The organism is Moorena sp. SIO3I6, from assembly GCF_010672095.1.
Map to the genome: position 1 here is coordinate 114,995 of NZ_JAAHHU010000002.1, position 57,671 is coordinate 172,665.

Annotated in this window: 40 protein-coding genes (1 of these 40 cut by a window edge); 17 read left to right on the plus strand and 23 right to left on the minus strand. The window is 44.1% G+C overall.

What is annotated here, in order from left to right; translation table 11 throughout:
- Positions 1–676 precede the first annotated feature (676 nt).
- Entirely contained in the window at positions 677–1,717 is a 1,041-nt protein-coding gene (locus F6K49_RS01305) for an amino acid ABC transporter substrate-binding protein (RefSeq protein ID WP_293026338.1), read from the minus strand.
- A 555-nt stretch (positions 1,718–2,272) separates the two neighbouring features.
- Positions 2,273–3,037, minus strand: a complete 765-nt coding sequence (locus tag F6K49_RS01310) for a hypothetical protein (RefSeq protein ID WP_293026336.1) — start codon at positions 3,035–3,037, stop codon at positions 2,273–2,275.
- Between the two features lie 587 nt (positions 3,038–3,624).
- On the opposite strand from F6K49_RS01310, the gene F6K49_RS01315 reads away from it, so the two are divergent.
- The 5 genes from F6K49_RS01315 (at position 3,625) to F6K49_RS01335 (ending at position 9,919) form a co-directional block, all read left to right on the plus strand.
- On the plus strand, positions 3,625–4,395 hold the full coding sequence (locus F6K49_RS01315) for an iron-containing redox enzyme family protein (RefSeq protein ID WP_293093556.1): 771 nt from the start codon (positions 3,625–3,627) through the stop codon (positions 4,393–4,395).
- A gap of 384 nt (positions 4,396–4,779) precedes the next feature.
- Positions 4,780–5,622, plus strand: a complete 843-nt coding sequence (locus tag F6K49_RS01320) for an SDR family oxidoreductase (protein ID WP_293026332.1) — start codon at positions 4,780–4,782, stop codon at positions 5,620–5,622.
- 428 nt (positions 5,623–6,050) lie between these two features.
- A complete protein-coding gene (locus F6K49_RS01325; RefSeq protein ID WP_293093560.1) occupies positions 6,051–6,998 on the plus strand; it encodes a hypothetical protein in 948 nt (315 codons plus the stop codon).
- A gap of 46 nt (positions 6,999–7,044) precedes the next feature.
- On the plus strand, positions 7,045–8,967 hold the full coding sequence (asnB, locus tag F6K49_RS01330; protein ID WP_293026328.1) for an asparagine synthase (glutamine-hydrolyzing): 1,923 nt from the start codon (positions 7,045–7,047) through the stop codon (positions 8,965–8,967).
- 100 nt (positions 8,968–9,067) lie between these two features.
- Positions 9,068–9,919 (plus strand): MBL fold metallo-hydrolase, encoded by an 852-nt coding sequence (locus tag F6K49_RS01335; protein WP_293026326.1) that lies wholly within the window; start codon positions 9,068–9,070, stop codon positions 9,917–9,919.
- Between the two features lie 157 nt (positions 9,920–10,076).
- On the opposite strand, the gene F6K49_RS01340 is transcribed toward F6K49_RS01335, so the two are convergent.
- Complete coding sequence (locus F6K49_RS01340) at positions 10,077–11,093, minus strand: C-terminal binding protein (protein ID WP_293026324.1); 1,017 nt, start codon at positions 11,091–11,093, stop codon at positions 10,077–10,079.
- Positions 11,094–11,414: 321 nt separating this feature from the next.
- Between F6K49_RS01340 and F6K49_RS01345 the strand changes: the two genes are divergently transcribed.
- The 4 genes from F6K49_RS01345 to F6K49_RS01360 all read left to right on the plus strand — a co-directional run bounded on the left by F6K49_RS01345 (position 11,415) and on the right by F6K49_RS01360 (position 15,852).
- Positions 11,415–13,100: an EF-hand domain-containing protein gene (locus tag F6K49_RS01345; RefSeq protein ID WP_293026322.1), complete on the plus strand. Its 1,686-nt coding sequence runs from the start codon at positions 11,415–11,417 to the stop codon at positions 13,098–13,100.
- Positions 13,101–13,284: 184 nt separating this feature from the next.
- Positions 13,285–13,491, plus strand: coding sequence for a hypothetical protein (locus F6K49_RS01350; RefSeq protein WP_293026320.1), 207 nt, complete (start codon positions 13,285–13,287; stop codon positions 13,489–13,491).
- Positions 13,452–14,099 (plus strand): nucleoside hydrolase, encoded by a 648-nt coding sequence (locus tag F6K49_RS01355; RefSeq protein WP_293026318.1) that lies wholly within the window; start codon positions 13,452–13,454, stop codon positions 14,097–14,099. The genes F6K49_RS01350 and F6K49_RS01355 overlap by 40 nt, the downstream gene beginning before the upstream one ends.
- 103 nt (positions 14,100–14,202) lie before the next feature.
- Entirely contained in the window at positions 14,203–15,852 is a 1,650-nt protein-coding gene (locus F6K49_RS01360) for an urea transporter (protein ID WP_293026316.1), read from the plus strand.
- Positions 15,853–15,866: 14 nt separating this feature from the next.
- Here the strand turns inward: F6K49_RS01360 and F6K49_RS01365 are convergent, their stop codons facing one another.
- Positions 15,867–18,047, minus strand: a complete 2,181-nt coding sequence (locus F6K49_RS01365; RefSeq protein ID WP_293093564.1) for a glycosyltransferase — start codon at positions 18,045–18,047, stop codon at positions 15,867–15,869.
- 613 nt (positions 18,048–18,660) lie between these two features.
- Here F6K49_RS01365 and F6K49_RS01370 point away from each other — a divergent pair.
- Positions 18,661–19,059 (plus strand): DM13 domain-containing protein, encoded by a 399-nt coding sequence (locus F6K49_RS01370; RefSeq protein ID WP_293026314.1) that lies wholly within the window; start codon positions 18,661–18,663, stop codon positions 19,057–19,059.
- Positions 19,060–19,098: 39 nt separating this feature from the next.
- Here F6K49_RS01370 and F6K49_RS01375 read toward each other — a convergent pair whose 3' ends face one another.
- From F6K49_RS01375 to F6K49_RS01420, 10 genes are all read right to left on the minus strand, one after another.
- Positions 19,099–20,313 carry a bifunctional sterol desaturase/short chain dehydrogenase gene (locus F6K49_RS01375; RefSeq protein WP_293026342.1) on the minus strand — a complete coding sequence of 405 codons (1,215 nt, stop codon included), beginning with the start codon at positions 20,311–20,313 and terminating at the stop codon, positions 19,099–19,101.
- A 213-nt stretch (positions 20,314–20,526) separates the two neighbouring features.
- Entirely contained in the window at positions 20,527–21,276 is a 750-nt protein-coding gene (locus tag F6K49_RS01380) for an ABC transporter ATP-binding protein (protein ID WP_364303754.1), read from the minus strand.
- A 723-nt stretch (positions 21,277–21,999) separates the two neighbouring features.
- Positions 22,000–22,524 (minus strand): chemotaxis protein CheW, encoded by a 525-nt coding sequence (locus F6K49_RS01385; protein WP_293026312.1) that lies wholly within the window; start codon positions 22,522–22,524, stop codon positions 22,000–22,002.
- A 303-nt stretch (positions 22,525–22,827) separates the two neighbouring features.
- Positions 22,828–26,613: a hybrid sensor histidine kinase/response regulator gene (locus tag F6K49_RS01390; protein ID WP_293093567.1), complete on the minus strand. Its 3,786-nt coding sequence runs from the start codon at positions 26,611–26,613 to the stop codon at positions 22,828–22,830.
- Between the two features lie 88 nt (positions 26,614–26,701).
- Positions 26,702–29,743 (minus strand): methyl-accepting chemotaxis protein, encoded by a 3,042-nt coding sequence (locus F6K49_RS01395; RefSeq protein ID WP_293093570.1) that lies wholly within the window; start codon positions 29,741–29,743, stop codon positions 26,702–26,704.
- A 233-nt stretch (positions 29,744–29,976) separates the two neighbouring features.
- Positions 29,977–32,748 carry a methyl-accepting chemotaxis protein gene (locus F6K49_RS01400; protein WP_293093573.1) on the minus strand — a complete coding sequence of 924 codons (2,772 nt, stop codon included), beginning with the start codon at positions 32,746–32,748 and terminating at the stop codon, positions 29,977–29,979.
- 8 nt (positions 32,749–32,756) lie between these two features.
- The gene (locus F6K49_RS01405) at positions 32,757–33,032 is read right to left on the minus strand and encodes a hypothetical protein (RefSeq protein ID WP_293025326.1); all 276 of its coding nucleotides are present in this window, start codon (positions 33,030–33,032) and stop codon (positions 32,757–32,759) included.
- A gap of 140 nt (positions 33,033–33,172) precedes the next feature.
- Positions 33,173–33,718: a chemotaxis protein CheW gene (locus tag F6K49_RS01410; protein ID WP_293093576.1), complete on the minus strand. Its 546-nt coding sequence runs from the start codon at positions 33,716–33,718 to the stop codon at positions 33,173–33,175.
- 29 nt (positions 33,719–33,747) lie between these two features.
- Complete coding sequence (locus tag F6K49_RS01415; RefSeq protein WP_293025330.1) at positions 33,748–34,113, minus strand: response regulator; 366 nt, start codon at positions 34,111–34,113, stop codon at positions 33,748–33,750.
- Positions 34,114–34,211: 98 nt separating this feature from the next.
- The gene (locus F6K49_RS01420) at positions 34,212–35,420 is read right to left on the minus strand and encodes a response regulator (protein ID WP_293093579.1); all 1,209 of its coding nucleotides are present in this window, start codon (positions 35,418–35,420) and stop codon (positions 34,212–34,214) included.
- Positions 35,421–35,444: 24 nt separating this feature from the next.
- Between F6K49_RS01420 and F6K49_RS01425 the strand changes: the two genes are divergently transcribed.
- On the plus strand, positions 35,445–35,588 hold the full coding sequence (locus F6K49_RS01425) for a hypothetical protein (protein WP_293038347.1): 144 nt from the start codon (positions 35,445–35,447) through the stop codon (positions 35,586–35,588).
- 504 nt (positions 35,589–36,092) lie between these two features.
- Positions 36,093–37,346 (plus strand): FtsX-like permease family protein, encoded by a 1,254-nt coding sequence (locus tag F6K49_RS01430; RefSeq protein ID WP_293038344.1) that lies wholly within the window; start codon positions 36,093–36,095, stop codon positions 37,344–37,346.
- Positions 37,347–37,571: 225 nt separating this feature from the next.
- Here F6K49_RS01430 and F6K49_RS01435 read toward each other — a convergent pair whose 3' ends face one another.
- From F6K49_RS01435 to F6K49_RS01460, 6 genes are all read right to left on the minus strand, one after another.
- Positions 37,572–38,921, minus strand: coding sequence for an NB-ARC domain-containing protein (locus tag F6K49_RS01435; RefSeq protein ID WP_293025334.1), 1,350 nt, complete (start codon positions 38,919–38,921; stop codon positions 37,572–37,574).
- A gap of 948 nt (positions 38,922–39,869) precedes the next feature.
- Positions 39,870–40,448 (minus strand): hypothetical protein, encoded by a 579-nt coding sequence (locus F6K49_RS01440; protein ID WP_293025335.1) that lies wholly within the window; start codon positions 40,446–40,448, stop codon positions 39,870–39,872.
- Between the two features lie 72 nt (positions 40,449–40,520).
- Entirely contained in the window at positions 40,521–40,670 is a 150-nt protein-coding gene (locus F6K49_RS01445) for a hypothetical protein (protein WP_293025336.1), read from the minus strand.
- Between the two features lie 107 nt (positions 40,671–40,777).
- Complete coding sequence (gene ftsZ, locus F6K49_RS01450; RefSeq protein ID WP_293025337.1) at positions 40,778–42,049, minus strand: cell division protein FtsZ; 1,272 nt, start codon at positions 42,047–42,049, stop codon at positions 40,778–40,780.
- Positions 42,050–42,267: 218 nt separating this feature from the next.
- Complete coding sequence (locus F6K49_RS01455; RefSeq protein ID WP_293093582.1) at positions 42,268–43,110, minus strand: FtsQ-type POTRA domain-containing protein; 843 nt, start codon at positions 43,108–43,110, stop codon at positions 42,268–42,270.
- A gap of 28 nt (positions 43,111–43,138) precedes the next feature.
- Complete coding sequence (locus tag F6K49_RS01460; protein ID WP_293082821.1) at positions 43,139–43,291, minus strand: hypothetical protein; 153 nt, start codon at positions 43,289–43,291, stop codon at positions 43,139–43,141.
- Positions 43,292–43,544: 253 nt separating this feature from the next.
- On the opposite strand from F6K49_RS01460, the gene F6K49_RS01465 reads away from it, so the two are divergent.
- From F6K49_RS01465 to coaBC, 5 genes are all read left to right on the plus strand, one after another.
- Entirely contained in the window at positions 43,545–44,864 is a 1,320-nt protein-coding gene (locus tag F6K49_RS01465; RefSeq protein ID WP_293093586.1) for a P-loop NTPase fold protein, read from the plus strand.
- Between the two features lie 1,686 nt (positions 44,865–46,550).
- Positions 46,551–51,755: a hypothetical protein gene (locus tag F6K49_RS01470; RefSeq protein ID WP_293093589.1), complete on the plus strand. Its 5,205-nt coding sequence runs from the start codon at positions 46,551–46,553 to the stop codon at positions 51,753–51,755.
- Positions 51,756–52,232: 477 nt separating this feature from the next.
- On the plus strand, positions 52,233–53,528 hold the full coding sequence (gene ctpC / locus F6K49_RS01475; RefSeq protein WP_293093593.1) for a carboxyl-terminal processing protease CtpC: 1,296 nt from the start codon (positions 52,233–52,235) through the stop codon (positions 53,526–53,528).
- A gap of 861 nt (positions 53,529–54,389) precedes the next feature.
- Positions 54,390–54,602, plus strand: coding sequence for a DUF2555 domain-containing protein (locus F6K49_RS01480; RefSeq protein WP_075900150.1), 213 nt, complete (start codon positions 54,390–54,392; stop codon positions 54,600–54,602).
- On the plus strand, positions 54,599–55,843 hold the full coding sequence (coaBC, locus tag F6K49_RS01485) for a bifunctional phosphopantothenoylcysteine decarboxylase/phosphopantothenate--cysteine ligase CoaBC (protein WP_293023343.1): 1,245 nt from the start codon (positions 54,599–54,601) through the stop codon (positions 55,841–55,843). The genes F6K49_RS01480 and coaBC overlap by 4 nt, the downstream gene beginning before the upstream one ends.
- Positions 55,844–55,887: 44 nt before the next feature.
- On the opposite strand, the gene arsC is transcribed toward coaBC, so the two are convergent.
- The 3 genes from arsC to iscB form a co-directional block, all read right to left on the minus strand.
- Entirely contained in the window at positions 55,888–56,283 is a 396-nt protein-coding gene (gene arsC, locus F6K49_RS01490) for an arsenate reductase, glutathione/glutaredoxin type (protein ID WP_293023341.1), read from the minus strand.
- 197 nt (positions 56,284–56,480) lie between these two features.
- Positions 56,481–57,197, minus strand: coding sequence for an MIP/aquaporin family protein (locus tag F6K49_RS01495; RefSeq protein WP_293023339.1), 717 nt, complete (start codon positions 57,195–57,197; stop codon positions 56,481–56,483).
- An 85-nt stretch (positions 57,198–57,282) separates the two neighbouring features.
- On the minus strand, positions 57,283–57,671 hold the final stretch of the coding sequence (gene iscB, locus F6K49_RS01500) for an RNA-guided endonuclease IscB (RefSeq protein ID WP_293023337.1). Its footprint extends 868 nt past the window's final position; only the last 389 of its 1,257 coding nucleotides appear in the window; its start codon lies off the right edge, out of view — the gene reads right to left on this strand; the stop codon is at positions 57,283–57,285.

Genomic DNA, 57,671 nt, shown 5'->3' on the forward strand with positions numbered 1-57,671 from the left:
CCTAGCCCCCCAAATTTGGGGGTAATTTGGCTCAAAGTCTCCCAGATTTGGGGGATAATCGTGGCTCATGGCAAACATTTGGTACTTCTCAAACATCATCTTAGCTGGCTCGCGAGAAGCCCCGCGCTATAATCTCGCTCTTTAGCGTCGGGATGATAGCCCGACAAGGTCGCTCTGCTCAATTGTCAATTTGGAACTTTAATTTTTGACCAGCGTCTATAATTAACATAGTAGGTCAAGTCAAATTAAGAGCTAACCGCCACCTACGTTATCGAACCTTAACAACCTGGAATATGGGGTTCCACTCAGAAAAAGCAATTTAAGCTGTCTGTGGGTGGGTAAAATTCCAGCAGTACTTTGGAGACAGAACTCATTGTATTGTTCCGGCGCGGAGGGGCATCCCGTGTCGTTAATAAAGCTTACCGAGTATCCGAACCAGTGGGTGGAGTTGGTAAGAAGCCCGCGTTGTCCCGTTAGGGCAACGTCGGGAGTATGTCACGTTTTAGGTTTACCGTTAACAGTCAACAGTCAACCTTCAACCTACCCTTCTCGAACGCCAAAGGCGAACAACCAACCAACCTCCAACCTTGAACCTTCAACCTCCAACCTTCAACCTTCAACCTTCAACCTTCAACCCCCAACCTTCAACCTTCAACCTGAAACAGTTAACAATCCCTTAACGGAAGGGTGGAGAATACAAAATACCCCCACGAGTCCAGAGGTCATTCAGACCCCGATTGAGTTTGAACTGAGAACTTTTACCCAAGTTCCGGTCATAGACTTCGCCGTAGTTACCCACGTGCTTAATCACTCGCGCTGCAAAATCGTTTTCTAAACCGAGATCTTTGCCTAAGTCACCTTCAACACCCAGGAAGCGTTTGACAGTCGGGTTAGGACTGTTGCTCATTTGTGCCACATTCGCCTTAGTAATGCCTAACTCTTCTGCTTCAATCAAGGCGAAAGTCACCCACTTAACGACATCAAACCAAGCGGAGTCATTATTAACAGTTACTGGTCCCAAGGGTTCCTTGGACATGGTAACATCTAGAAGTATATGATCCTCAGGCTTAGGCAGAGTGCTGCGTTTGGCAAGTAGTTGGGATTTATCAGAAGTCATGCCGTCACAACGTCCTTCGTCATAGGCAGTATAGGCAAGGTCTGCTTTCTGAAACACCACTGGCTCAAATTCAACACCTGCTTCCCGCATCTTGTCGGTTAAATTCAACTCAGTAGTAGTTCCAGTTTCCACACAGACGGATTTGCCTTGAAAATCTTTCAGTGTTTTAATCCCACTGTTTTTGCGCACCATCATGCCCTGACCATCATAAAAGGTAGTAGGGGCAAATTCTAAGTTATTGGTAGAGCTATCTCGGCTAAGAGTCCAAGTGGTATTGCGCGAGAGCATATCCACTTCACCAGTCTTGACGGCGGTAAATCGCTCCGTGGAGTCAAGGTTACGGTACTCTACTGCTGCTGGGTCATCAAACAAAGCAGCAGCAACTGCTTTACACACATCCACATCTAGCCCGGAGTAGTTTCCGCTCCCATCCACAAAGCTAAATCCGGGAATGCCACCGTCAACACCACAAATCAGCTTGCCACGGCTCTTGACTATATTTAAGCGGCTTTGTGTAGCGCTTGTCCCACCTCCTTCACAGGCTGTTAAGGGTGCAACTAATACTAGAGTGGCTAGTACCAGAGAACTCCATTTAGGCATAAGTTTTTTCTTGGTCTTGTTTTTTAGATAGACAACGGCCTCACGCGATCAGCTGACATGAGCTTCCGCTGCTTAAGCTTGCTTGCATTTTAGATCAAGTTGGTTAGATTACTTATGCAGCTAGATTAGTTATCTAGCAAAGGGAACAGGGAGTCGGGAGTCGGGAGTTGGGAGTCGGGAGTCGGGAGTCGGGAGTCGGCAGACTAATTGACCTAAACAGTATCATCACAATACTTTTGCAAAAGGTCTAGTGAAATAAGTTTGAATAGTTATAAACTTATAATTGTAATTTTTTTTAAGTTGTTTTAAAAAAAACTAATAATTAATCAATCGTTTTTCTAGAAAAGCGATCGCTTAATTCACCTGAGCCGATCAAGTCATTCCAATCATCAAATCAGCTCACAGAGGTGAACCCCTGGAGGATGTACCAAGGCTCAAGCAAACCTGCGATCGCTTTTTGGGCACGCTTTAGGAACGCACCGAATACTGTCCTTAACGTTCTGTTGAGAAATTAGCTCTAGTGGCAATGCTTCTCAAAGGCAGTATCTATCAAACCTATAGTGCTAGAGTTTGTGACTGAACGGACATGGGGAAGAGCATGTACTCATTCCACATGCGCCAGATGTAAGCCGTAATTGCTTTTTTACGAGTTTTGTGATCCTCAAATGAGTACTGGACTATTGAACTAGGTGCAGCCGACTGAATGTCCGTTAGATGAGAGTTACAGCCGCACCCGTGTTGGAGCAGAAGACCGTGACCAGCAGCTTTACTCTGGACAAACATCAGCATCCGCGTCACATTGAAGGCGTGAAGGCAGGCATCGTAGGGACGTTTGACACCCTGCATGCGCACATCAAAAGCCATAGCTCGTGATTCTAGGATCGAGTCACGCTCAATCGGGCACAGAAGCATCTGATAGAAAGACGCTGGTAATTCATATTTGAACTCTTCAAACACGTCTACGACAAAAGCGACCACCCGTTCGGCACCATCTGTTGCCACAGCAGTAGTCTTGGCTAATTCAAAATTTGGGTAAGCTGACAGCAAATAGTCAGCACCAAAGAACTCTAAAGTATCCCAAGCTCCCTTCTGAAAAAGAGACTGGCAATCGAAACCTTGCTCAAAAATTTCTGGGCTGCCATCAGTTGCCTTGGTTAGAAACAATTGAGCCAAAGCAATCAGGAACTCAAGGTCAGGATGTCCTACTTCTGCCTCACCACTGGCAATTTTTTGCCAAACCGTGGGTAGTTGGTCAATGGCAACAGCGTCAATGCCTTCAAGAATAGACCTAGCAGTCAAAACCGAAACAGTTTGTTGCATTGTCATAAAGCAAGTTAGACTTAACCCTGGATTTTTTTAGTAACGATACGTTAGCAACTGTCGAGATATTTCCATTTTGGTAATAGCCAAGACAGGCACCTTGATCAAGATACCATACAACTAGCAATCAGTATTTATAGACTACAGGTACTCCTAAATCACGACAAACACGGAATTAGGAAAGGTGCTCGGGAGCTATCCCCATTTATTGAAGGGTAAGACCATTTGGGCGCGCTTCCCGTGCCTTTAACTGTGGTCAGTTAGCTTCAGCACGTTCAGCTCCTTAACGTTATGTTAAGGAAGTAGAGATTTGCTCCGAAGCCCGTACGCTCTTATATATCTCTCGTATATTTAGTCTATTGATTTCCATGAAATTAAGATCTCAAAATACACTCGAAAGCTTTACCCCTCTTAGCTTTCAGCCCAAACAATAACGAAAATATTCGGTAACTTTATAGTCCCCATAGTCGGGAGCAAAACTAAAATTTATCAAAAAAAATTTTGCAAAACCGAAGTTGGCTGGTATGATTCGAAAGTCATGGATGTAATAATTCATGGTGCTAAAAGAAGCTAAAGTTGTTAAAAACATGAATAAAACCACTGAAAGCAGTAGCACACTAGAACTTTGGGAAGCTCATCTACACGGCCTAGTATCCAAACATGCTTGGCTAGCTAATGCTGCGCCAGAGGAACTGGCTTTAGTGCGAGAAAGGGTATCCCCTCTGCGACTGGCAGCTTGCTGGTATCATTTCAGTGTTTTTGCCGCCGATTTTTTGTGTCTGGCACTGCCTCTGTTAGAAAATCCTGTCAATCGCTGCTATATTGCCCAGACAGCCAATGAAGAATTAGGATGCGGTGATCCTCAGCAAGTTCATTCAGTGCTGCTGCTAGAGGCACTGGCCGAGGCGGGCCTTGACCAACACACCATCCTTAGCTATCCAACCCTTGATATTGATCAGGTTTTGGAAGCCTTAAAACAACAGCTTCTCAGCGCCAAGAATGATCATGAGATCGCCGGTTTTTTCTTGGGCTTCGAGCTTTTGGCGGAACACAATATCTCCCATGTCTTTGAGTGTTTGAAGCCCCAGGCATCCTCCAGGGAGGAATTACGACAGACACCTTATTTCCAGGAACACTTCAAGGTAGAGCCAGCTCATATTAGAAGGGCGATTACACTGGGGATGAATTCCTGCGCTTACGATTACCAGATTAAGTCGATGCTGGATAAATTCCATTACACCATCTCATTCTGGAATCATTTTTGGGGGGTTGTTCATCAGGAAAACTCAAACTCAGGTGTCGGGCAATTTACCAAGATTGGAGCAGGGCTTGGTGAAGCTCTAATGCCTAAAATCTAAAACTTTCAGGACTGACCAAGATACTCCCTAATCAGGGGTGGTATTGACCCCCTTCCTCCCCCAGGTAGTCTCTAAACGCTCAATTGGTGTGGTGAGAGGACTAACGTTATAGTTGTCAAGATCTGAGTTCTATCTGGGCGGATGGTATAGCACTACGCATTAAAGTTAGGACATTGATAGAAGCTGAAAAGCTAATGCACGTGAACTTTTGCCTCTTGCCTTTTGCCTTTTGCCTTGCGCTATAGCAATCAAGCATCCACTTAGAATCACCAGTCTTTGAAGGGAGTGAGGGGCGATTGGAGTCACTTGTAGAGTTTGGTTATACCCTTGAATGTCTGAGCATGACAGCACAGAGATAACCTGGTAATGTAATCGAATTAAATCATGGATCTTGGATTAAAAGATCGGGTAGCCTTAGTCTGTGCTAGCAGTCAAGGACTGGGAAAAGCTATTGCTAAATCTCTGGCTCAAGAAGGAGCTAGTGTAGCTATATGCAGCCGAAACCAGAAGTGCCTTGAAGAAACTCGTCAAACCTTAGAAGCTGAAACTAACGCCAAGATAATCAGTGTAGTAGCAGATTTGAGCTTGAAACAGGATATAGAAAAACTTCTAGAAACTGTAGAAGCGAACCTAGGCTCTATCGAGATCTTGGTTAATAACACAGGGAACCCACCAGCAGGTCGTCTTGCCCAATTGAGCGAGTCAGATTGGGATCGTGCTTACCAACTGGTACTGATGAGTGCGATTCGACTCACCAAAGGAGTCATACCCAGTATGATCGAGGGTGGCTGGGGGCGGGTGATTAATATCGCCACCAGTGCAGTAGAACAGCCAAGAGGCGATCTGTTAATTTCTACTACCTTCAGAGCGGGATTAGCTGCTTTTAGCAGAGCGATCGCAGCGGAGTTGGCTGAGCATAATGTACTTATTCATACCGTTTGTCCAGGGGTAATTGGTACGGGGGCTATGCTGAACTTAGCTGAAAACATGGCGGCTGCCGGGGAAATTACGGTTCAAGCTGCCAAAGACAGGCTCACGTTTGGCGTTCCCATGGGACGTATGGGCGAACCTGAAGAAATCGCCGCTTTAGTGACTTGCTTGGCATCCGATCGGCTGAATTACATGACTGGACAGACTATTACTATCGATGGAGGGAAACTGACGGTTCCTCTGAAAAGTGCTTATGCTGATGCTTCCCGAAGAATTAACTTTGAAGGGAAATTATAGCAAAAAGGGGACAAAGTTATGAGGCGAACGCATGATTACTCGAACAAAGTGTTAACTTGATTATCTCCATCAATGGAGATAATTCTAATAATAGAAGTGCCAAGAAAAAAATGACATCAAGTGTGCATTTGCAAGCCATTCTAGAACATGCTGATATCCTTTCTACTTGTCCGGAAAGAATATGGTCCTTGCAGGAGAATGCCCCTCGACTTTTCGAGGAGGTTGTTAGGCAAAATATTATTGCAGAGGACCTGTACAGCTTATTATCACGTTATGTTCCTGCTCAGAGACAGGTTCACTATGGTCTTTTTGACCCTTTTGTGCGCCCTGAGCGCCATTCAAGGGCAATCTATTTGAATTTAGATGCCACTACTACTGATGCAAAATACTCAGGCTGTATAGCCATCAAGGGTGCTGAACCTTGTGCAGTGAACTTTGGCGAGACATTTGAGAAACTGGTAGAAGAGTCCTCCGTATGGGAACTGGAAACTGGTGTTTTATCTGGTGTATCTACCTCGGTCAATGTAATGATGGACAGACTACATCTGTTTTTAGTGGGAGAGGGCAAAATGCCAGGTGTAGTCCAGTTGGATGAATGCAAAGAAGACGCGCTACAAGCTCTCGATTTCCAAGAGAAGCACTTACAAGTATTCGGGGAGATCGCGCATGTTCCATTGCCTTTGTTCATCTTTCGTTGGCCCGACGAGACAATAGAGAAAGTGAAAACTATTCTGCGACAACTGGTTTCTCCGACCGCTCTTCAGAAACTTCGGAGGCTCGACGATGGCATAGGAGTGTATATCTACTATTATCCTACCGTACCTTATCGGATGGCTCATCTAGATCTGCCGGTTATCTTCGGAAATATCTCCTACGACGATCGGAAGCAGACTCTCCTTAAACAAATCCCAGAGCCTGATAAGCTCATTTCGAGTTGGTTTGAAGTTGTTAGTCGGATGTTAGCTCTTGGGTACACGGCAACGGACCCTTGTTCTTGGAATTGTGGCCACTGCCTAATGCCTCAAAATCTCGTTCTAGATGGTGGAATTTGTGACATCAACAGTTTGCGCCAGCTATCGACTATTTCTAAGGAAGCTCAAAGGAGGCACTCTCTGTTTGAAACGGTACGATGGCTCGATGCCTCGGTTCGTTTCTTCTTGTTTGGTGAGAATGCGTTGAGTGCTCGATTTACCAGGAATTCCCTGCATACCTATGCTATAACTCTTGAGAATCTGAAGGAACGATTGATCGAAGCCCAATCAGAGGGTGTAGAGATAGATACACATGTCAAAAGAATCCTTTTCGACGAATCGAGCTTAACGCAACAATTTGAGAAGCATCTTAAAGCATTGTCGGCACAAGCAAAAAGCTTTTAACAAGAAAAATTATTTTTAAGGCAATAGCAAGAGAGGAACATTATTTATGTGTGGTATTGTCGCAATGTTGTCAACACAAGAGCAAATTTCCGAGTCATCTTTGAAACGGGGGATAGAACACTTAAACCATCGAGGTCCAGATGGACAAAAAATTTGGATTTCCCCTGAAGGTAGAGTGGGTTTGGGACATGCACGACTTAGTATTATTGACCTTACAGGTGGAGAACAACCGATTGCCAACAGAGATGAAACACTGCGTATCATAGTCAATGGAGAGTTTTATGATTTTGAGCGGATACAGCAGGATTTGAGGCGATGGGGATATCAACTGCTAACCCAATCTGACAGTGAAATCGCGCTTCATTTATATGATGAATTCGGAACAGAGTGTCTGCAGCACCTCCGAGGAGAGTTTGCGTTTATGCTTTGGGATCAGCGTAAGGAGTTACTTTTTGCCGTTCGAGATCGCTTTGGCATTAAGCCCCTGTACTACGCTGTTCATGGTAATACTCTTTATCTCGCCTCTGAAGTTAAAGCATTATTTGCCGCTGGTGTGCCCGCTCATTGGGATCGAGAAGCATTGGTACTCAAAAATATCGAGCTTTTAGCCCACAATCACACCTTGTTTGCCAATGTGTATCAAGTGCCGCCAGGGCATTTTCTGATGGCCTCTCATTCTGGTATAAAGTTGCAGCAGTATTGGGATTTTGATTACCCTCAAATTACTGATTCCCAGTTTCACAGGTCTGAAGAAGACTACATTGAACAGCTCCGCGATACGTTACATGAGGCAATTCGACTTCGGTTAGAGGCTGATGTTCCTGTTGGTTGCTATCTCAGCGGTGGACTTGATTCCTCTACGGTTTTAGGAATGGCTAGTATCCACGTACCTGAGCCGATTCAGGCGTTTACCTTGAGCTTTGAGCAAGATATTTATGACGAAAAAGCGATTGCAATTGAGACCGCAGCACGTGCAAGAGCAAAACTTGAGGTTATTCAAATCCGGCCCTCTGACCTGATTGATAATTTTGCGGATGCAGTTTATCAGAGTGAAATGTTATGCAACAACACTAATGGGACAGCCAAGTATCTCTTGAGTCGAGCAACACGGGACGCTGGCTATAAAGTTGTTCTGACGGGGGAAGGCTCAGACGAAATATTTGGAGGATATGCCCATTTCCGCCAAGATATGTGGCGTCATAATGCAGAAAGGCAAGATGAGCAGACGATTAAAAATCTGCTAGAACAATTAAAGCAAAGCAATAAAGTATCTGCGGGGATTTTATTCTCTGAGGGGGAATGGACTAAGAAATTAGCTAGTGTTGATAAACAATTAGGATTTATACCAGCTTGGATGGAAATTTCAGCAGTATGGCATCGTCAGTTTTTATCTCTTTACTCGCCTGAGTTGGTTGATCAGTTTAGCTATGAGGATACTTACCAACGCTTTTTGGAGCCGATAGATACCTCTGGACAACTTTCTAAATGGGAACCAGTCCATAAATCTTTATATTTGTGGGCAAAGAGTCTGTTGCCCAATAATATTTTTAGAGTGCTAGGGGATGGTGTAGAAATGGCTCATTCCATAGAAGGGCGGCTACCATTTCTAGATCATAAAGTAGTTGAATTAGTTTGCCGTATGCCTATTTCCATGAAGATTCGTGGCTTGACTGAAAAATATGTTTTACGAGAAGCCGCACGCCCATTTCTAACGGATACCGTTTACCATCGTCAAAAACATCCATTTCTAGCTCCCCCTTCAACCTTGAAACTCAACAAGGGACTATTTCAATTTACTCAGGATATACTTCGTAGTTCAGATCTAGCATCTATCTACAATCAATCACCTGTCACTCAGTTGCTTGATAAAATACCTGACATGGATGAACGTCAACGCATTAGCATCGACCCAATTTTAATGAAGATGGTGAGTAGCTGTATCATACAAAAAAGGTTTGGGCTGACCTAATGGTCTTAGGAATGCTAAGGCCGCTCTGAACGTGAACGCTCAATAAATCGAAATCGCGATGGTTGAGCAACAGTCGTAATTTTTCTGTAGGAAAGAGATAATGGCGTGGAAAATTGGGAATGTTTTCATTACACCAGTAATTGAACTGGATCTCTCGGTAGATCCATCATTTACCCTACCTGATGCGACTCCAGAAAACTTAGCTCCTGACTTCGACTGGCTCAAACCCCATTTTGTTGATCAAGACGGCAAGCTTAAGTTTAGAGTTCAGGCACTTCTAGTTGAGTCCTATGGGCATAAAATTATCATTGATACCTGTGTTGGCAATGACAAACAACGCTCAGAACCAGCGTTTAATCAGCTCAATGGGCCGTTTATAGAAGATATTGCTAAATCTGGCTTCAAGCGTGAAGAGGTGGATATAGTAGTCTGCACCCATTTGCATTACGATCATATCGGTTGGAATACCATGAAAGTCAATGGTGAGTGGATTCCGACATTTCCGAATGCCCGCTATCTGATTACACAGCCTGAATTTGAACACTGTCGCACTCAGAAAGAGGATTTTTGGGTAAAGGCTTTTGGGGATTCTGTCGCCCCAGTCTTTGAAGCGGGATTGGTTGATTTAGTCGATTGTAATTATCAAATTACCCCTGAATTGCAATTGTTTCCCACTCCTGGTCATACTCCCGGACACTGTAGCGTGGTTATTTCTTCCCAAGGTCAGGAGGCGATGATTACAGGGGACGTTATGCATCACCCATGCCAATGCGCCCACCCAGAATGGGAATGTGTTGCTGATAGTTCTCACGAGCAAGCTCAGATTACTCGACGAAAATTTCTCGAGCGTGTCGGGGATACGGACATGTTAGTGATTGGTACTCATTGGAGCGCTCCTAAACCAGTTAGTGTCACCAAACATAAAACTGCTTGGAAGGTAGAAATTGCTTAATAGTTACCGCAGGGTAAGCCCAATAAAAATTGAGCTAAAATGTGATATAGGGCAAGGATTATGACCATAATAAGCCAAGATTGATCAGCACTCTTACATGTTTTTATCAATATTGTTGATAATAATCCCTCCTTATTGATTCTTGGGTTTACCCTGGTTAGATAGTAGTTATTTGCTGGTGGAAGTCATTTTTGCTAGAAACACCATTAACTATAGTTGGTACCTCTTGACCAAATAGGAAAATGCGCACAAAGGTAGCTGCTTTGAAACGGAGTTCTGCTTCAGCAGCGTCAGCATAAAATGCTGAATGTGCTGTCAAGATGACTTTTTCAGAAGTTCGTAATTCATCAGGTACATTTGGTTCAGTACTCAAAACATCTAGCCCCACCTGACCAATAGAACCTGATAGAATACTTTCAATGAGTGCTTCTTGATCGATTACTTGCCCACGAGCCGTATTAATGAGTATCGTTTCAGGAGTCATACGTTTCAACTCTTCTCGACCAATAAGATGCCGTGTTTCACTGGTGAGCGCAGTATGAATAGTGATGATTTGAGCAGCATCTATTAATTCATTTAGTGTTTCACAGCGAGTTACACCATGAGCTTTTGCTGTCCCCCTCGGCACATAGGGATCATAAAAGGCAACCTTGAGACCAAAAGGGTGAGCCCGTCTAGCTACAGCGCTCCCAATGGGCCCGAACCCAATAATACCCAAAGTCATACCTCGAAGGCGAGGCACACTACCGACAGCGTTCCAATCCCATCCTTGGTTACGAACATATTTGTCAACAATTAAAAGTTTACGTACTAAAGCCAGAATTAAACCAAGAGTGTGATCGGCAACTTCCTCTGTTCCATAGTCGGGAACGTTACACACTGGAATACCTTTTTTGGCAGCAAAAGCAAGATCAATGTTGTCAAAACCTACAGCTGCCCGTACAATACAACGGCAACACTGCAATCTTCCCAGAATATCTGCATCAAGGGGTGTCTTGTGCCAGGATATGATTGCCTCAACATCTTCTATGCGACCAATGAGTTCTTTAGCCTGATCGGCTCGATGGACAACAACCGTGGCTTCAGGTTGGAGAACGTTTTGCTCGATGTCTGGTTCCTGAAGATAATCACCCTGCGGGGAATGTATAATCGCTACACGAAAGTTAGACTTCACCTTTGATTTTTGGTAAATGATACGTTAGCAACTGTCAAAATGCTTCCATGCTGGTAATAGCAAATACAGGCACCTTGATTAAGATACCATACAACTAGGAATCAGTATTTCTAGTTGTATGGTACTCCTAAATCACGACTAAACCTCAAGTATTGGGATGTTCCGGTGCCTGCTCCCGATTCATCTGTGTATTCACCAACGCCGTCACTAGCATCAGTTGAATTCTTAAGAAACTATTTTAATTATAATTTTTGCTGATCTCTTTGTTGACGCTTTTGCTATAGAATATTCCTGAAATATTCCTAAAAATTACTTTCCCTAATGACAAATCCTCGATTGTATCTGCCGAAACCCCGAGAGGCGGTGGGCAACTATCTCAGAATCATTTCGATCAATGATGTTTACGACATCAATAATTATCCCTACGTGGAAACAGTGATTAAATCCCTGAAGGAAACATCGGAAGATGCCGTGGTGATTGCCTGCCTCAGCGGAGACTTTCTCTCTCCTTGTTTAATTACCTCACTTGATGGCGGTAAAGCCATGCTGGACGTGCTCAAGGTAGTCAACATTGATTATATTTGCTTGGGCAACCATGAATTCGATGTTACCGTCGATGTCCTAGGTGAGCGTTTCAAAACCTACGAAGGGAAATGCTTAAATAGCAACATCTTGGACTTGCCAATTGTGGATGCCAGTGGTCAGCTGCTTCCGAAATATGACATTGTTGAAGTAGGTTCTCGTAGAGTTGCCTTTGCTGGATTTTGCACTAGTAAGATCAATACTTTCCGACCCGGGGCGAACATAACCATCCAACCCATCTTTGATGCGTTAAAAGAAACCTGGTCTAAGTGTTCCAATGACGCAACCATGCTGATTCCGCTGACCCATCAGACGATTGCCGAAGATCGGGAACTAGCCACGGGGATCGAGCAAGATGACCAACTTAGTGGTAAGGTTCCTATAATTGTTGGGGGGCACGAGCATGAGATTTATATTGAGAAAATTGAGCGGAGTCTGATTGTTAAGGCTGGTGCTGATGCTACTAATGTGGTTGTTGTTGATGTGTGGTGGGATGCTTCCGAGCAGTGGCATAGTGCTGTTCATCTGTTGCCAGCCACCCATTTTGATGCCGATCCCAAGGTCCAAAAGTTTGTAGAAAGTACCGAAAATTTTCTAGGTTCGCTGATGGATGTGGAAATTTTTGAGGTGAAAGAACCGATGTCCTCTAAACGGATGCGATTCCAACCCGAAAAAGTGGCCTCAACCCTATGTTCTTATATCAAGAAAAGCTTTAAAAATGTCGATCTAGTTATGATCCAGGGAGGATGTGTTCGGGGTAAGCGATACTATGAGAAGGGAGAATCGTTCAGATATAGGGATTTGTTGGAAGAGATGCCATTGGATACCCAAATGGCCTTGATTCAGGTGCCTGGGTACATCTTACAAGAGTCTATTACCGAAACTCGCGGCACGCCCGAGCGGGAAGCATCCAATTTTCTCCATGCCGATCTTGATGTAGTAGTTGAAGACTACCCCAGTCTGAAAATTGTCAGCATTAACCACGCCCCATTTGACCCCCAAAAGATTTACACCCTCAGTATTGTCCAATTCTTGCTGAGGGGGCTCGATCAAATCAAACCGTTGGTAGATTATGTCAACGCAAACGGTGGTGCTCCACCTTTGGAGCAATGTCTTCCAGGCCAAAACCTGATCGTAGAAAGCTGCATGAAAGATGCTTGGAGAGTCCTAATTAATTATGAGGAATGGGACGCCGATGGCGATGGGAAAATGACCACAGAAGAGCTGAAACAGGGTTTCAAAAATGCCTTTGCCTTTCTCGATCAAAATCAAGATGGCTATATTTCCCCGGCAGAAGTACAGGGAGCATTGGCAGAACGGACAGGCAGCACCCAGAAAGAATTAATTAGCCTGATGTTTGAGGTGTTGGATGTCGATAAAGATGGTATGGTGTCGATGGATGAGCTGGCATCGTTAGCAATGTAAGGAGAACACAATGCTTAATTCCCAAGCCCGTCCCATTTATCGATACTGATGGGGGTACTGATGGGGGTGTTGATGATGCTCTCGCGATTATCATGGCTCTGAATTGTGAACAAATTGAGCTCAAATCAGTCACCGTGTTAGCTGGCAATATTGATTTCATCAAGCTGCTAATAATGTGTTGCGGGTGATTGACATTGTTCAACCAAACCAGCCTCCCCTAGTGGCAAAAGGCTGTGAAAAACCTCTGGTTCGTCCTCCCTTCAATGCTGCAGGTATTCATGGCTCCGATGGACTGGGAGAACTGCATCAGTTTAAAAATGCTGATGGCAGCCCAAGTATCCCCAACTTACCATGGAGCCTTCTTCAGAAGATGCTGTTGATGTATTGCTGAAAGCCGCCCAGGAATATGGCAGCGACTTGACCATTGTGGCTCTAGGACCATTGACCAATATTGCAACAGCTCTGCAGCGCGATCGCACCACCCTGCAAAAGGTAGGCCGCATCGTGATCATGGGTGGAGCCGTGAAGGTTCCGGGCAACATTTCAGCTGCTGCCGAGTTTAACTTCTTTGTGGATCCTGATGCGGCTCAAATGGTTATGGAATCAGGCATTCCCCTGACCCTAGTAGCTTTGGATGTGGCCATGAAGGCACCCCTTCCCCGGAAAGATGTAGAGAATTACGCTCAGAAACATCCGTCAGCAGTGGCTCAGTTCATTGCCGATTGCACAGGCATTTATATGGCATTCTATAGAGAAAACGAAGGTTTCCACGGCTGCTACCTGCATGACCCATTAGCTGTCGGTGTTGCCATTGATCCGAACCTGGTTTCTACAGAATCGGTGTATATGGTGGTAGAAACTGAAGGAAAATTTACCTCTGATATGTCCCTGGCCGATCTGCGTGATCGTCGGGATGAAGCCGCCTATCCTCCCAATGTAGAAGCCTGTTTAGATGTGGATACCGATCGTTTCCTCAAACTGTTTTATGAACTGATTTAGAGCAATTCAGTCCTGAGTAAAAACCACATCCTTAAGGTTTGAGCCCTGTTCAAGAAATAGCCGCACAGGAGTCGATCTCACCCAACAAAAGCATCAATTTACCATGTCTCAAACATCTGAAATTTCTCAAGATAAACCTCAACCTTTGCCGCTCCATGAGCTGTTATCTCGTTTATTGAAATCAGAGAAAACGTCTCATCGGCATCCCTTGCCCATCATGGGAACTCTGCAAGACCTCAACCAAGCCTGGGAGCGGCGTCCGCTGTTAGATTTTATCAATGCTAGTTTACGGGGTATCGGTCAAGTAGGGTTTGCCAATAATCCTATCACTGGACTACTCATTACTCTTGCGGTTTTTATTCAGTCGCCCTGGGTAGCCTTGATGCTAGTTGTCGGAGTTGTTGTGGCTACATGGACCGCCTATTTGATGGGTCTCGATCGCCCCAGTATTCGCAATGGCATTTTTGGTTTGAACGGAGCCTTAGTGGGGCTAGCTTTAGGAACGTTTGGCACTTGGGGCAATGGTACTGGAAACTTGCTTTGGGTACTGGCGGTTATCATTTGTGCAGCCCTGAGCACAGTATTGATGCAGTATATCGGGCTATGGATGGCCGTGTATTTAGGGCTGCCCTCTATGGGAGTGCCATTTCACATTGTTACCTACAGCTTTCTGGTAATAGCCCTCTACGTTCCGCAACCCTTCTTTGAATTAGGGGCACCACCGCCCTTCCCTAACCCAGCTGAATCCCTAGATGGGGTAAGCGTTTTATCCGGCCTAATCACCGGAATTGGTCAAATCTTTTTTTCAGGCAGCTTAGTATCTGCCTTGTTAATTATAATTGCTTTAGCCTTGTGTAGCCCAATGGGAGCCCTGGTTGCGGTTCTAGGGTCGGTGATTGGTTTGGTCACTGGCATTGTACTGGGGGTAAATCTGAATGTGCTGTACGCTGGACTGTGGGGATACAACTCAGCATTAACCGCAATTGCTATTGGAGGCATTTTCTATACCCCTAATCGACGAAGCCTTTTGTTTGCAAGTGGTGGAGCCTTTGGGGCAGCTCTGATTGGCTGGCTGCTGACTCTGGTAATGACACCCTTGAAACTACCGATTTTGGCGATGTCCTTTCATCTGGGTACTTATGCCTGCTTCGTAATCTTACAGCGATCGCTTTCTTCCTTGGTGCCTGTTGCACCCTACTCCATTGCTAGTCCCGAAGAGCATCGATTCCGCTACCTCACAGCCAAGGAAGTGATTTCGGCCTTCCGTCGGCAGTTGCAAGGAGCCATGGTTGGGCAGCATCACAAGGTATTATTTGACAAAGCACCCCAAGAACTCAAAGGTGACCTGCGTTATATCTTTGATGCTATCGACCGGGATCAAAGCGGCAGCTTGTCTTTGACAGAACTTAGCTATCACTTCCAGCAAGCGGGGCATAGCATCAGTGATGATGAACTGAACTTTGTCTTTTCCAGCATGGATGTCGATAACAGCGGAGAAATAGACTTCGAGGAATTTGGGGAATTGTTGCTGCGCCACCGTCGTCTGATGTCGAGACTTAATGAGTTTGCCACATACTTTATTCCCATTGATAAGAATAAGAATGGAGTGGTTGAGCTAGATGAAATGAATGTAGTGTTAGCCAGTGTGGATCAGCCTCCTCTTTCAGAAGATGAAGTGACCTTTTTGCAACAGCGAATTGGAGGCAAAGAGCTTAACTGGGAAGGATTTATCGAATTGTTGCTAGTGATTTAGATCAATAGAGTTTCTCAACTCCTACCCTGGCGATCAAATAGTAATCGCGGTTTCAGCAAAATCTTAAACAACAGTAAAAGCGATCGCATTTCTGATGGAGTTTCCCGTCGCTGCCATCGACCCGGACGGCAAAAGAGTATCTCTACCAAAGTGCGATGCTCTTGGAGAGTTAATGGGTCAAACATAATTCGTAGACTAGCTTCTTCACCACTGTTGTCAATTTCAGTAACTACTCCTGACAACTCTAGCTTTTCCTCGATCATCTCTAGTTCCACTGGCAACGGTTCAGTGGCAGTGTTTGGGCTATCTAATCGTAAATCAGCCACCTCGGTCAAAGCCACTTGAGCACCAACTTCTGAAATCTTGGTGGTCATACCCCAGACAGTCTGATTTGAGATCTCAAGCCGCACCACTCGGCGCAACTTGAACCACTGGTAAAGGTCCCGATTGGGGACATCCACTACAATCAATAAAGCAATACCCAACATGATCAGGTTATAGATACTCCAAATCCAACCTAGACTCAGACCTTGAATCATCTGAGCGTCAGTAGCTGATATCCCACTTCCCCAATACATCACAGAAGTACTCAAATTCATCCATAGGCTAACTGCTGTAGCGATAAATAGGATAATCAAAGGCAATCCCAACTTGGAGTTAAACACAAAGCGATCGCGTTTTACGCCTTTGGGTGTGACCTTAAATCCTTTGCCAAAGGGATTCAGCATGACTTGTATCACTGTCAAGCTCAGAGGAACACACCAAGGCAATGAGTAAATATCCGACAACAATCCTGACCGGGAACGAAGGTTTAACCAGGAAAAAACTGTGAGCTGTATCAGATAATAAGGTAGCAAGAAATACAACAATTCAGCAGCCGTTGCTTTTAAGGGAATCACCCCTAGAAATGAATAAGCTAGGGGCATTAACAGGAATCCGAAGCGAGATAAACCGGTAAACCAATTTAGTAATCCATCTAAATGGGCTAGCCTTTGGATTGGTTTTAACCCCGGAATAGTTAGAGGGTTGGCATCAATAAAAAATGCCTGCAATGTTCCTTGAGCCCACCGCAATCGTTGAGCTACATGGGCAGCAATATTTTCTGCGGCTAAACCAGCACTAAGTTTTTCATCTAAATAAATAACTTGGTAACCCATTGCTGCTATCCGAATACCAGTAAAGTAATCTTCAGACAAAGAATCGGTTACAAAACCACCAGCCGCTTCTATAATATCACGTTTAACAACAAAGGAAGTTCCGGAACAAACCACACCGCCAGCACCATCCCTGATGGGCTGAACTTGCCGATAAAATATCTCTTCTTCTGGCAGTAGCACATCTTCTAAACCTAAATTGTAGGCAATCGGGTCAGGGTTATAAAAGCTTTGAGGAGTTTGGACTAATCCGACATTACTATTTTTAAAAAAACCTACGGTGCGAGTCAGAAAATTTTTATTCGGGACAAAATCAGCATCAAATAATACAATCAAATCCCCTGATGTTTTTGGAATAGCATGGTTTAAGTTTCCCGCTTTGGCATAGGAATTATCTGGACGAGTGATATAGTTACACCCCAATTCAGCAGCTAGATCTTTGACATTTTGACGTTTGGTATCATCTAGTAAATAAACGTTTTTGTTGTCATAATCTATCCCTTGACAACCCATAATTGTTCGCTTTAAAATAAAACAGGGTTCATTATAGGTTGGGATGAAGATATCCACAGAAGGATTAAACCTTCCTGAAATCACATCTATTGATAACTGAGAAGCATGAGCGCTACGGTTTTTGACCCTTAACATTAAAAATAGCTGGATAATACTGCTGGTTAGCAACAACATTTCCAGTAAAAATAATCCTAGGCTAAAGACACCATTAAGGGGATCCACTAAATTGAGGGTAGAGAAGATTCGCCAGAGCAGATATCGTCCCAATAGTGCTAGCAAAATCCCCACCACTAAATTTCTAGACCAAGTGCGAGGACGGGGAGAGAGTTTCGTGACCCCCAGCACAACTACCATTAAGATAATTGTTGGCAGTAATAAGTAGTGGTGCTGAGTCACCATTGGTGCTTCCAGCCACATCGGTGGGTTTATTTGCCAGACATGCAGCTGAGCAAATAGCTGTGTAATCTGCCCCTGACCAGTCAACCAAGCTAAAGCGATCGCACTAAAACTAGTAAATAGAATCAGCATCACGACCGTTGCGGCTCGTAACCTAAAAACTTGTTTGTTAGAAGAACACCTAGAGTTTGGGTAGCTCACTTTGGGAACTGTCATGTCTAAAAACAGGTATAGCGCTGTGGGCAGGGAATAGGGAATAGGACATTAAAAAGTGTGGTATTATAAAGGTTATAGCAATTATTTGCCCCTTGAATTTGGAAACACCATTACACCCATTGCTGTATCATAACTTGTTATTTTAAACTCAACCAAACTAATAAAATAGTATGTGACTAATCTAGATAATATTGATAATATATTAATATAACCTGAGCTAAATATTAAAATTTACTTAACTTACCAAGTTTGGGATATATTAATGGATAAATTTTTTAATGAGCTAGAGTTGAGAAGTATTCACTAAATTTCTTAACCAAAACTCAGGTTAATGCCACCGAAGACTAGACATAATAGCAAAAAGAGTAATGTTTCCACGAGATAGATAATCTGATGAAGCTTAACTATTTAGCGATCTTTGGTGCTACTGCCTTTTTAAGCGTAGGTTGTGTAGCAGGAGTACCTGGGAATCAAGAGTACTGTTCAGGCAAAACCCTCTACCTCTAGGTCTACGACAACCAAGATTGATGTGTCCACTGTTCCAGCTGCTGAACCAGCTAGAACAGTGGCACAGGCAACAAGTAGATCAGGAAATTTTGTAACAGCAGCCCATTCTACTCAAGGCATGGTAAGTTTATTCACAGACAATGGACAACGTTACCTGAAGTTTGACGAAACCTTTAAGACCGATAACGGACCCGATTTAATGGTGCTGTTGCACCGCCAAACTGTCCCCAAATCCTACAGTAAGGAAAATTATGAAAGTCTTGGTCCTCTTCAGCAGGTCAGTGGGACTCAAGGGTACCTTATCCCTGCTGATGTTAATCCAGAAGACTTTAACTCTGTAGTCATATGGTGCCGTAAATTCAACGTCACCTTGGCCTTTCGGCCACGCTACGCGAATGGCTACGCCACCCTTAGTAAGTAGTACCACTAATTACTAATAATTAACCCAAGTTCCTAAGGACTAATGACTAAACAGCCTATAGTACAGGCTGACAAAAAATTCCTTGACTGGAAACGCTAAATAGGTTATCGGATTAATCGTCACAATGATGTTACGCACATCACGAGTGGCTAGATTAAGGATTTGTTGGGCTACCCAATCCGCTGACATGACCCCAATCGGATTGAGATTACTTTTAAATGGTCCGAGGATTAGTTTACGTACTACACAAGGAGCATCTAGACGACGGAGGGTAACTAGGTCTCCTAGGGTACGTTTGCTCAGTTCATACAAAGGACTAAAGGCTGGACTAACTTCCGCTTCCGAAGTATTAACCCAAACTTCCTTGCGAGCAATATCTTGGTTCGTCCGAACAGTGGATAAAAACATCTCCAGCAACCGCCAACTTGATAATGTGTTGACCTCGTAGGATTTTGCGATCGCATCGGCTGTCCGTTCTTGATGAACATTGATGCCGTGATTGAGAATTAGAATATCCAAATTTTCCAAATGTGGGGCTAGTTCGGACTCTTTACTCACTTGCCAAGTGAAGGTTTTTACTGGCAAGCTTTCACCATTGACACTTAACGTAACAGTTTGTTCTTGGGAGGTCAGAGCAATCACTTTTGCTCCCCGTTGCTGGAGATGGTACAACAGTGACTGTCCCAAAGTTCCCGATGCTCCCGTCACTGCAATAGTTTTCCCTTGGAGCGATAGTGCTGTCCCCATCAGTTTGTCTACTAAAGTCAATGTGCCGCCATAGTAAGCCTTTTGGTTATCAAAGTGATGTCGCCAATGGTAGCTGCGATTTACCATCCAACCGGAAGGAGGACAGAGGAATGGACCCGGAAGGTGGGTTCCATCAGTCAACTTATCAGCTCCCTTGATGCCATAGCCACGAGCGATCGCACCAAATAGAAATACCATAGAGTACACAGAACCAGCCAAAGCTGCCCAATGCATATCTGGTGTCCAGGTATAAGCCAACCACCATAGCACCAAGCCTAACATTAGCATGACCAAGGCTTCTGGCACATCATTACGCCAGTGCGCCTGTCGATATATGGTATCACTGACAGCAGTTAAATCCTGACGGAAGACCCGATGATGCCACACATGCAAGCGATACAGAGGTTTCCAGTGATGGGACAGGAGGTGATAGAAGTCTCGCACCAGTTCTACCCACAGAATAGAACCCAGTCCCAAAACCCCTATAGCTAGCCAGAAATTTACCATAAACATGATTATGATGCCTAGAGTGAACAGTAATTTGTCGTGTTGGCAAATTGCCCATTCACATCATAATTAGGTAGGTAGGTAGAAGTGAAACTAACATGCTCACGGTTGACCGTTAACACTCACCTGTGAAGCATCAACTTTCAACCATCAACTTTAAACCTTCAACCATCAACCATCAACCTTCAACCTTCAACCTTCAACCATCAACCTTCAACCATCAACCTTCAACATACCATCTTCCATATAAGACACTTGGTCAGCTACATCGATAATACGAGGATCGTGGGTTACCATCAGCACTGTGCAGCCTTTATCCTTAGCCAGACGACGCAGAAGCTCAATGACTGTATGACCACTGTGAGAGTCCAAGGCTGCCGTTGGCTCATCTGCCATAATTAGGGGTGGCTCTTTAGCTAAAGCCCGCGCGATCGCTACCCGTTGCTTCTGCCCCCCTGACAAGTCACTCGGTCTAAGATGTCCTTTCCCCTCTAAACCAACCTGCTCTAATAAGGTTTTTGCCTGCTGTCGAGCGTTGACCCCCCGAATGCCCTTAATGTTTAGCACAACTTCCACATTCTCTGCTGCTGTCAGAGCTGGAAATAGGTTGAAGTGTTGGAAAATAAAGCCAATGTGTTCTCGTCGAAACTCTGCCAGCTTAGTTCTAGACATACCGGTAATTTCTTGACCCAGTAAATAGACTTTTCCTAATGTCGGGGTCAGTAATCCCGCCAATATTGACAAAAGGGTAGTCTTGCCAGAGCCAGACGGTCCCATTAAAAGTTGGATATCACCACGTTTGACTTCCCAGTCTATTCCTTTGAGGACTTGAACACGGTTTTGTCCTGACTCGAAGTCCATCTGCACCCCTTTAGCAAGAATGGAGCGTATACCATACTTAGGTAAATCTATAACTTTAGATACTTTAGAGCCGCCCTTAATCAGTTTTTTGGGAAACACCATATATTAAACTTTAGCAGCACCCGTTGACTAGACTCTTAGGTCGTACTGCTGGAAATTGACGACTCCCCATCGCTAAAGCATGGGGATTCTGGCAGGTTGATCGGCGAACCGGCGACCTACACTGAATAAAAACGTTTTGTTTCACATCAGAGGGACTGGCCATAAGTTCTACTGCTAGAGATAAGACTTATTATGCTACATCTTAATCTCTAGATGGGTATTGTCGGATACTTGTTCCGATTGCTTCTACTTGACCCTTATCCCTTATAGTGCTAAGGATCGTAGATAAAAGCGTAGGTGGAAGCTACACCTGTGAACTACAATAGCCTGAGCTTACGCTACAGCAATGGATTCGGACTTCACAAGGAATTGCCTAAATTTAGTTCCCCAAACCCAGGTCTTATATTCCTGCCCTCACCAGCAGTCCTAATTTCTAAGACCGATGATTCTGCTTGGTTGGTTTTTTGGCAACAAGGTTTTTTAACTTGGTTATCGTCAAAGCGCGTTTTTGATGCTAGCAACTTTTTGGCACAATTCCCAGAAAAAGGCTCTCCCATAGGACGCTCATCAAGCACGGATAGAGCGCGGGACTTCTCCCCTAACCTTTAATTCTGGCAGATAGCTATTTTATAATCTAAAGTATAACAGAAATCTCATCCACTGGGACTATCCCCATCCCATCAAGCTAGGGGCAAAGATAGCTGATTGCTGATTGCTCAATGCTTAACCCCTTTTCGCACTTTGAGAAACCCAAGGCAGCAATTGATTAACATCTAGCAAAAAGACTGTCAAAGATGTATTTTCTTGGGGAATCACCGCAACATGACTAGCAATTCCTAGGGTATCAGCTTGACGAAAAGACTCTGGTAGGGTACGAATATCACTCACGGAAACCTCTATCAAATTCGGTGTTTTGAGTACAGGGATACCAAATCGTTCACCCATTGTATTTTGAGCAATCAGCAGGAAGCGTCCTGGGTTAGAAGTGCTGATTTTGCTAGATTTAAATAACCGGCGATGCAAGTCGATAATAGGAATTTCCTGATCATCGATATGGGCAATGCCAATATCATTGAGTCCACTGCTATAAACAGTTGTATAATTAATTACTTTTTTTACACACTCAATCGGAAATGCGAAATTGATGCTGTCTATTCTAAAGACCACTAATTTTAAGAATGATGTAGTATTCTGATTTTGCAATCGATTACTATCACTCAGCTGGGAGTCAATTAAGTTATTTTTCATAATATCGAATTCATCTTCATCTTGTTCAAATAAGTATGAATGATTAAAAATTACAATTATTATAATCAGGATTTGTAAGCAATGGTAATTAAATAGATTAACTCACCATACTAAGTTGGTAAAGTTAGGATTAAAAGTATAATGATGCACTATAATTCAAGGCTATGGGTGCAAGTAAATGATTAGTAGTGGAGACCCCTCAAGAAGCTAATTGCTTATTGCTTTGAGCTAAACGCTGATTAGGAATGGCTGATAGCACATCAAGTAGCACCATCTGTAGCGCATTAGCTGATCAATTAATACTTAAACTTCAGATTTACTTTGTTCAATAATGTTTTTTATTTTTCCAATAAAATCTTGTTCAATATAAGGTTTAGTAAAGTAAGCGTTAGCCCCCAAATGCATTGCTAAACGCTGATGTTTTTCACTGCTACGAGAGGTAAGCATTGCTATAGTAATTTTTGATAACTGAGGGTCTTGGCGACGTTGACCAAGAAACTCAAAACCGTTCATATTCGGCATTTCAATATCACAAATTATCATCTGCACTTTCGAACTTTGCCGCAATTGTTCCAAGGCTTCGTGTCCATCCCGAGCCTGTAACACTCGGTAACCCGCTTTTTGCAAGCTCATAGCCAAGGTTCGTCGTAAACCTGTCGAATCATCCACAATTAAAATTGTGGGAAGTGGAGCAGTTTTAGCAGGAGTTTGAGTCCGGTTAACCGATGACTTTTTCTTAGTGGTAGCTTCGAGTATATGAGACAAGCTTCTCGGTTTAGTCTCTTCTTGGCTTTGAGCTAAAAATTGCTCTAGCAGGGCGTTACCATCCATCACCGGAATTAAACTACCATCCCCCAAGATGGTACAACCATAGGTATAACTGGGAGCCGCAAGCACTTTGCCAAAGGGTTTAATCACTAGCTCTTGCTCTGTGATCACGCGATCGATTTCTAACCCAAAAGCCTGCTGCTCTCGACGCATTACTACCAGAGGTAATGCCCAATCTTCAGGAGTGGGGACATAGACTAAAGCTTTGCTAGGAGTAGTTTCCCTGACTGGACAGTTATATTCCAAAAGATCAGACATGGTATAAGTGGGAACCATTTGTCCGCGCCATAGCAAAAACCGTTTTGTCCCAGATTTTTGCATCTGATCCCCCTTGGGAACTACAATTTCCTCAATACTGTCTGATGGTAAAGCGATAACAATTGGACCGACTGTAGCAATTAGTAATTTAGCAATGGTGAGAGTTAACGGCAGGCGTAGGGTAAAGGTTGTACCCTTACCTGGAGATGAGGTGACAGAGATTTTACCTTTGAGAGCTCGAATTTGAGAGCGTACTACATCTAAACCTACTCCCCTACCAGACAGTTCACTGACTTTAGCTGCGGTGGAAAATCCTGGCTCAAAAATCATCTTTAACAGTCGGGATGGGGGAGCTTTAGCAATTTGTTTGGCTGACAACAATCCCTTGGCCAATACTTTTTTACGAATGCGTTCAATATTAAGACCTTCACCGTCATCCTTAACTTGAATAATGGTTTGATTGCCTTTATGATAGGCCCGAATTTCAATTTGTCCTTCCTCTGATTTACCTCGTTTGCGCCGAATTTGAGGGGATTCAATGCCATGATCAAAAGCATTCCGGAGTAAATGTAGTAAGGGGTCATAAAGTTTTTCCAGCACTGCTCTATCCACCAAAACCCCTGTACCACTAAGCTTGAGTTTTGCTGGCTTGTGGTGTTGGGTAGAAAGATCCCGTAAAGCCCGGGGAAAGCGGTTGAGTACTTGACCCAGAGGCAACATCCGCGCCCACATCAGCTCGTCTCGTAGCTGAGAAAGCATTTGCCGCTGTTGTTCCAAGGTCTGATCAGACTGCTGAGCAAATAGGGTTATATCCCCCACGGCTTCTTTAAGCAGCATCATTTCTTCTTGTAGTCCTTGGATCAAAGCATGGACGTTGCTATAGCTATCCATTTCCAAAGAATCAAACAGGGGTTTGTTAAATGGGTCTGACTCACTCTCTAGGCTCTTTTGGCCTGACCACGTTACCGATTGCTGGGGTGAGTTTCTCTCACCGACAGAATTCGTCCCTTGCTGGTTCAACTCATTCTGACTAAGGGAGGCAAAGCTAGGATTTGACACCATTGATCCAGCACTTGAGGCACTCGCTAGACTCTGATCAGATAACTCTTGTATTTGACTAACAATGGTTTGACAAAGTTCAAATCTTTGGGTTAGTTCCCGCACTGCTGCTTGTAATTGTTCATTTTGCAGGCCAATACTATTGCGGTTGATCACCAGTTCCCCTACCAGATTGTTCATCCGTTCTAGTCGCTTTAAGTTAACCCGGACTGAACTCTCGGGGGAGATAGAGGTTGGACTTTGGCTGGGATGCTGTGACGGCTTAGGAGTAGATTGATTAGATCGAGTAGGTTGATGCTGCTGGGATTTCGCCGATTGAGTGGGTGGGTTGATAGCTAATTCATTGGCTAAGAATGCGGCTGCTGGTAGCGTTGGTGGTGATGGAACATCTGAAGCAGGCATATCCTGGAGCGGTGGCAGGCTTTCAAAGATTTGTTCAATCTTTTCCACAGCAGCTTCCAGGGTTTTTGGGACCTCTAGGGATGAGTTCTTCAGGGGAGCAGAAGCAGTGCTTGATGGATTTGGGGAATTCGCTACTGGTTTAGATCCTGGGGTAGGGTCAGCCTTAGAGTTACTCAGGTCTTGCTGGTCTTGCTCCGAGCATCCCACAGTTTCTGGGGTCGAGGAAATGGTTTCCTCTGGGAAAGATGCTTCTGTCTCTTGGACTGGGTTAACTTGATCCTCTGAAGGGGTAGATTGATCAGATGGTATGTCTTGACTGGCTTGCCCCAAGTCACTAGTTCTGAGATCAGCAAGAATGGGTGGGGTGACAGGAACTTCCTCAGCTGGCAGGTTCACTTGGGGCTGCTGGGCAGTGGTTTCCTGGGCTAGAGCAACGTCTTCAAAGAGTAAGGTCTGTTGATCTTGGTTAAAGTTACTAAAAATATCAGTAACATCAGCTGAGTCGGTAACCTTCGAAGATGGTGAGTCAACAGTTGCTTGATCTAGCTCAGTTTCCTGATGGGCAACAGTGGGTGAGGTTTCGAAAGTCTCTTCCGTTATTGGATTGAGTTGGGATGGTTGGGTAGCGGTTTGCTCGGATAAGGTAAAGTCATCAAAGGCATTGCTTGCTTCGCCTAGGTTAAAGTCACTAAAGATATCTTCAAATTCAGAGGTGGTATTTAGACTATTTGTGATGTCATTAGCCGGAGGAGCAGGGGCTTCTGTTAAAGCAACTAGAGCAGTCGAGGGATTTCCCCCTTGAGTGCGATCGCCTGCTAGTACAGCAGCTCGTCCTGTTGTAAAGTCAGCTAGGGCCAGTTCAATAATTTTCAAGACTTGGTGGGGATTTTGCTCTACTGCCGCTACAGCCGTTTGGGCAATCGCTCCAAATCCGGACAAGTTCAGTAACTCAGCAAAGCCAGCAAATACGTCTGCTTGTGCCTTTAATTCCCCCACCACCTCATAATTTTGGGGATTGGCTAGGACAGAAGCAAGACGTTCTAGTCCCTGAGCCACATCAACCTCAAAAATAGAGGATACAATATCAATACCTAAGTCACCGGAACTAGGAATGTAGTTATCAACCTGTGTTAGGGCATCACCGAGTCGTTCTTCAATCTGGGCATAAGTGGATTGAGCCCTGGCTAGGGCTTGCTCTGGGTCAAAATAGCCTTGCTCAATTTGCTGGATGAGGGGGTTCCGGAGGCAGTCATAAGCTTTGAGCAGCAAGCTTTCTAGCTCAGTATCAAGTTGTACCTCGTCGCTGTAGAAAGCCTTGAAGATATCTTCGAGACGATGAGCCAAGGTTTTAATTGCCTCTAGCCCAACACTGGCAGCACCTCCCTTGATGGAGTGAGCGGCTCGCATTAAATCGTGGATCTTAGCCGTGGTTCGTTCTTGCTGGAGATTCAGTAAGCCTGTCTCGATCAGTTGCAACAGCTCTGGTGCCTCTTCGATAAAAAACTGATAGGCTTGGTCTTGGATCTCAGAGTGAGTTGCCATGGTTCTTCATTGGTCATTGGTCAAGAGAAAATTGGAAATTGGTCATTGGTCATTGGTCATTAACAAAATACTAATAACTACAATGACACTAACTCACCTTGAACTTGCCCACACTATCTTGCAGTTGCTCAGCCACTGTTAGCAGTTCTTTGAACGAGTTAGATACTTGGCTGACTTCTGTGGAGGTTCTATTCGCGATCGCTGCTACGTCAGCCATAGTGTCAGTCACTGATTCGCTGGCTTGGGTTTGCTCAACAGCTGTGATGGCAATTGCTTTGACCAACTCATTTATCTTGACCGTTACGGCAGTAATTTGATTCAAACTCTGCCTGGTATCATCCACCAGTTTAGTCCCAACTACCACTTGCTCAGTTCCCTCTTCCATAGCGGTTGCCACCTCATTGGTTTCCGCCTGAATGTCTGCTACCAGCTTTTCAATTTCCGCCGTTGCCTCCGCCGATTGATGGGCCAAGGCTCGTACTTCATCAGCAACTACCGCAAAGCCTCGACCGGCTTCCCCAGCACGAGCCGCCTCAATAGCGGCATTGAGGGCTAACATATTAGTTTGCTCAGCAAAGCCACTAATCAGGTTGACTACCTTAGAAATCTTTTGGGACGATTCCCCAAGGCGTTTGACCTTCTTAGCCGTACTACCTACAGTTTCCCGAATCGCCATAAAACCTTCTACAGTGCGGTTCATAGCAGCATCTCCGGCTTCCACCGTTTGAGCTGCTTGTTTAACTGCAGCTTCGGCTTCAGAGGCACTGGCAGCCACAGAGCGAGTTGAGACTGTCATGTCATGAATTTTTTGTAAAGCATTAGCAATTTCCTCCGCCTGTCGTAAAGCTTCTGTGGATAGCTCTCGGATCGCTGCTTCATCTTGAGTAGTGGTGGTGGTGACTTGCTTAGTTGCCTGTTGCACTTGCACCACAAGTTTCCGCAAGCTTTCGATTGTAGCATTGTAGGAATCGGCAATAGTTCCCAATTCATCGGCAGTCACTTGGGCTCGAATAGTGAGGTCTCCTTTACTAACTGGCTCTACTTCCATCAACAGTTCTAGAGCACGCTTTTGCAGCTCCTCTTTGAGCTGGCGCTGTTCCTGAGCAAGATTTTCGGCTTCTTGGCGGGCTGCTTCCATTTGTTCTAAGGATGTGGCTCGCTGCATAACATTGCCCAGCTGAACAGATAACTGCGTCAGGAAAATGATTTCAGACTCTTGCCACTGGTGTGGGGCCCTACAATGATGAGCAATAAGTAAACCGTAGAGTGTTTCTGCGTGGACAATTGGTGTCACTAAATTTGCTTTGATTTGCAATCGTTCCATCAACTTCTCGTGGTCACGATGGAAACCTGCTTCAAATACATTATTGGTGGCAATGACACGCCCATGTTTGTAGGCATCAAGCAGTTGCTGTGGAATACAAGCATCTTCAATTTTCTTCTCAATCCTATCCTCAACCATATTTTCAACTGCTTTCGGCCAACCCGGTTGAATTGCCTCGAATTCAATGTAGCCACTACCATCCGGATTCAGGCGGTAGATAACTACCCGGTCAGCATTCAATTGATTGAGGGCTTTTTCCACCGCTTCTTGGAAGAGAGCTTTGAGGTCGAGAGATTTGTCGATGGGGGTAGCAGCAAGGTTAATAATGACCTGTGTCCGATTTGCTTCTCGACGTACCACGTTTTCCTGACTGGTAACACTCTCAGCCATTTCATTAAAGGTCCTAGCTAGCTTACCGATCTCATCGTTAGTGATCAGATTGCTTCGGACTTGGCGTGACCCTTGAGCAAATTGCTCGGCTAAGTTTTGTAGCTGCTGGATAGGTTTAGCAATGGCTCGTCCTAGCAGAATAGCTAGTAATATATCAGCAGTCACAGCCAAGATCACTACTACCAACTGTAGGAGTAGCTTGTTGCTGAGGAGGAAGTTGAGTTGAGCTTCTGAGGTTCCCCTTACCAAAAGGGCAACTGGCTTACCACTAAAATTATTTAGCGTCCTGGCAGCGATTGTATAGGTTTCCCTCCCTATCTTGATGCGTTTGGTAATCGGATTACCCTGAGCTGTTACCGCTTGATTCAGGAAAGGGGTATCGGGCAAGAAGACTTTCGGTTGAGCTTCTGCTAAATTGGTACTTTTACCCTGGTCTAAGGCAGTTGCCAAGACAAATTGACCATCCGGTTGACGTAGATATACCGCACTATAACCTCCCCCAAAAGACTTTAGGGTATCCTCGACGATAGGCAGCTTGCCATTGACAATATCCCCAGAAACCAGTACTCCCAAAACTGCCCCTGTGTCGGTGGCTCTAACCGGTGTGACGGTGTAGCGAATCAACAGATTGTTTTGCTGGACAATCCCAGCAGGTAGGAAGGGAGACTCTTGAGCAACTTCAGACCAGCTGACCAGTTCACTGGTTTTAATTTGCTGAGGATTTTCCAGAACCTGACTGACTAAGTCATTGGGATCGAAAAACTCCGCAGTTCGATCAGCATTAGCATTGACAAGAATTCGCCGATCCTTTCCCACCAACGTGGCATATTCAATCCGACGAGTCTGGATTTCTTGCTGAAGAATATCTTTCACTTGTTTAAGCAACCCGGGGGTTAAGGGTTTACCTTGAGCATAGGTTTGAACCGCTTGAATAATTGCGCTATTGTCAGATTGTCCCCGAAAACCAAACCCCATCTGATTAATTTTGATATTATATATAATATCCATAACCGCCAATTCTGATTTGGCTTGGTTGATTAATTGAGCACGACCTCCTGTAACAATCAAAAAAGCCCCCACACCTGCTAAGCCAACTACGGAGATCACTTCTGATGTGAACAGGGCTAAGAGCTGTTTACCTTGTATGGGCAAATCATAAAACCATTTCAAAAATAAAGATGGAAGTCTTTGGGGTGGTGCAACCTTTGACTGGATTAACTGAGGTAGTGGTAGCAGTGATTTCCCCAGTTTAGTTTTCAGGGTAGATTTTGACAGATCCAAAGCTTGGTAGCTGCCATTATGACCATTTTCTGATAATTTATAAGCTAAATTATCAGAAAATTTAAGATCATAATTATCAATCTTGTGACCATTGTTATCCTTAAGGGAGTTATTCTGAGGAGGGATTTGAGTCATGGAATACGCCCAATTAATTAAAAATAGGTAGTTTCTCGTTGTGAAGACACCCAGGGTTTGGACATCGCTGCCACCATTGCCTAACTCGGGGTGACTGAAAAACTTCAGAAGTTACAGCCATAGAATTCCCAGTCAATCTTGTTGAGATCACAGTTGCTTTGAAAATGGCAATTAAGAATTAAGAATTAAGAATTAACAATTAACAATTAACAATTAACAATTGACTAAGAACACTAACTCACCTTGAACTTGCCTACACTATCTTGCAGTTGCTCAGCAACTGTAAGCAGTTGTTTAAACGAGTGGGATACCTGCAACGCTTCTATGGAGGTATGATTAGCGATCGCTGCCACATTAGTCATAGTCTGAGTCACTGAAACGCTTGCTTGAGTTTGCTCAACAGTTACCGTAGCGATCGCTTCGACCAACTCATTAATCTTGACCATTACTGCAGTGATTTGATTCAAACTCTGCCTGGTGTCATCCACCAGTTTCGTTCCTCCTACCACTTGTTCAGTACCAGCTTCCATGGCAGCTACCACCTCATTGATTTCCATCTGGATTTGTGCCACAATTTTTTCGATTTCTGCCGTTGCTTCTGCTGATTGATGGGCTAAGGCTCGCACTTCATCCGCAACCACCGCAAAGCCTCGACCTTCTTCCCCAGCACGAGCTGCCTCAATAGAAGCATTTAACGCTAGCAAGTTGGTTTGAGCGGCAAAGTTACTAATCAGGTTAACTACTTTAGAAATCTTTTGGGACGATTCCCCAAGGCGTTTGACCTTTTTGGCAGTGCTGCCTACAGTTTCCCGAATCGCCATAAAGCCTTCCACAGTGCGGTTCATAGCAGTATCCCCAGCTTGGACTGTTTGAGCCGCTTGTTTGACTGCAGCTTCAGCTTCAGAGGCTCTAGCAGCCACAGCTTGAGTTGAAGTCGTCATGTCTTGAATTCGTTGTAAAGCTGCAGTAATTTCCTCTGACTGTCGCAAAGCTTCCGTAGATAGTTCTCGAATTGCTGCTTCATCTTGAGTAGTGGTGGTGGTAACTTGCTTAGTTGCCTGTTGCACTTGCACCACCAGTTTCCGCAAGCTTTCAATGGTAGCGTTGTAGGAATCAGCAACAGTTCCCAATTCATCGGCAGTCACACGGGCACGGATCGAGAGGTCTCCTTTACTAACTGGGTCTACTTCCATCAGCAATTCCAGTGCGCGTTTTTGAAGCTGCTCTTTAGCAGTCCGTTGCTCGGCTTCAGCAATTCTTTGCCGTTCCAAGAGGTTGATCCGGTCAAGGGTTAGTCCCACTTGGTTAGCTACTTGGGTTAAGAAATCGATTTCCGAAGCTTGCCAGGCTCGAGGTTCACTGCATTGGTGAGCAATTAATAAGCCCAAAAGTTCCCCTTCAACCAGAATTGGGGTAACTAAATTGGCTTTGACCGCAAAGGGTTCTAACTGCTTCAGGTAACACGGGGTCAGACCAGCTTCATAAATATTCGGTGTTGCCTTAACTCGACCTTGGATGTACTTATAGACGTAATCCTTTGCAAAGCAAGGGTCAGCAATTTCCGCACCGAGAGCCTGGGGCCAACCTGCAGCCACGGATTCAGCAATGACAGTACCTTTCCAATTGGGGTCAAAGCGATAGACAACCACTCGATCCGCATCCAGCCCTTGTCGGCTCCCTCGCACTACCATATCCAGGATATCTTGCAGGTCAAGGGCTTGAGTTAGCTGAATCGTAATGTCTTTCAGTTGCTTAGCACGCTTAGCGTCAAGGCTTTGGTCTTGTACCAGAACTTTAATCCGGGCGACTAGGTTATTAAAGGTGTGAGCTAGGGTTTGGGTTTCTGCGGTACCACTTGGTTGAGCAATCGCATCTAAATTACCTGCAGTCACCTCCTTGGCTGTATCAGACAATTGACTTAGAGGAGCAGATAGGCGGCGGGATAAAAGCAGAACAACTACCAAAGTTACTGCTCCCAAGGCTAGGGCTATTAAGATAAACGCTACAATTAACTCATTACCAGCGCTTTGCTGTTCTGATTTGTCCACAGAAGCAACGGATACCCAATCTGTGTGTGGGTTAGTCACAATGGTATAGAACTTATCTTTATAGAGGAAGTCAACAATTTTTACCTGCTTTCCCGTTTTCTTCTTATAGGTCGAAAGTCTTTCTTCCTTTAGTGAATACTTAGCTTTGAAACGATTGAAGTCTTGCTTAGTATTAATAGTTAGCTGGGTCGGTGCCTGGACTAAAAACTTAGCAATTTCCCAAACTGCTTCACCCCCAATGATATCTTCCTCATCCAGACTACCTTCAGGGGTGAGGGTACTAATTACCATGCCTTGGCTAGTGTCTATCAGCTGCACTTGTTGGGAACCCATCAATCCGATATGTTCTAGATAAGGGAACAGTTGCTCTAATTGATTCATGGGTAGCACAGCTTTAATCACCCCAAGAAATTCTCCTGATTGAGGATCCTTGATTGCCTGAGCTAGATCAAAACCAAAGACATTAGCTGAATCATCAAAGTCCAGTTCACTGACCCAACGCCCTTGACGCTTTGCTTGTTGCCACCAGTCTTCATCCCTTTGCACAAAGTCAGAGGTGGGATTACTATAAGCAATGTTGTACCCATAGCGGTCAGTGACAAATAATTCCCCTAGACCTACATCCTTAACGATTCTCTTTAAGTAACGATTGAGTTGTGGATTGGGTTGGAGGAGCTTTGTGTTTTGAAAACGTAATTCAATCTCGTGAATAGCCAGTTTCTGAAGTTGTTGCTGTTGTGCGGTTTTGCTACTAGCATGAGCTGCATTGATGACTAAAGGATTACTCCCTAATAAGGTTGGTACAGTAAAGGTATCCTTAATCAGTTGGCTAGCTGCTTCACCAGCAATTAGAGCTTGCTCCTGCTGCTGTAATTTATTTCGCTCTTTGTCATGGTCGTGAACAATTCTGTAACTTACTAGGCTAGCCAGAGTCAGAGGAATCAATACCGTTGGCATAATCGTTGTCAACAACTGGCGGCTGAGAGTATTTTTATTCCTCTGATTTTTTTTTTTTCAGTTTTGACCAGTTCCAGGAGCTGATCTTCTGCGTTGATATCTTGGTCTGGCAAATGGTTTACCTTGGTCTCAGGTTCTTTTAACTCTTGAACAACCCGCAATTTAACGTTAGGAATAGTTGACTCAGGTAAGAGTGTCTTCACCAGCGCCTTTTTTGATTTAGCTATCTCACTATTATTGGTAGTGTTGCCATTGACATTAAAATTATTCGTTGCTTTTTTCATGATTAAATACTTAATATAATTAAGTTTTAAACCGTATTTTTTTTGAGGAATTTAAGCTTTAAAACTTAAAATAACTAATTATTTTGATTATTTATAAAAATGAAATAATACGTTCAATTTACAGTCGATGAATAGTATAATTAAAACTTGGTATTAAAAATTATTTTTCCATCAAAAACTACTAGCATTTCACCACCATGTTTCAGCCAATATCCCTGTAAAAACTTTGCCAATTCAGGATTCATGCTTGATGACGGCAGAGGTTGAATCAAATCGGGATTGCACCATTCAATGTCCTCTACCCGGTTGACGACCAACCCTAGCATTTGGTTGTATTTAACGGACTTAGGATCATGAGACTGGATATGCAACACTAAGGAGGTGTAGTGTGATGTGTTTACCGGTTGCTGATGCCAAGGAGTTAATCCCACAATGTGTCCGAGATCGACCATCCAAAGAACTTCACCCCGCCAGTTGTAAACACCCATCACCCAAGGTGGCATATGGGCAATTGGAATAATTTGACCAACAGCAATAGTCAGCACTTCAGTCAGCTGATTAATTGGCATTAAAGCAGTAGTATCAGGTACTAGATGAAACCGCAGAAACTGCTGTCTAATTTCATTGGCAGCAGTTTCTGTCGCTGATGATGGGGAAGCTGAAGCTGGGATAAACTTGGATACCATGATGATCTCTGTTTTTTTATAGCTCAGATTTAGCCCTTGACCAGTTGGTTAATGATTTTTAGGAGTTCTGCGTTATCAACAGGCTTATACAGGTAAGCATCTGCTCCCTGCTTCAACGCCCAAAATTTATCCATTTCAGTATCTTTGGTGGAGCAGATTATCACAGGTATTTGGCTTGTATTAGCTTCATTTTTAAGGGTTCGACAAATTTCAAAACCACTGCGATCCGGAAGGACAACATCAAGGACAATCAAATCCAGCTGATTACTGCTAATTTTTTCTAGGGCTTCTGAGCCATTATTGGCAGTTAATACATTAAACCCATTTTCCTTGAGATAACCTCTGAAAATTTCTAGATCAGTTAATGAATCTTCAACAATTAATGCGGTAACCATTTTTATCCGATTTAAATAACTCTAAAATTATAATCAGGTAAGCAAGTGTTTCAACGGTTTTTTTTGTAAACACTTAAATTTCGGCTATCTAGTCAATTCTAATTAACTTGTTTAAGATGTTTAATGATAACTCTCAATACCTCTTCAGGATTGATGGGTTTACTCAGAAAATCTGAGGAGCCAACCATCTTAGCTCTCACACGGTCGATGATGCCGTCGTTACCGGTCAAAATCACGATCGGAGTATTGCGGAAAAAGGAGAGCCTACGCAATTGACCGCAAATTTCATAGCCATTAGCATTTGGCATGACCAGATCTAAAAATATCAACTCTGGCTTACTAGCTAACAAAGTAGCGATCGCCCTAAGTGCATCATTAATAGCCACAAAGCGATAGCCTTCTGAGGTAAGAATTTTTTCCATGCTTTGGCAGATCAGGGGACTATCATCCACGCAGGCAATCAAAGGTTTCTGCTCAGGAACAGTTTTTACCGATGTTTCGTTCGGAGGTAGTGAAACTGGAGCAGGTAAATCCGGAATCTCTATCAGTTCCACTAATCCTGATTGCAGGTGAGGTAGAATCGAGAGGGTAACTGCCCTAGTATCCCGTTTCATTAGTATGGCCAAGTCTCGTAGGGTATATTGTCCATTCAACAGCTTGGTCATAGTTTGGTAAGCCTGAGGGGATGTTTTAATTCTCAGTTGCTTGGGCTGCCTGATGATTGGTGCCCGATTAGGGCAGCGGTCTGCTACACGAGCACTTTGCCAAGCTTCCCAAAGTTGATCAGCTTCATGGATGACTTGCTCTGCGTCAATCAAGACCAGTGGTTTAAACAATGATGATAATGATGATGAGGAATCTGGTTTGATTTTATAGGTGATCTGCATGCCTTGGGTAACATCAAAAAGTATTTCTACCATGACAGACTGAATCATTTTGACGGCTTGATCACGGGTAACTTTATGCAGACCTACCCATAGGCATAGCAAATGATAGTCCCAACAGACATTGACATCTTCCCAATTGGTATTAGCTAGATCGTCTTGCAGTGATGAAAGCTGAGCAGATGTCTGAGGACAGTGAATGAGTAGGTTTCTACGCCACCGTCTCACTGGATGAGTCCCTCCGGTAGCATACATGAGGCGACCCATATAAATGTGAAATATCCATTCTTGTTTATTTGGATCACTTAGAATGAGTTGACCGCTAAACCGAGGCTGCTTCAAAATTTCAAACAACCCAGCTTGTTTGACGGAAGTAAACTCTTTGATTGGAATTAGAGGATAATTTTGTTCTATCGCCATCATTGCCTTTGGTTTACCTGATTGCCGTTGTCAGCAAAACTGATTGTCCTAGTGCTGCCATTACCGGATGGGATTTGCCGATTGGGAAGAGGCTTTCTTAACCATAGGCAAGAAAAAACACCGGGAACAGTTAAAGACTTTCACCGAGATGCACAAGTAACATATGATTGATCAGGTAACTGCTAGCTCAATGCTACAGAATTTTATGAGGTTGATGTATCCGTGAGTTTACACAAATTACAAGAGAGACACTATGGGGTATTTACGCATTGACGGAAGTTTTTGATTATTTATGACCTTCTATGCCAGAAAACTACTGAAATGTATCAATCTTGCCACTGAGCCGTGTTGCCATCTTGGCAGGGATTTACAAAAATTTACTGGTTAGTTAATGTTAGTTAATTAAAAGTCTATGAGTTACACTGGCTTTATGACTTTGACTGTAAGTATTCAGAAGAACGCGCTACACCCATGAAACCCTTGCCCTATTAAGTTCTGGAAGCTTTTTAAATCAAGAGAGTAAGCCCATGGACTAGTTTTCGTGACTGGCGCTTGGGATCAGGTCTTCTTCGAAGGCAAGGTTGGGAGAAATAACAATTACCAAAAACCCACACCTTACAATTTATAAGCTCTCGGACGTGATATTACTTAAAAGTTATCTCGGCATAATCTCCTATGGTCTCTATTGCTCGCAAAAACCTCTGGGCAGACATTCCTCGCTTTCTGGTCGCTCAAGCAGGAATTATGTTTGCCGTTAGCCTAGTCACAATCCAAACTGGTCTGCTCAACGGGTTCACTCGCTCTACAGTTCTTCTGATTGAGGGATCCGAGGCCGATATATGGGTAAGTTCTGACCGAATGGTTCAGTTTGAGCTAACCGAGCCACTTTTAAAGAATCAGCTGGATCAAGCTCAAGGAGTCAAAGGTGTGGAGCGAGCAGAAGCACTACTGATGGGGTCAGGTCGATGGCGTCCTCTTAAGGGAGATACCAGTCCTGTTACGTTGATTGGATTTGACCTAGGGGGAAAACTGTTCCAACCCGGAACAATCACTCGGGGTAGACTGAAAGCCCTTAAGGAGCCTTACACGGTTATGGTGGATCAAAGCAGATTACCGACGCTCAATCTCAGAGATATCGGTGATACCGCTACGGTTAACTTCTTGCCTGCTCGATTGGTCGGCTTAACCACGGAGAGTCAATCCCTTGTAGCTAGCCCATTCTTATTTGCTTCCTTAGAAAATGCCAATACCTATATCAACACAAGCTATACCTCTAAGCTTAACTGCACTGTAGAATCTTCAGATAATTTGCAGTGTACTACTATTTACGAAAAGTCAAAGTCTTTGAATAAGTCTGATGAGTCGGAGATTCCTGAACCTACACCTTTGAGCCTAACAGACCCCATTACCTATATTATGGTAAAGGCTAAAGTAGGGCAGGATCTTGAGCAACTCAAGCAGAATTTAGAAGCTGCTTTACCCGGGACTCGTGCTTATACGAAGCTTGAGATGGCACGCAAGACCCGAAATTACTGGCAGGTGCGAACAGGTCTTGGTTTTGTATTGGGTCTAGGTGCTGCTGTGGGAGTGATTGTTGGCATGGTAGTTGTCACTCAGATTCTCTACGCCTCAGTTTCTGACCATATCAAAGAGTTTGGTACCCTAAAAGCAATGGGCGCACCGGATCGGTTTATTTATAGTGTTATAGTCGAACAAGCATTGTGGATGGCTGTTCTTGGTTATGTGCCTGGTATGCTCCTTTGCTGGGGGTTGAGTGTGTGGGTTAAATCAAAAGGAATTATCCTTTTGATCACACCAGTGTCTGCCACAGGTGTTTTTGGCATAACTGTGGTAATGTGTGTCACTTCCGGTTTGTTCGCTATCCAAAAGGTGACTCGTATTGATCCAGCTATTGTATTTAAAGCCTAGAAACCCTGTTGAGTCATATCATATCCAATTTAATACTTATCATTCTTGGTTGTTGGTAACTTGTTAATTTTTTTTTATTTTAAAGTGTTAATTGACCGTTGACCATCAACACTTTAAAATTAACGACTTACCTGAATAGGAATTGATTAACTGGAATCGATATCACCCAATTATAAAATTGAACTTTTAATAGTTTAAAAAAATTAGTCAACTGGGATATTATGACTATTCTCGCTCAGCAATTAATTGGTTAGTCACTTCCATGACTGCAGGAGGCAAGGTGAACCCGCCTTGAGATTTTTCCACTAGAGATCGCTGTCTCAGGGAGGCTAGAGCCCTGAGTAATTCCTGAGGCGATATCTCCAGTAATTCATCCTGTAATTGAGTTAGAATTACAGGTTCTTTGTGACTAGCCATTGTATATATAATTTTATGTTCCAAATCTGATAACCGATCTAAGATTTCTTCGATAAAGTCACTAACGTCATGGGTAAATAGGGTAGTTGCCAAAAAATCGGTCACACTGCCATCAAAAACTTCTTTGATGGTTATGGCAACAAGTTTTAACATCAAGGGATTCCCACGATACGCCTTAATTAAATAGTCCCAGTTTTTCTGCCCAGACAATCCTTTTTCCTGCAAAATATACTGAGCGGCTTCCCCTAAACCTTCAAGTTTTAAGGAACGCACAGGTGAAGTCTCTCCTTCTTGTAACGAAATTTCGCTGAGTTTCTCCTGAGTGGTAATCAACAAACAGCTTTGATGGGGTTCTTCTCCCCAGCGTCTGATGAATTCACCATAGCCTTCATAGCCTTCTCGGTAGATGCCCGCAAGTGTACCAATCTGTAGAATAGATTCGGCACCGTTGAGGACTATCAAACAGCGGTGTTGGCGGCAGTACTCAATTAGTTGGGAGATACGCTCCTTGGCAGTTTGACAACTAGGGAGTGGGTTTGACCCCTCGGCGGTTTCATATCCTACAGTTTCTAGGGGCCCAGATAAAGATTGGAGCAGTGCTGCTAGGATATCCTCTAACCGGGGTGCCTGACTTAAGGAACGCCATACCACATACTTGAACTGATCCTGAATTTGTTTAGCCAGCTTCACTGACAAGGTGGTTTTACCAATCCCTGCCATACCCTGTAGTGCCACCAATCGGCAACGATCCTTAACAATCCATGTTTCTAACTGGCGTAGTTCTTCAGTGCGACCATAGAAAACAGAAACATCTGGTGCCTCACCCCAATCCATGTGCTTGGGGTTTGAGGATTGGACAGTAGAGATAGGGGTATAGCTTCTGCAGTTAGAGGAGATATCCTGGGTTTCTATATGAGTCTGATAGCGATTGACCAGCAGCTGTTGCAGTTTGGTTAGCTTTACAGGCCCTGTCCCTGATATAGGAAACTTTTTGTAGACCTCGCTGAGTCTTTTGCGCACTGCATGTTCACTAATGTCGAGGGTTTTTGCGATCGCGTTTGTCGATTGACCCTCCATCGCCAAAGCCACAACCTCCAGCTCGGCTTTAGATACACCGTGTTCATTTGCGATCGCTTTTAGAAAGTCATAGGGAATCACAATTGCACGCTCATACTCATAGAAACCTGATAGTTCATTGTAAATCCTCTTTCTGAGAACTGCTTGCCATTTTGGTCATTAATATGAGTTTTACCTGCCAGTTGTGTCCCGATCAATTCAAACCCATCTCTGGCTGAAAGACTTTGTCAAACCCCTATGGTTGAGGCATTTGCTGCCGGTTTGTGTTTCTTAAATCCATCACAGATGTAAGTCTGTTGGTCAGACGCTCCTCAAAAACTATGGCTAGGGATATCAACGAGGAGGGGTAACTTCAGTCATCATAGGAAGAACCTGAGTTCGACCTAACGCTGAAAGCCTTAATCTATCCTAGTCTCTGAAAGCCTGTATCCCTGCGGTGCGACCCTAGGGCGCGAGCAATCCCTCGCGCCCTAGGAGGCGCGCACCGTGATTGTTTCGTGGAGTGTACCCTGATCTCGAACTCACGTGAAGAGGGGACTCACAACCGACCTAGAATGGCTTGCTGTGTACTACCAGTTCTACTTCCCGTTAAATACTCACTCTGCTAAAATTCATTGTTATGAATTTTAACCTGAGTTCAACGTAACGCTGAAAGCCTTAATATACCCTAGTTGTCCAAAGCTTGTATCCCTTACTGTTTCGTGGAGCGATCGCTTATATCGAACTCAGGTTGAGCAGGTTTTTTGTTGCCCTTCACCACTGACTAATGACTGTGGATTTGATCTAAGTAAACAGATCTGTGATCAGCCAATGTTCTGGGCACAATTGACCCTGGCAAACCTTATAGACCTGGCCATTAACTGCTACAAACCGATTTCCCTTGACAGTAATGATGGTAATTTTCCAATTAATGGTGCAATGCGGAGGCGAAAATAGCGGTAAATACAGCCGAGGTTTAGTACAACAATAGATTGGCGGATGAATCTCAAAGAACCCGCCATTAATCGATTAATCAAGCAGCAAAATGGTTCAACGATTACTATCTAGTATCGGTTTCACCACCAAAAAGCCAGCACCAAATGCGCTCAAGACAATTCCCAAGATAGCTATAACCAACACCCAGCCATTGACATATGAGACTGCCTCTGGCTGCGAACTTCGCAGGGAGCGATTGTTTTCTTGTTCAATCACTAAAGTTTCTCGATAGGAAGAGGTAGGGGTTTGAGGTTTCCTCTGAGGTGGGGAAAATTCACCCCCTGGGATAGTTGTAGAGGTGCGCTGGGGTGGAATTGGTGGAGCTTGACGGGGTTCCGGCGGCTTTACTGGCTGAGGTCGATGGACTTCAGCTGGACTCACTGGTTCTAAGGAATTGATCACCTGCTGTAGATGCAGAGCTGAATTAATAACTTTTTTAACTTCCTGTCGCAGCTGCTGGTGTTGTTTAACTAAATGCTGATTTTGAGAATGGAGAGAGTCCAACATCGCCTGTGTTGCTTGCAACTCAGCTGCTAGTTCCCGGTAGACAGAAATTGGTACTGATGGACAGTATGTATTCGATTTGTTTGCCGATGTTGAACTAGGGTAACGATCGCTACTGGATTTGGGCATAGGGGGGTTGGTTCGGTGATTAGAAGTCATAAGTATAGCTAAACTTCATCCAAGGCAAGAATAGTTGAAATTTTAATCTGTGGGCAGCCCTTGTTGGCTAAAAGCTAGGGAGATAGTCAAAAAAAACTCCCGCTCCATAGTCTGGCTGACTATTGATAGTGATAACCGAAAAAAGTTTCCCATGGGTTCAGGCTCAGGAGCAATCTCTAGGGAAGTTTTCACGCCTATTAGTAAAATCAGCAATTACCAAGGGGACCGACAATAGTCTTGCCTTGGCTATAGGTTGCTTTGCTTTACTTCCATGCCATTTGGTTTCCGTCAGTTTTTTTCTACTCCTTTGGTCCTCTAGGAAAACGACGCCGTTGCAGGAATTCTGGAATATCTAATCCTGGTCTACTCTTAGGCTCAACCTTGGGAGTAGGGGGCATCGGTGTAGGAGCAATCGGTCGCCGATTCAGGGGAGTTTCCACAGATTTAGGTGCAGACTGGGCTTCTCCGGTAAATCCAGTAGCAATCACAGTAATTCTAATTTCACCCTGGAGCTTATCATCAATTACTGCTCCAAAGATGATATTGGCATTGGGATCAACCACTTCATAAACAGTTTCTGCTGCTGAATTCACTTCATGGAGGGTCAGATCACTGCCACCAGTAATATTTAAAACTACCCCTCTAGCCCCTTCAATAGAAGACTCCAGCAGAGGAGAAGAAATGGCGGCTACTGCTGCCTCTCTGGCTCGGGATTTTCCAGAACCCATCCCGATGCCCATCAGAGCCGAACCAGCATCTGCCATCACCGCTCGCACATCGGCAAAATCCACATTCACCAAGCCAGGAATAGTAATAATATCAGAGATCCCTTGTACCCCCTGACGTAGGATATCATCAGCTACTTTAAATGCTTCTTGAACAGGAGTCTGTTCTGAAATCACTGACAAGAGTTTATTATTGGGAATAACAATTAGGGTATCGACTCGACTCCCCAGAGCGGCAATTCCTTCCTCGGCTTGGGAAGTACGGCGGCGTCCTTCAAAGGTAAATGGACGAGTGACCACTCCCACAGTTAAAGCACCCATCTCTTTAGCGACTTCTGCTACAATCGGGGCAGCTCCTGTGCCAGTACCACCCCCCATCCCAGCAGTAATGAAAACCAAGTCAGTGTCTTCGAGAGCCTGGGCAATTTCCTCCCGGGATTCTTCTGCGGCTTTTTGACCAATGGCTGGGTTCCCTCCTGCTCCCAACCCTCGGGTCAACTTCTGCCCCATTTGTAAGCGTTGGGGGGCTGATGATTGGGCTAGTGCTTGAGCATCTGTGTTAATTGACCAGAACTCTACTCCACTGACATCACTGGCAATCATGCGGTTAACTGCGTTACCACCACCCCCGCCAACACCAATGACCTTGATTTTTGCAACGCTACCTGGCACGATATTGTCACTCCTAGTTTCTTCCCTGGGTATGCGATTAGAATCATAAGTTTGACCGAATTGTAATACAGAGTTACTAAAAGGATGTGTATTGTCGGATCCTAATGACAGATCTGCTTCTGCGATGATTTTAGAACTTTGAGCAGCAAGCCCTAGTTTACTATTAAGCGTCATTGCAACAGGTGAGGGTAAGTGTTTATCTTTATCTTTATAAGTTATATGTAGCAGTCTGAGTTAACTATAGAGTAAGTTGATTGAAAAACCAAAGACCCTGGCAACGGCTGGCTCTATACCCGATAACTGACCTGAAACAAAACAATGGTTCTGGAAATATCACCTCGGCTTAGCCGTCAGAGTAGGGCTAATCACCTGTCTGACCTTCTTCGTTATCCTTATTTAACTCCCGATTGCACACTGTCATGGTCTGTCATCATTTGAATAGATGGTAAGTCTGGGTTTTGGAGGTCAATGTAAGCTATTTTGCTCTTTTGTGTGCGCTTCGGCAATTCTCGCATCTGATCTAGAACTCTCAGTTGCGTGGGGAAGCGTTCAGTGTAAGGACCTAAATGTACATTTCCTAACTCGGTCTTCAGAATTAAGTTGGCTGGATTTCGCCAATCGATCTCGAAAACTTTTACAGCCGACTGACTCACAGCTTGATAAACATCGAACCAGTAAGGGCGATAAACGGAATTTTGACCAATCACTTTCAACTTCGGCAACTGCAGGTTGGCCGAGAGTGGTTCGTAACTGCTCTTGGGGCTCCAGATCCCGTGCTCATCGACTAAACCCAAGGTTGGGGTAGAGTTTTTAGTTTTTCTGGTTTGGAGCTTACTCTGCTCAGCAATAGCCACTGGTTGACGCTCTCTAACTTGTATTGTCAATCCTGGTGGTATTAGTTGACGGCTAACTAGAGCCGAAGCAATAGGAGCTTCAGACTCCAGAAACTCGGCAAGGACTTGGGGTTGTACTTGCAGTAAAGACTGGGGATAGGATACAGGCAGCAGGGAGCGAATCGCTTCAGCAGAAAGCCAATAATTCCCTTGAATCTCGATTTGTTCTGGGTGACGAATCATCCAATCTGGTAAAGTTATTGCCCAGAGTAAACTTCCAGCAATACCGCCCACCAAAAGTGTACGCCAAATCTTTTGAGAAAATTTAATCCGGCGTGTCCGTCGCAGTTGTTTGCGTCGATTAGACAATTGTGATTGAGAGACTGATGCGATGTTGGTCATCTACTACCGATCAATCGACAGAGTACATTTATGACTTGAAGTAAGCCTGACAATTGGCGCGTGGGCATTTGCGCTGCGGCGCGATCGCTTCACGCCAATCTACCCAAAAATCTGGGTAACGACAAGGTTTAAACTTTGCAATTCCTGACTGAGCACCAAATACTTGTTTTAATTTAACCACTACTAGGTTCCCACGTTTTATACTTAACAGGTTGCATCAGTCTGATGGGAAAAGGCATTGGTGCCTAATCAGTCCTCTATAGTTAACTCATCCCACGACTAAGGTACGTGGGATGGGTCAGTGATTAATGATTAGTCTTTTACAAAAGACTAATCACTGGCGACGCTTTCTATATCACCCTGTTAAAGGAGTGGGCTTTATAACCGCCTTCTGTAAACCATAACCATCACCACAGGGAGTGGGAGGTTCATTTATGGAACTGCATCTACCAAGATTTTTCAAAGCGTGTAACCCAGCTAAAACCTTAGATATGGGGAATCCAGAAGACCATCCATACTATATCGATTTTTCCGCTGTCAGGGGAGGAAAGATTATCGAAGCTTTAGGACGAACCATTACCCGTCTGTCACCAGATGAACCTACCTGTCAATTGTTTACTGGTCACATTGGCTGTGGTAAGTCTACTGAGTTGTTAAGACTTAAAGCCGAGTTGGAAAAGCAGCAATTTCATGTTGTTTATTTTGAGTCCTCTCAAGACCTAGACATGGTGGATGTTGATGTCAGTGACATTTTACTCAGCATCGCTAGGTCAGTCTGTGAAAGCCTAGAAGCGATCAGCATACAGCTCAAACCCAGTTACTTTAGTAAATTATTTAATGAAATCAAAGACTTTTTGCAAACTCCTATTGAGTTTTCAACAGAAGCCGAATTTTCGGTAGGCATTGCCAAGATTACAGCCAGAAGTAAAGACAGTCCTCAGCAACGCCAACTGCTACGACAGCATCTAGAACCCCGCACCCAAAGCATTTTGAATGCCATCAACGAAGAAATTTTACAATCAGCGATTCAGCAGCTGAAATTGCTTGGCAAAAAGGGTTTGGTGGTGATTATTGATAATCTTGACCGAGTTGATAATCGCTCCATGGCTTCAGGTCGCTCCCAGCCAGAGTATCTCTTTATCGACCGTGGTACTCAGTTAAGGCGTTTGAACTGCCATGTGGTTTACACTCTACCCTTATCCTTAATGTTTTCCAACGAGTATGAAACTCTCAAAAATCGAGTCGGTGGTGGTGTAGCTCCCAAAATTTTGCCCATGGTGCCCATACAGTTACGGGATGGTCGTGACTATCCAGAAGGTATGGCACTGCTGCGACAGCTCTTGCTAGCCCGAGCTTTTCCAATGGTTGATCCTCAACAGCGGCTAACTCTTATTCCACTAGTATTTGATAGCCCAGAAACCCTCGACCGGATGTGTCGGATTAGTGGGGGTCATGTCCGTAACTTGTTAGGGTTGCTGTATAACTGTTTGCAACAGGAAGACCCGCCCTTTTCCAGGAGTTGTTTAGAGCGTGTGATTAAGGGATACCGAGATGATTTGACTCTGGCTGTTGAAGAGGAAGAGTGGAAGTTGCTATCTCAAGTCGTGCAACAGCAGTCCGTCAAGGGGGAACAAGAATATCAAACCCTGTTGCGCAGTATGTTTGTCTATGAATACCAAGATGAACAAGGGCGCTGGTTTGGGATCAACCCAGCGTTAGCAGAAACAGAAAAGTTTCGCTCTCTAGCTCTTTAACAAAGCTAAAATCCCTTGGAAGCCAAGGGATTTTGCCAGAGAAGGGGGTGTAGGGTCTAGGGTTCAGCGTGCAAGGTGTGAGGTGTTCTATAAAATTAAGCGAGACTATTGACCTACAAATTAAAACTCAACAGGTGCGCTTGACCTATTAAGAATTAAATTCTTAATAGGTCAAGCGCACCTATGGAATTTATAAGTTTGCTAAGAACGCTTTTGCCCATCATCTTGTTACCTGAGCTGTTAATCACCCTTTTCCTTTTGATGGAGAACTTTCTCTAAAAGCTTGGTATCACATTAGTTTAGCCTTCAAGTTCACCCCGGTCAGGTCAGGTACATCCCCTCATCTAGAACCTACCACCTACGACCTACTACTTGGCTCAAAAGGACAAATTTTGTCCCTGATTGAGTTAAAAACCGATCTATTGACACTCCCCGCCCTATAAGAGCGGGGATTCTTAGTTCATCGACATGCCTTGTCTTGATGCAAAGCGCGAGTGGGGGAAACCACGGCAGTCGCTCATGGGGGAGACCACGGCAGTCGCTCATGGGGGGAACCCCCAAGACCGCGCTGCCTCCCCAAGACCGCGCTGCCTCCCCAAGACCGCGCTGCATCGCTAAAATTAGTTATCCAGCAAAGGCAATATTTAAGCCCAATATCCGTTTAAAAACCAAATACCTAGCCTAATTTAACTAACCGAGCGTGGGCTGATCTCCCTAAGCGTTGAGTTTTCTCAGTTTCCGTGTGCCGGAGACGAAACCTTATCAGAGGGTCGCCTTTATGGTTAGTCGGCTATGGGTAAAAGGGTTAAAACTTTGCCGATTTTGGCTCCACTCTTCTTACGGTAACTTCTAACCCCACGGTACTTTTTATTTTTCAAGGTTTGCTTTACTGGTTTTCGGTATCCGCGCTTGATCCATACGTTTTTAATGAGGTTTTTCGCGCCTCATGTACTAGCATCGCAAAACGCTCGTAGGTTTTATGACAGTACCGACGAATCCTGTCTGTGCTAGGCTACATCCTAATTATAGCAAAAGAATCGTGCATCCGCCGAACGAAGGACGGGGCTTGAGACCCACATTTTTGGTCAAAACTTGGGCAGTAACTCTAGCTGTAGGGACTGACGCGCGCCCCTACAGCTAGAGTTTGGTGACCAGTTTTGCGGAAATCCTGATAGTTTAACTGTTTTACCTATTTTCGTCTAGGAAGTTAGAAAGGCGTTTGTATCTGGGTTGTAAACACATGTATTGCAGAAATTGGCTGGCATACAAGAGGCAAAAGGCAAGAGCAGAAAGAGCTCCGGAGTTTTATTGGACAATAAAAAAAGACCATACAGGTTTACCTCTTATTTATAAACCCTATAGTTCCACCCCACTATAAAAAATTAAAAATTCCGGGAAATCACTGATATCGACGCTATGTAATTGAGGCTCAATAAGTGAATTTATCATTGCTATTCAGTATTTCAATTAACTATATTTATAAACTAAGTAGTAGTAATTACTGAACTATTTATCAAGGTACTTATGAAAGATGTTTTTCTTACGTAAGACCTGATTATGCTTGTTGTTTTTTATAAGTAAAAACCCATACTTACCGATAAGTTCTGATAGTAAGATTACTATCTAGATGGAAAATAACCCTAGTAATAGGTAATTTCTACCAGTAGGGGTCAAAAGGTTAGTGACATGAAGCAGCAAAATCCCCCAGAAACACTAGCCCCATACAGTGCTCACTCTCTATTAACCCTATCCCGGGCAATAATGTTCTCCCAAGGAGAATTTGCACTGATTTTGGTGCGATGCAACTACGAGTTATTTAGGAAGCAAATATGGCAGTATGTCCGAGAAATTACAGAGCTCACCATAGGTGAGCTAGTTTTTAACAAGTCTAGTCAAACTCTATTTAGTAATATCTTTACCACCCAACAGTATGGGACAACATCTGCCCTCATGGTATCGGGTCTAGAGTTAGTTGATGGCATCAACCAGGTACTACTTTCAGCTAACCAGGTGCGAGATGAATTGCCCAAATGCTTAACCTGTCCCTTAGTGGTATGGGTAACTGACAAGGGACTTCAAAAGTTGATCAGGCTTGCTCCATATCTTAAAAATTGGGCTACTACCTCGATTCGGTTTGAACTTACTATTGACCAATTACTCACTTTATGTTACAAAACGGCAGATGAAATCTTTGCCAATATTTTGGCTAAAGACTTGGGAGAGTTTTTGCCCAACAAGGTGCTTTCATTGTCTAGCGATTGCCACCGACGCCAAGAATTTGAGTGGGCATTACAGGATTTGCAATCTCGTGACATCACCATAGATTCTGTCCTACTAGCTACCAAGCACTTTATTCTAGGGCGAGATGCCTTTGAAAATGACCAGATTAATCTGGCCTTGGAGCATTATCAGCAGAGTCTAAATTTTTGGCAGCAGGATATAGGAGAATGGGGAGGCTGGTTGGGCAGTGAGGCTCCCCATTCAGATGAGCAATATTATAATAATCCGGTTAAACAGGTAAACGGATGTACAACTATCCAAGGCAGAGCTTCTAGGAAGAGAAAAGAAGGCACAAGGGAGACAGGTAAATGTTTCGAGCAACGTCTTGGGCAAACTAACCACTCAATCCCCCCCTTCTCTAATCCCCCCCTTACTCCTTCAGGTTTAGAACGGCTTGGTTTAGTGTTCCATCACATTGGCTTGTGCTATTGCCGTCAAGCCCAGTTACAAGACTCCATCGGTTGCCATCAGTGGGAGCAAGCCCAGAAAAGCTTCTGTACTGCTATTGACCTGTTTACTAAAACAGGACGCTTGGACTTGGTGGCTCAGTTAACCATAAAACTGGGAGAAGTCCTACAACACCTGGAACATTGGAAAGAATTAGAAGCTTTAGCGCTAGCGTTTTTGGCACAGCCTCACACTCAAAATAATCCAGTTCAGCTCTCTCAAGCCTATGGCTTTTTGGCAACAGTTGCCTATGAGCAATCGGATTGGAACCATGCTATAGACTTAGCCCTCACAGCTGTGCGCACTCTGGAAACATCTCAGCCGACTCTCAACCCTCAAAAGCTTTGCCATCGAGCTTCCTATCTGCTGCTAGCTGCTAGATCTGTACGCCAGCTGGGCAAGCCAAAATCTGCCATTAATTATCTTGAACAAGCCATAAACCTCAAAACTACCGAGCCCAAACCTCTACAGCAACAGCCTCAACTGTTTATGGAGCTGTTGGAGGAATTGCGTACGCTCTACTTTGAGCAAAAAGCATACCAACGAGGGTTTGAACTTAAGCAACAAAAACGCTTGATAGAACAACAGTTTAGGTTTTCTACCTTTGCTGGTATGGCTCCGTTACAGAGTGTCGGGCCAAATCGAGAAATTGATGGAACGATTACTAAGAAAGGTTTTTGTGCATCAGCCCTAGAAATCGCAGCAGCTGGACGTCAAACCGATGTCAACGGCCTGCTCGAACGCATTAGCCGCAATGACCACAAACTAACCGTGATTCATGGGACTTCTGGCGTTGGCAAGAGTTCCCTGATTAATGCTGGTTTAGTTCCTGCACTTAGCTCCAGAATTATTGGTGCTAGACAAACCTTGACAGTGGTGCAAACCGTTTACAGGAATTGGCTCGGTGAGCTGGAAAAACGTCTAGACCTTGAATTAGCAAGTACAGTAGTCTTCAAGTTTAAAGATGCCAACGTTTCACCTTTAACCGTTCAACCTACGCGAAGGGAACGCCTACGGGGAACAATCTACGCGAAGGGAACGCCTACGGCTAACAACTTACCGGACTTCAACGCCTGCAGTGAACAACCTTTAATCCTTAAACCAATTCTCGATAAGTTGTATCGGTGTTCCCAGCACAACTTATTAACCGTCCTGATTTTTGACCAGTTTGAAGAATTTTTTTTCCTTGCCACCGACTTAGAGCAACGACATCAGTTTTATAATTTTTTAGCCCAGGCTCTCAATCTCCCCTTTGTAAAAATAATCTTGTCTATGCGAGAAGATTATCTACATTACTTGTTAGAGTTTGAGCGCTTTAAGGATCTCAGTGTCATTAACAACAATATCCTAGATCAGAAGCTGCGTTATCACTTAGGTGATCTGTCCCCAGAGAATGCCAAAAACCTTATTCACTCCTTAACAGCAGTATCTCAGTTTAAGTTAGAACCTGCTCTAATCGAAGCACTGGTAAAGGATTTAGTCACCAATACGGGAGTGGTGCGCTTAATTGAGTTACAAGTCGTGGGTGCTCAGCTACAAGCAGAAAAAATTACTACCCTTGAAGGATACCGAGCTTTGGGAAATGACCCCAAGACAGTTCTAGTCGAGCAATCGCTTTCCCAAATTATTTATGATTGTGGGCCAGAGAATGAAGATGCCGTCTGGGAAGTTTTATTCTCCTTAACCGATCAACGAGGTACCCGTCCGTTGAAAACTCAAGCTGAGTTAGTACTGTCCAATTGGGACAACTCCACACTAACTCAAATCCCCTTGATTTTGGAAATTTTGGTCGGTTCCGGTTTAGTCTTCCGAGTGCCAGAAACACCACAAAACCGATATCAGCTGATTCATGATTATCTAGTTCTACCGATTCGTCAAAAATATAAGCAACGTACCCAATCTAATATTAAAGTACGGCTAAAACAAAGTGAGAGTCAACTGTTGCGGGTTCGTAAACAACGACTGCGTGCCATTGCCATTAGCACAGTGATGGCACTTTTAGCAGTGACCAATGGTGGCTTGAGATGGCGAGCCGAAGCTCAACGAATCAATGCTATGCTTAGTGCCCTGAGTGCCTCTTCAGAAGCTCTTTTCGTATCCAATAAAACCTTTGATGCTTTGCTCGAAGGGTTAAGAGCGGCAAAAAAACTACAACAGGAAGAGCAGCAATATCTACCATCTCGAACAGTAGAGGCAGATACCCGTCTACAAGTAATCACAGCTCTGTCCCAGGCAGTGTATTCAGTTTCCGAACACAATCGACTCGAAGGACATAGTGATATTGTTTCCAGCATCAGTTTTTCCCCAGATGGTAAGTTTATTGCCTCCACCAGCCGCGATAAAACGGTCAAACTGTGGCATCCTGATGGCAAGTTGATCCAAACCCTAGAAGGTCATCAAGATAGTGTAACCAGCGTATCTTTTAGTCCCGATAGTCAGTTAATTGCCTCTAGTAGCTGGGATGGCACAGTCAGACTATGGCGTCAAACTGGCGAGCTAGTCAGAATAATTACCCCTGATGCCGGTCATATATACAGTGTCAGTTTTAGTCGAGATGGGCAGATGATTGCTGCGGCTGGCAAAGATAAGAAAATTCGATTATGGACTGTTGATGGCAAATTAATTAAAACCTTTTCCGGTCACCGGGGTGTAGTGCGGTCGGTAAGCTTTAGTGGAGATGGTAATATCATTGCTTCTGCTAGTTCCGATAACACCATTAAGCTGTGGAGTCAAACCGGAAAATTGCTAAATACTCTTAAAGGACATAGCGCTCAGGTTAACTGTGTAGTATTTAGTCCAGATAGTCAGTTAATTGCCTCCGCTAGCGATGATCAAACCGTAAGGTTGTGGAGTGCCAATGGCAAGCTAATCAAAACCTTTCCCAAGCATCAGCGATGGGTTAATGGTGTTGCGTTCAGTGCTGATGGTCAGCTGATTGCCTCTGCCAGTGATGATAATACAGTGCGGCTATGGAATCGTGAAGGCACTTTAATCAACACCTTTAAGGGACACAGCGATGGGGTTAGTGCTGTCAGTTTCCGTCCTACTAAATCTTTTAGTTCTCAAGACAACCTAGCTCACAGCAAGTCCCATATCCCTCTACAACAATCCAACCCTCAAACTGACCAACTAATTCTGGCTTCAGCCAGCCATGATAAAACTATCAAGCTCTGGAGTAGTATTAATCAGTCTCACGTGATTTTAAGAGGGCATCAGGATGATGTACAGGATGTAACCTTTTCTCCAGACTCTCAACAGATTGCCACAGCTAGTAATGACAGAACTGTTAAGCTTTGGGATCGCAACGGAAACCTGCTCAAAACCTTAACAGGGCATCAAGATCGAGTCTACAGCATCAGTTTCAGTGCTGATGGTGACCTAATTGCCTCTGGTAGTCGAGATGGCACAGTGAAACTCTGGCATCGTAGCGGTACTTTGATTAAAACAATAAAGGGACATCAGGACTGGGTATTGAATGTTACTTTTAGTCCTGACTCGGAGCTGCTCGCATCTGCCAGTCGGGACAGGACAGTCAAAATTTGGGATCGCACTGGTAAATTGCTTCATACCCTGACTGGTCATAGTGAGCGGGTTAATGCAGTTAAGTTTAGCCAGGATAGTCAGCGATTGGCATCGGCCAGTGATGATAAAACTGTAAAGCTGTGGAGTGCTGATGGGCAACTTCTGAAAACACTACCAGGTCATCGCAATTGGGTTTTGGATCTCAGCTTCTCACCGGACAACAAGTTATTGGCAACAGCGAGCTATGATAACACAGTGAAACTCTGGCGCAAAGATGGCAGTTTACAATCAACCCTCAAAGGTCATACTGATAGTGTGGCCAAAGTCCGCTTTAGCCCCAAGGGCAAAATTTTGGCAACCAGCAGCTGGGACAACCAGGTTCAGCTATGGCGCTTCGACGACACCCTGATCAAAACCTTGAAAGCTGGTGAGCATCGCGTCACAAATCTTAGCTGGAGCCATGATGGAACAGCCTTGGCAGTGGCTAGTGAAGATGGTACAGTGGCAATCTGGAATTTGAATTTAGACGATCTGCTAGATAAAAGCTGCCACTGGCTCAGAAATTATCTCCAAAACAACCCAGAAGTCAGAGAAAGCGATCGCCAACTTTGTCAGCTGATCACAAACAGCCATATCAAATAGAATAATTAGTAGGTCTTTTGCGGTAATGTTAGACTGGGAAATGGTGAATAGGTAATCATTGAACAACTAACGATGAAAACCAATGACCACAATAATTTTCCGGAGGGGAAGTTGGGTGGGAGGAAAATTAATAATATGGGACTGATACCCCCAGCTTCCTTATCCTTAGTAAGGATAGTTGATTTCTTTAAATCCTAGCTAGATGGGATTATGGTGGTGTGGTGTGGTGGTATGATGGCGTGATTAGCTAATGAGGTTAGTATGGATAAATAAGATCCTCATGACCCTAATCAACAACACAGATGACCCCTAAAAGGCTATAGCCATAGGGGTATCTTAAAAAGGGTTAGACTACCCAAAATTGAACAAGGGGGTGTCAGTCTCAGATTGATTTGCATAGGAGCTGTCTGACATCCCCGTTCGTTAGATTTAGCTTAGCTCCTTTGCATTAGTTTCCCGACCTTAAGCGAAAGGATTATGGTAATTACAAAACGTGGCCTGGTTCTTGGTGCGACAGCAGTAGTCCTAACAACTGTAGCAGTTACAGGAGCTGGTCTTCATCTATCTCAAAGTCAGGCTTTCTTTCGCGAGAGTCCTAAGGAGCTAGTTGATGAAGTTTGGCAAATTATTAACCGTAGGTATGTAGATGCTACCTTCAACCAGGTTGATTGGGAAGAAGTTCGCCAAGATTATCTGAATCGCTCTTACACCAGCAAGGAACAAGCCTACAAGGCAATCCGGGAAATGCTAGAGCCCTTGGACGATCCTTACACCCGGTTTATGGATCCCGAAGAGTTCAAGAATATGCAGATTGATACATCTGGGGAATTAACTGGTGTAGGTATTCAGATTGCCCTGGATGAAGAAACAAAAAAGTTGATGGTGATTTCCCCTATTGAGGATACCCCAGCTTTTAAAGCGGGAATCCTGGCGAAGGATATCATTATCAAAATTGATGGCAAGAGTACCGAAGGTATGGATGTCAACGATGCAGTACAACTGATCCGAGGCAAGCCAGGTACTTCCGTGACTTTGACCATTCAGCGAGGCCAAAAGGTAGTTGACTATCCGATTACACGAGCTAGGATTGAAATCCACCCTGTAAAGTATAGCTATCGGGAAACTTCAGATGGTTATGGCATCGGCTACATTCGCCTTTCTCAATTTAGTGCTAACGCGGCCAAGGAGATGGGCGAAGCAATCCGAAAGTTAGAAGATCAGAAGGTGAGTGGCTATGTTTTAGATCTCCGCTCTAACCCTGGTGGGCTACTTTATGCCAGCATTGAAATTGCTAGGATGTGGTTTGATTCCGGTACGATTGTCTCAACAGTTAACCGCATCGGCAAAGCCGAATACCAGAAAGCAATTAATCGCTCTCTGACCGATAAACCATTAGTGGTACTGGTGGATGGTGGTTCAGCCAGTGCTAGCGAAATTCTTTCGGGTGCTTTACAAGACAATCAACGTGCCATCTTGGTAGGAACTAAGACTTTTGGTAAGGGCTTAGTCCAATCCGTGCGAGGGCTTGGAGATGGCTCAGGTCTGGCAGTAACCATTGCTAAGTACCTTACCCCTAGTGGTCGCGATATCAATAAGTCCGGAATTGAACCAGATATTGTGTTTGAGCTTTCGGATGAACAGCGTAAAGACTTGCAGAAAAATCGTGAAAAAGTTGGCACCTTGGAAGATGCTCAGTATGCCAAAGCGTTTCAGATTTTGATGCAGGAAATTGCTGCCAAACAAGGCTCAAGGGCAGAAGGTAAAGCTCGTTAAGCCTTAAACCTTTCACTGATTGAGAGTGGGTCGAATGTGGCAAGAGATGGGAGATTTTATGTTAGCAATTCTCCCAACTATTTCTAATTGATAATTGTTAATTGGTAACGAGTAATTGGTAACGAGTAATTGGTAATTGCCAAACGCAATATGGTTATAAGTTAAAATGTAATTAAGTTAAGATATCTTACTGATATGAGGTTAACCTTCCCCTTTCCCTTTCAAGCAAAGTATGATGTTCTAAGTCCATGTAGTAGTGATAGACTTGGTAAGTGATCGGGCTTTCCAAGTAGTTTATCCCGATAAAAATTTTGCTATTCCGGACTTACTATACATTGAGTCAGCATTTTTTGGATTAAGCGGTCTTTTTGATAATTGAGACCGTTTTTTTTGTACCACAAGTCAGAATAATTACCAAATCATGAGGATCCTAGCCCGGTTACCCGTCAGATAAATCTCCTTTAAATTTCCTTAGTGACGAAAAAGTAGAGACGTAGCATGCTAAATCTCTAATGAACCAACGATCAGCACTAGTCGAGTTGAATACAACTGCTGGAGACTGCGGAGCACTTGGGAAGAGCGATCGCTATTGCCAAAAATCTGTGCCACCTAATCAGAGCCAGGGCTTTTAAACTGAATAAATATAACCAACTAATAATAGTTCGTTTATGAATAAGTGATATTTCTATAGTAAGCCTCCATACAAATGACCCCTAAAAACTGATAAAAAATTTACGAATACTTCACGCTAAAGCTGGTATGATATATACTCAGTCGTGTCACTAAATAGGGATAATAGAAGTAAAGTTGTCGAAGACGTACAACTGTTAACAAAAAAGCTAAGTAAGAGAGGCGTGAGCAATGGCAACTACGACCATTTCCCAACGTGACCTTTCAGCTCTCAGTGCAGAGGACGTTGCCAAGTTGGCTGCACGTCTAGAGCTGGATGATTACTCTGGCGCATTTGAAGGACTCAAAGATTGGCATCTGCTGCGGGCACTGGCCTTTCAGCGTCCAGAGTTAGCAGAACCCTATATCTACTTACTGGACATGGAAGCTTACGACGAGGCGTGAATAAGGGTAGAAAAGTTTTAATTGGTGTATGTGGGGGCATCGCTGCCTATAAAGTTTGTGAGGTTGTTTCTACCCTATTTAAGGGGGTTGCTGAAGTAAGGGTAATTCTAACCCAGGGAGCTGAAAAATTTATCACTCCTTTGACTCTTAGTACCCTCTCTCGCTATCCAGCTTATACGGACAACGTATTCTGGCAAGCAAAGCACGAACGCCCGGTGCATATTGAATTAGGGGAATGGGCAGAAGTATTGGTGATTGCTCCTCTGACGGCTAATACCCTAGGTAAGTTGGCTTATGGTTTAGCCGATAACTTACTAACCAATACGGTTCTAGCGTCTAGTTGCCCTATTTTGTTGGCACCAGCGATGAATACAGATATGTGGAAGCAGCAGTCAGTGCAACGAAATTGGCAACAGCTGTTAAGTGACCCCAGGTATCATAGTGTTGGTCCAACAGCAGGACGGTTAGCATGCGATCGCATTGGTGCAGGACGGATGGCAGAACCAGAGGAGATAATCGCCTCTATCCAATCCCTGCTGTACACTGGTGGCAAACGAGACTTAACCGGTAAACAAGTCTTAATCAGTACTGGTGGCACTCGGGAATATATAGATCCAGTACGCTTTATCGGGAATCCTGCCACAGGCAAGATGGGACTAGCCCTAGCCCAAGCTGCCAGAAATAGGGGAGCAATTGTCACCCTAGTTCATGGACCAGCTACTTGGGAAGCACCGATGGGTATCCGGACAATTCCAGTAGTGAGTGCTACTGAGATGCATCGGGCGATGCTAGCAGATTTTGCCAATGCTGATTTGATTGTGATGGCAGCAGCAGTAGCAGATATAACCCCTGGAATCTACCAGGAGATGAAGATACCGAAGCATGGACTTCCTGCTGCTCTACCTTTAAAACCAGTGCCAGATATCCTAGCTGAATTGGGACGACTGAAACAGCCCAATCAGTACTTAGTTGGATTTGCTGCACAAACTGGAGATATTATCAAGCCTGCGTTACAAAAATTAAACAAGAAACGATTGGATGCCATCGTAGCTAACCCAGTTGACAAACCAAATGCTGGTTTTGGCAGTGATACCAACCAAGCAATTTTGATTGATAACAGAGGACGCCATCAACAGATTAATCGCTGCACTAAATTAGAGTTAGCTCACCATTTATTTGATTTTATCCAAAATCCTCCGGAAGGTAATAGTAATGTAAAGTATCAAATAATTACTAGATAAATAGGCTGTTTATAAGTCCTTGAAATTAACCGTAAACCAACTAATTAGCTCAAGGTTTCCACTAACTTAGCTACTCGTTCTTTAATTTCATCTCGGACACGGCGAAACGTCTCTAGTGGTTGCCCATCAGGATCATCGAGCTGCCAATCTTCAAACACATCTCGTAATACCCAGGCTTCTGGTAAATTAACACCACAGCCGCACAAGGAAAATACAGCATCATAGTCTTCAGCCTTGAAATCGTTTAAAGGATTAGAGGTCTGGTCAGTAATATCTATATTAATTTCATCCATGACTTGAATTGCCGTAGGATGAACTCGACTTGCTTCTAGTCCAGAACTAGTAACAGAAATCTTTCCTTGTCCTAAGGTTCTAGCAAACCCCTCTGCCATTTGAGAGCGGCAGGAATTTCTTTTACAAACAAACATGATTTGTTTCATAGTTATTTTTTTTGTTAGTTGTTATTTGTTAGTTTTTAGCTTAAATTTTATACATTTAAACTGTATATTATTGAAATTAACTAAAAAAAATAGAATCCACTCCTCTTTTGCCTATTGCCTATTGCCTATTGCCTATTGCCTATTGCCTATTGCCTTGCTAAAACCCATTTTAAATGCGTTTTAGCTTAGCTATGCTTTTACTGAATATCCCGAAATCCATGGGAAAGTTGCCGATAAGCAATCACGGCTAATTGCGCTCCTACAATTGGGGCAACCCAATAAATCCATTGATGTTGCCAAATCCCAGCTACTAAGGCTGGCCCTAATGAACGGGCTGGATTCATGCTGGCACCGGTAATTGGTCCGAAGCAAGCTGCTTCTAATGCTACGGTTAAGCCAATAGCCAAACCAGCAAAGCCAATGGGAGCACGGCGGTCGAGACCAGAGCCTAAGATCACAAACATTAAGATAAAGGTGAGTACTACTTCCAGCACTAAGGATTGAAACCAGTTCCCTTGTAGAGGCAGAGTTGCCCCGAGCTCAGCAACATACCCCAGTGTCAGCAACAGTAATGTTGAAGCAGCGATCGCACCAATGCATTGAGCCAGGATATAAGGTAACACCTTGCGAGCGGGAAAAAAGCCACTAGCCCAAAAAGCAAGAGTCACAGCTGGGTTAATATGGGCATCGCTAATATGTCCTGTGGCATAGATTAAAGCAGCGACCACTGCTCCAAAAACAAAACTGACGCCCAGATGAGTTAAGGCTCCCCTAGTGATGTGATTCACCATGACAGCACCAGTGCCAACAAAGACTAGGATAAATGTAGCCATGCCCTCAGTTACTGCCTCTCGCCAGCAATGGGATATTAAGGACCAGAGAGTTTGTTTGGGTATCAGTTTGCGGATTCTCATTTAATGGTGATCTAAATTTAGCCACAGCAGGAGGATTTAACAGGAACTTCCAGGACAACTATTCCCTGGTAAATCTCGGCAGATACTAGCAAAAGCTATAAGTGTATCCATCTTTTCGGTATATTGCCGATATATCTTGAGGTTTGCAACTTTTGTAGCCCTTGGTTCCTAACGGGGTAAATCCAAAGCTTCCTTTGCTTCTAGGGGTGACTTTGCCTATTCCTAGTAGAGGATGCTGGGCTATGTCCCCAGTAACCCAGCCTTTGATTGGTTTTAATGGATTGTGTCTGATGGGGTAACCGTATTTGTTAAGTGCTGCTTTCTGTCTCCCTCCGGGTCCCTTGCAAGTGACTAACAGCGGCTGAGAGGTTCTCAACACTAAGGTCTCAATATCCCCAACACAAGCGGCATCAATCCAGTGCTGCTTAGGTAGTTCTAATCTAGTCCGGTTGTATTTGGTTTGCGCTCCCGTTC

Coding starts and splice junctions, on each gene's coding strand:
- F6K49_RS01395 (WP_293093570.1), bottom strand. CDS start 29,743: ATGACTCAAATCCCTCCTCAGAATAACTCCCTTAAGGATAACAATGGT.
- F6K49_RS01465 (WP_293093586.1), top strand. CDS start 43,545: ATGGAACTGCATCTACCAAGATTTTTCAAAGCGTGTAACCCAGCTAAA.
- F6K49_RS01360 (WP_293026316.1), top strand. CDS start 14,203: ATGTCTCAAACATCTGAAATTTCTCAAGATAAACCTCAACCTTTGCCG.
- F6K49_RS01470 (WP_293093589.1), top strand. CDS start 46,551: ATGAAGCAGCAAAATCCCCCAGAAACACTAGCCCCATACAGTGCTCAC.
- ftsZ (WP_293025337.1), bottom strand. CDS start 42,049: ATGACGCTTAATAGTAAACTAGGGCTTGCTGCTCAAAGTTCTAAAATC.
- F6K49_RS01420 (WP_293093579.1), bottom strand. CDS start 35,420: ATGATGGCGATAGAACAAAATTATCCTCTAATTCCAATCAAAGAGTTT.
- F6K49_RS01315 (WP_293093556.1), top strand. CDS start 3,625: ATGAATAAAACCACTGAAAGCAGTAGCACACTAGAACTTTGGGAAGCT.
- F6K49_RS01320 (WP_293026332.1), top strand. CDS start 4,780: ATGGATCTTGGATTAAAAGATCGGGTAGCCTTAGTCTGTGCTAGCAGT.
- arsC (WP_293023341.1), bottom strand. CDS start 56,283: ATGAAACAAATCATGTTTGTTTGTAAAAGAAATTCCTGCCGCTCTCAA.
- F6K49_RS01365 (WP_293093564.1), bottom strand. CDS start 18,047: ATGCTGATTCTATTTACTAGTTTTAGTGCGATCGCTTTAGCTTGGTTG.
- F6K49_RS01305 (WP_293026338.1), bottom strand. CDS start 1,717: ATGCCTAAATGGAGTTCTCTGGTACTAGCCACTCTAGTATTAGTTGCA.
- F6K49_RS01345 (WP_293026322.1), top strand. CDS start 11,415: ATGACAAATCCTCGATTGTATCTGCCGAAACCCCGAGAGGCGGTGGGC.
- F6K49_RS01480 (WP_075900150.1), top strand. CDS start 54,390: ATGGCAACTACGACCATTTCCCAACGTGACCTTTCAGCTCTCAGTGCA.
- F6K49_RS01385 (WP_293026312.1), bottom strand. CDS start 22,524: ATGAAAAATAACTTAATTGACTCCCAGCTGAGTGATAGTAATCGATTG.
- F6K49_RS01495 (WP_293023339.1), bottom strand. CDS start 57,197: ATGAGAATCCGCAAACTGATACCCAAACAAACTCTCTGGTCCTTAATA.
- F6K49_RS01440 (WP_293025335.1), bottom strand. CDS start 40,448: ATGCCCAAATCCAGTAGCGATCGTTACCCTAGTTCAACATCGGCAAAC.
- F6K49_RS01410 (WP_293093576.1), bottom strand. CDS start 33,718: ATGGTATCCAAGTTTATCCCAGCTTCAGCTTCCCCATCATCAGCGACA.
- F6K49_RS01430 (WP_293038344.1), top strand. CDS start 36,093: ATGGTCTCTATTGCTCGCAAAAACCTCTGGGCAGACATTCCTCGCTTT.
- F6K49_RS01375 (WP_293026342.1), bottom strand. CDS start 20,313: ATGGTAAATTTCTGGCTAGCTATAGGGGTTTTGGGACTGGGTTCTATT.
- ctpC (WP_293093593.1), top strand. CDS start 52,233: ATGGTAATTACAAAACGTGGCCTGGTTCTTGGTGCGACAGCAGTAGTC.
- F6K49_RS01335 (WP_293026326.1), top strand. CDS start 9,068: ATGGCGTGGAAAATTGGGAATGTTTTCATTACACCAGTAATTGAACTG.
- F6K49_RS01405 (WP_293025326.1), bottom strand. CDS start 33,032: ATGAAAAAAGCAACGAATAATTTTAATGTCAATGGCAACACTACCAAT.
- F6K49_RS01380 (WP_364303754.1), bottom strand. CDS start 21,276: ATGGTGTTTCCCAAAAAACTGATTAAGGGCGGCTCTAAAGTATCTAAA.
- F6K49_RS01310 (WP_293026336.1), bottom strand. CDS start 3,037: ATGCAACAAACTGTTTCGGTTTTGACTGCTAGGTCTATTCTTGAAGGC.
- F6K49_RS01415 (WP_293025330.1), bottom strand. CDS start 34,113: ATGGTTACCGCATTAATTGTTGAAGATTCATTAACTGATCTAGAAATT.
- F6K49_RS01455 (WP_293093582.1), bottom strand. CDS start 43,110: ATGACCAACATCGCATCAGTCTCTCAATCACAATTGTCTAATCGACGC.
- F6K49_RS01390 (WP_293093567.1), bottom strand. CDS start 26,613: ATGGCAACTCACTCTGAGATCCAAGACCAAGCCTATCAGTTTTTTATC.
- F6K49_RS01400 (WP_293093573.1), bottom strand. CDS start 32,748: ATGCCAACGGTATTGATTCCTCTGACTCTGGCTAGCCTAGTAAGTTAC.
- F6K49_RS01355 (WP_293026318.1), top strand. CDS start 13,452: ATGGAGCCTTCTTCAGAAGATGCTGTTGATGTATTGCTGAAAGCCGCC.
- asnB (WP_293026328.1), top strand. CDS start 7,045: ATGTGTGGTATTGTCGCAATGTTGTCAACACAAGAGCAAATTTCCGAG.